Annotated in this window: 49 protein-coding genes and 1 tRNA gene; 24 read left to right on the top strand and 26 right to left on the bottom strand. The window is 77.1% G+C overall.

The genetic code is table 11. From position 1 onward, the window contains the following. Window positions 1-81 precede the first annotated feature (81 nt). Both ACFUMH_RS05455 and ACFUMH_RS05450 read left to right on the top strand, forming a co-directional pair. Window positions 82-768, top strand: coding sequence for a UdgX family uracil-DNA binding protein (locus ACFUMH_RS05455; RefSeq protein WP_378201587.1), 687 nt, complete (start codon window positions 82-84; stop codon window positions 766-768). Between the two features lie 131 nt (window positions 769-899). Continuing rightward, window positions 900-1,616, top strand: coding sequence for a DedA family protein (locus tag ACFUMH_RS05450; protein WP_378201584.1), 717 nt, complete (start codon window positions 900-902; stop codon window positions 1,614-1,616). A 64-nt stretch (window positions 1,617-1,680) separates the two neighbouring features. On the opposite strand, the gene ACFUMH_RS05445 is transcribed toward ACFUMH_RS05450, so the two are convergent. The 10 genes from ACFUMH_RS05445 to ACFUMH_RS05400 all read right to left on the bottom strand — a co-directional run bounded on the left by ACFUMH_RS05445 (window position 1,681) and on the right by ACFUMH_RS05400 (window position 10,452). Beyond that, on the bottom strand, window positions 1,681-2,253 hold the full coding sequence (locus tag ACFUMH_RS05445) for a hypothetical protein (protein ID WP_378201582.1): 573 nt from the start codon (window positions 2,251-2,253) through the stop codon (window positions 1,681-1,683). A 4-nt stretch (window positions 2,254-2,257) separates the two neighbouring features. Beyond that, on the bottom strand, window positions 2,258-3,049 hold the full coding sequence (locus ACFUMH_RS05440) for an exodeoxyribonuclease III (protein ID WP_378201579.1): 792 nt from the start codon (window positions 3,047-3,049) through the stop codon (window positions 2,258-2,260). A 94-nt stretch (window positions 3,050-3,143) separates the two neighbouring features. Next, on the bottom strand, window positions 3,144-3,977 hold the full coding sequence (locus ACFUMH_RS05435) for an SDR family oxidoreductase (RefSeq protein WP_378201576.1): 834 nt from the start codon (window positions 3,975-3,977) through the stop codon (window positions 3,144-3,146). After that, on the bottom strand, window positions 3,974-4,231 hold the full coding sequence (locus ACFUMH_RS05430) for a hypothetical protein (RefSeq protein WP_378201573.1): 258 nt from the start codon (window positions 4,229-4,231) through the stop codon (window positions 3,974-3,976). Before ACFUMH_RS05430 ends, ACFUMH_RS05435 begins: the two co-directional genes overlap by 4 nt. A 116-nt stretch (window positions 4,232-4,347) precedes the next feature. After that, window positions 4,348-4,530, bottom strand: a complete 183-nt coding sequence (locus ACFUMH_RS05425; RefSeq protein ID WP_378201570.1) for an Rv0909 family putative TA system antitoxin — start codon at window positions 4,528-4,530, stop codon at window positions 4,348-4,350. A gap of 182 nt (window positions 4,531-4,712) precedes the next feature. Next, complete coding sequence (locus ACFUMH_RS05420; RefSeq protein ID WP_378201567.1) at window positions 4,713-5,060, bottom strand: DUF1778 domain-containing protein; 348 nt, start codon at window positions 5,058-5,060, stop codon at window positions 4,713-4,715. Between the two features lie 772 nt (window positions 5,061-5,832). Next, window positions 5,833-6,018, bottom strand: a complete 186-nt coding sequence (locus ACFUMH_RS05415) for a hypothetical protein (protein ID WP_378201564.1) — start codon at window positions 6,016-6,018, stop codon at window positions 5,833-5,835. A 105-nt stretch (window positions 6,019-6,123) separates the two neighbouring features. Further along, entirely contained in the window at window positions 6,124-7,644 is a 1,521-nt protein-coding gene (gene glpK / locus ACFUMH_RS05410) for a glycerol kinase GlpK (RefSeq protein ID WP_378201561.1), read from the bottom strand. 48 nt (window positions 7,645-7,692) lie between these two features. Then, window positions 7,693-8,418, bottom strand: a complete 726-nt coding sequence (locus ACFUMH_RS05405; protein ID WP_378201590.1) for an MIP/aquaporin family protein — start codon at window positions 8,416-8,418, stop codon at window positions 7,693-7,695. A 219-nt stretch (window positions 8,419-8,637) separates the two neighbouring features. Next, a complete protein-coding gene (locus ACFUMH_RS05400) occupies window positions 8,638-10,452 on the bottom strand; it encodes an FAD-dependent oxidoreductase (protein ID WP_378201558.1) in 1,815 nt (604 codons plus the stop codon). A 182-nt stretch (window positions 10,453-10,634) separates the two neighbouring features. Between ACFUMH_RS05400 and ACFUMH_RS05395 the strand changes: the two genes are divergently transcribed. Beyond that, window positions 10,635-11,627, top strand: coding sequence for a sugar-binding transcriptional regulator (locus ACFUMH_RS05395; protein WP_378201555.1), 993 nt, complete (start codon window positions 10,635-10,637; stop codon window positions 11,625-11,627). Between the two features lie 85 nt (window positions 11,628-11,712). Next, the gene (locus tag ACFUMH_RS05390) at window positions 11,713-12,237 is read left to right on the top strand and encodes an amino-acid N-acetyltransferase (protein ID WP_378201552.1); all 525 of its coding nucleotides are present in this window, start codon (window positions 11,713-11,715) and stop codon (window positions 12,235-12,237) included. Window positions 12,238-12,271: 34 nt separating this feature from the next. On the opposite strand, the gene ACFUMH_RS05385 is transcribed toward ACFUMH_RS05390, so the two are convergent. Beyond that, complete coding sequence (locus ACFUMH_RS05385; protein WP_378201549.1) at window positions 12,272-13,225, bottom strand: A/G-specific adenine glycosylase; 954 nt, start codon at window positions 13,223-13,225, stop codon at window positions 12,272-12,274. A 231-nt stretch (window positions 13,226-13,456) separates the two neighbouring features. Between ACFUMH_RS05385 and ACFUMH_RS05380 the strand changes: the two genes are divergently transcribed. Beyond that, entirely contained in the window at window positions 13,457-14,080 is a 624-nt protein-coding gene (locus tag ACFUMH_RS05380; protein ID WP_378201546.1) for a hypothetical protein, read from the top strand. Window positions 14,081-14,107: 27 nt separating this feature from the next. On the opposite strand, the gene disA is transcribed toward ACFUMH_RS05380, so the two are convergent. Both disA and radA read right to left on the bottom strand, forming a co-directional pair. Further along, the gene (disA, locus tag ACFUMH_RS05375; RefSeq protein WP_378201543.1) at window positions 14,108-15,184 is read right to left on the bottom strand and encodes a DNA integrity scanning diadenylate cyclase DisA; all 1,077 of its coding nucleotides are present in this window, start codon (window positions 15,182-15,184) and stop codon (window positions 14,108-14,110) included. A 44-nt stretch (window positions 15,185-15,228) separates the two neighbouring features. Continuing rightward, window positions 15,229-16,659 (bottom strand): DNA repair protein RadA, encoded by a 1,431-nt coding sequence (gene radA / locus ACFUMH_RS05370; RefSeq protein WP_378201540.1) that lies wholly within the window; start codon window positions 16,657-16,659, stop codon window positions 15,229-15,231. A gap of 225 nt (window positions 16,660-16,884) precedes the next feature. Between radA and ACFUMH_RS05365 the strand changes: the two genes are divergently transcribed. Next, window positions 16,885-17,985, top strand: coding sequence for a hypothetical protein (locus ACFUMH_RS05365; RefSeq protein WP_378201537.1), 1,101 nt, complete (start codon window positions 16,885-16,887; stop codon window positions 17,983-17,985). Window positions 17,986-18,121: 136 nt separating this feature from the next. Further along, entirely contained in the window at window positions 18,122-18,790 is a 669-nt protein-coding gene (locus ACFUMH_RS05360) for a histidine phosphatase family protein (RefSeq protein WP_378201534.1), read from the top strand. Between the two features lie 6 nt (window positions 18,791-18,796). Here the strand turns inward: ACFUMH_RS05360 and ACFUMH_RS05355 are convergent, their stop codons facing one another. After that, window positions 18,797-19,456, bottom strand: coding sequence for a TetR/AcrR family transcriptional regulator (locus tag ACFUMH_RS05355; protein ID WP_378201531.1), 660 nt, complete (start codon window positions 19,454-19,456; stop codon window positions 18,797-18,799). Between the two features lie 104 nt (window positions 19,457-19,560). On the opposite strand from ACFUMH_RS05355, the gene ACFUMH_RS05350 reads away from it, so the two are divergent. The 3 genes from ACFUMH_RS05350 (at window position 19,561) to ACFUMH_RS05340 (ending at window position 23,926) form a co-directional block, all read left to right on the top strand. Beyond that, window positions 19,561-20,538: a phosphatase PAP2 family protein gene (locus ACFUMH_RS05350; RefSeq protein WP_378201528.1), complete on the top strand. Its 978-nt coding sequence runs from the start codon at window positions 19,561-19,563 to the stop codon at window positions 20,536-20,538. 80 nt (window positions 20,539-20,618) lie between these two features. Next, window positions 20,619-23,357, top strand: coding sequence for a type I DNA topoisomerase (gene topA / locus ACFUMH_RS05345; RefSeq protein WP_378201525.1), 2,739 nt, complete (start codon window positions 20,619-20,621; stop codon window positions 23,355-23,357). Window positions 23,358-23,671: 314 nt separating this feature from the next. Continuing rightward, window positions 23,672-23,926 (top strand): hypothetical protein, encoded by a 255-nt coding sequence (locus tag ACFUMH_RS05340; RefSeq protein WP_378201522.1) that lies wholly within the window; start codon window positions 23,672-23,674, stop codon window positions 23,924-23,926. Between the two features lie 79 nt (window positions 23,927-24,005). Here the strand turns inward: ACFUMH_RS05340 and ACFUMH_RS05335 are convergent, their stop codons facing one another. After that, the gene (locus tag ACFUMH_RS05335; protein ID WP_378201519.1) at window positions 24,006-24,428 is read right to left on the bottom strand and encodes a VOC family protein; all 423 of its coding nucleotides are present in this window, start codon (window positions 24,426-24,428) and stop codon (window positions 24,006-24,008) included. Window positions 24,429-24,535: 107 nt separating this feature from the next. On the opposite strand from ACFUMH_RS05335, the gene ACFUMH_RS05330 reads away from it, so the two are divergent. Then, window positions 24,536-25,552 carry a helix-turn-helix transcriptional regulator gene (locus tag ACFUMH_RS05330; RefSeq protein ID WP_378201516.1) on the top strand — a complete coding sequence of 339 codons (1,017 nt, stop codon included), beginning with the start codon at window positions 24,536-24,538 and terminating at the stop codon, window positions 25,550-25,552. A gap of 64 nt (window positions 25,553-25,616) precedes the next feature. Here ACFUMH_RS05330 and ACFUMH_RS05325 read toward each other — a convergent pair whose 3' ends face one another. After that, window positions 25,617-26,747, bottom strand: a complete 1,131-nt coding sequence (locus ACFUMH_RS05325; RefSeq protein WP_378201513.1) for a hypothetical protein — start codon at window positions 26,745-26,747, stop codon at window positions 25,617-25,619. Window positions 26,748-27,089: 342 nt separating this feature from the next. On the opposite strand from ACFUMH_RS05325, the gene ACFUMH_RS05320 reads away from it, so the two are divergent. The 6 genes from ACFUMH_RS05320 (at window position 27,090) to ACFUMH_RS05295 (ending at window position 33,636) form a co-directional block, all read left to right on the top strand. Further along, on the top strand, window positions 27,090-28,730 hold the full coding sequence (locus ACFUMH_RS05320) for a GNAT family N-acetyltransferase (protein WP_378201510.1): 1,641 nt from the start codon (window positions 27,090-27,092) through the stop codon (window positions 28,728-28,730). Between the two features lie 142 nt (window positions 28,731-28,872). Next, entirely contained in the window at window positions 28,873-29,889 is a 1,017-nt protein-coding gene (locus ACFUMH_RS05315; RefSeq protein ID WP_378201508.1) for a Gfo/Idh/MocA family protein, read from the top strand. Window positions 29,890-30,001: 112 nt separating this feature from the next. Beyond that, window positions 30,002-30,760 carry a dTMP kinase gene (tmk, locus tag ACFUMH_RS05310; RefSeq protein WP_378201505.1) on the top strand — a complete coding sequence of 253 codons (759 nt, stop codon included), beginning with the start codon at window positions 30,002-30,004 and terminating at the stop codon, window positions 30,758-30,760. Continuing rightward, on the top strand, window positions 30,757-31,893 hold the full coding sequence (locus ACFUMH_RS05305) for a DNA polymerase III subunit delta' (RefSeq protein WP_378201502.1): 1,137 nt from the start codon (window positions 30,757-30,759) through the stop codon (window positions 31,891-31,893). The genes tmk and ACFUMH_RS05305 overlap by 4 nt, the downstream gene beginning before the upstream one ends. 58 nt (window positions 31,894-31,951) lie before the next feature. Then, window positions 31,952-33,484 (top strand): alpha/beta hydrolase, encoded by a 1,533-nt coding sequence (locus ACFUMH_RS05300; RefSeq protein WP_378201499.1) that lies wholly within the window; start codon window positions 31,952-31,954, stop codon window positions 33,482-33,484. Between the two features lie 79 nt (window positions 33,485-33,563). After that, a tRNA-Thr gene (locus ACFUMH_RS05295) sits at window positions 33,564-33,636 on the top strand. 77 nt (window positions 33,637-33,713) lie between these two features. Here ACFUMH_RS05295 and helR read toward each other — a convergent pair. From helR to ACFUMH_RS05280, 3 genes are all read right to left on the bottom strand, one after another. After that, window positions 33,714-35,894 (bottom strand): RNA polymerase recycling motor ATPase HelR, encoded by a 2,181-nt coding sequence (helR, locus tag ACFUMH_RS05290; protein ID WP_378201496.1) that lies wholly within the window; start codon window positions 35,892-35,894, stop codon window positions 33,714-33,716. Between the two features lie 148 nt (window positions 35,895-36,042). Then, window positions 36,043-36,480 (bottom strand): hypothetical protein, encoded by a 438-nt coding sequence (locus ACFUMH_RS05285; protein ID WP_378201493.1) that lies wholly within the window; start codon window positions 36,478-36,480, stop codon window positions 36,043-36,045. Between the two features lie 32 nt (window positions 36,481-36,512). Continuing rightward, window positions 36,513-36,704 carry a hypothetical protein gene (locus ACFUMH_RS05280; protein ID WP_378201490.1) on the bottom strand — a complete coding sequence of 64 codons (192 nt, stop codon included), beginning with the start codon at window positions 36,702-36,704 and terminating at the stop codon, window positions 36,513-36,515. 165 nt (window positions 36,705-36,869) lie between these two features. On the opposite strand from ACFUMH_RS05280, the gene ACFUMH_RS05275 reads away from it, so the two are divergent. After that, window positions 36,870-37,577: a LiaI-LiaF-like domain-containing protein gene (locus ACFUMH_RS05275; RefSeq protein ID WP_378201487.1), complete on the top strand. Its 708-nt coding sequence runs from the start codon at window positions 36,870-36,872 to the stop codon at window positions 37,575-37,577. A 17-nt stretch (window positions 37,578-37,594) separates the two neighbouring features. Here the strand turns inward: ACFUMH_RS05275 and ACFUMH_RS05270 are convergent, their stop codons facing one another. Continuing rightward, complete coding sequence (locus ACFUMH_RS05270; RefSeq protein ID WP_378201484.1) at window positions 37,595-39,112, bottom strand: hypothetical protein; 1,518 nt, start codon at window positions 39,110-39,112, stop codon at window positions 37,595-37,597. A 267-nt stretch (window positions 39,113-39,379) separates the two neighbouring features. On the opposite strand from ACFUMH_RS05270, the gene ACFUMH_RS05265 reads away from it, so the two are divergent. Next, entirely contained in the window at window positions 39,380-40,360 is a 981-nt protein-coding gene (locus ACFUMH_RS05265; RefSeq protein ID WP_378201481.1) for a D-alanyl-D-alanine carboxypeptidase family protein, read from the top strand. 26 nt (window positions 40,361-40,386) lie between these two features. Here the strand turns inward: ACFUMH_RS05265 and ACFUMH_RS05260 are convergent, their stop codons facing one another. The 6 genes from ACFUMH_RS05260 to ACFUMH_RS05235 all read right to left on the bottom strand — a co-directional run bounded on the left by ACFUMH_RS05260 (window position 40,387) and on the right by ACFUMH_RS05235 (window position 46,753). After that, window positions 40,387-40,605 (bottom strand): hypothetical protein, encoded by a 219-nt coding sequence (locus tag ACFUMH_RS05260; RefSeq protein ID WP_378201478.1) that lies wholly within the window; start codon window positions 40,603-40,605, stop codon window positions 40,387-40,389. A 10-nt stretch (window positions 40,606-40,615) separates the two neighbouring features. Beyond that, window positions 40,616-40,936: a hypothetical protein gene (locus ACFUMH_RS05255; RefSeq protein WP_378201476.1), complete on the bottom strand. Its 321-nt coding sequence runs from the start codon at window positions 40,934-40,936 to the stop codon at window positions 40,616-40,618. Between the two features lie 39 nt (window positions 40,937-40,975). Then, entirely contained in the window at window positions 40,976-42,400 is a 1,425-nt protein-coding gene (locus ACFUMH_RS05250) for an MFS transporter (protein ID WP_378201473.1), read from the bottom strand. 83 nt (window positions 42,401-42,483) lie between these two features. After that, window positions 42,484-43,551 (bottom strand): non-homologous end-joining DNA ligase, encoded by a 1,068-nt coding sequence (ligD, locus tag ACFUMH_RS05245; RefSeq protein WP_378201469.1) that lies wholly within the window; start codon window positions 43,549-43,551, stop codon window positions 42,484-42,486. 80 nt (window positions 43,552-43,631) lie between these two features. After that, entirely contained in the window at window positions 43,632-46,556 is a 2,925-nt protein-coding gene (locus tag ACFUMH_RS05240) for an AAA family ATPase (protein ID WP_378201466.1), read from the bottom strand. After that, window positions 46,538-46,753: a hypothetical protein gene (locus ACFUMH_RS05235; protein WP_378201463.1), complete on the bottom strand. Its 216-nt coding sequence runs from the start codon at window positions 46,751-46,753 to the stop codon at window positions 46,538-46,540. Before ACFUMH_RS05235 ends, ACFUMH_RS05240 begins: the two co-directional genes overlap by 19 nt. A 310-nt stretch (window positions 46,754-47,063) precedes the next feature. Between ACFUMH_RS05235 and ACFUMH_RS05230 the strand changes: the two genes are divergently transcribed. The 5 genes from ACFUMH_RS05230 to ACFUMH_RS05210 all read left to right on the top strand — a co-directional run bounded on the left by ACFUMH_RS05230 (window position 47,064) and on the right by ACFUMH_RS05210 (window position 52,219). Then, window positions 47,064-47,300 (top strand): PspC domain-containing protein, encoded by a 237-nt coding sequence (locus ACFUMH_RS05230; protein ID WP_378201460.1) that lies wholly within the window; start codon window positions 47,064-47,066, stop codon window positions 47,298-47,300. Window positions 47,301-47,426: 126 nt separating this feature from the next. After that, complete coding sequence (locus ACFUMH_RS05225; RefSeq protein ID WP_378201457.1) at window positions 47,427-47,867, top strand: ATP-binding protein; 441 nt, start codon at window positions 47,427-47,429, stop codon at window positions 47,865-47,867. Window positions 47,868-48,080: 213 nt separating this feature from the next. Continuing rightward, window positions 48,081-49,613, top strand: coding sequence for a chromosome partitioning protein (locus ACFUMH_RS05220; protein ID WP_378201454.1), 1,533 nt, complete (start codon window positions 48,081-48,083; stop codon window positions 49,611-49,613). A 269-nt stretch (window positions 49,614-49,882) separates the two neighbouring features. After that, window positions 49,883-50,485, top strand: a complete 603-nt coding sequence (locus tag ACFUMH_RS05215; RefSeq protein WP_378201451.1) for an RNA polymerase sigma factor — start codon at window positions 49,883-49,885, stop codon at window positions 50,483-50,485. Between the two features lie 111 nt (window positions 50,486-50,596). After that, complete coding sequence (locus ACFUMH_RS05210) at window positions 50,597-52,219, top strand: hypothetical protein (protein WP_378201448.1); 1,623 nt, start codon at window positions 50,597-50,599, stop codon at window positions 52,217-52,219. The last annotated feature ends 86 nt before the right edge of the window (window positions 52,220-52,305 follow it).

The raw sequence follows: 52,305 nt of genomic DNA, 5'->3' as shown, positions 1-52,305 counted from the left end.
GTCCCACCGCGGACCGGGCCCCGTCGCACGTCCGGGACGGCTCGCCGCGCGGACCCGTCCGCGGGTCGGCAGCCTGGACGCATGCCGACGACGGACGGGACCACGGACGGGACGACGCACGAGACGGCGACCGGCGAGCCGCAGCGGCCCGGCGCGGAGCAGTGGGTGCCGGCCGGCGGCGACGTGGACGCGCTGCGCGACGCCGCCCCCGCGTGCCGGGGCTGCGAGCTGTGGGCGCCGGCCACGCAGGTCGTGTTCTCCGAGGGGCCCGCCGACGCCGCGGTGATGCTCGTCGGGGAGCAGCCCGGCGACAAGGAGGACCTCGCGGGGGAGCCGTTCGTCGGCCCCGCCGGCCGCGTGCTGCACGAGGCGCTCGCGGCCGCGGGCCTCGACCCCGAGCACGTCTACGTCACCAACGCCGTCAAGCACTTCCGGTTCGAGCAGCGCGGCAAGCGGCGCATCCACCGGACGCCGCTCGTCACGCACCTGCGGGCGTGCGTGCCGTGGCTGGAGGCCGAGCTCGCGGCGGTGCGCCCGCGCGTGGTCGTGGCGCTCGGCGCGACCGCCGGGCGCGCGGTGCTGGGGCGTACGGTCGCCGTCGGCGCGGAGCGCGGGCGCGTCGTCGAGGCCGACGGCGACCGGCCGCCGGTCGTCGTCACGGCGCACCCGTCGTCCGTGCTGCGCCTGCGCGAGCGCGCCGAGCGGGAGGCCGCCACCGCGGCGATCGTCGCGGACCTGCGGGTCGCGGCGCGTGCCGCCGCCGGGTGACCGCGCCGGGCGCCCCGGCCGCCACCCCGTGTCCGGGGGCCGCCCACCGCGCGGACCCGGGGGAGCACCAGCGCGCGGATCCGGGGGAGCACCACCGGGCGTCGCCCGGGGCCGCGTGACACCATCGAGCCGTGCCTCTGCTGACCGCCCTCGCCACCGCCCCGACGACCGCCCCGGCCGCCCCGGCGCTCGCCGCGGCCGGCGGGACGGAGCTCACCGGCCTGGCCGGGTGGGTCGTGAGCGTCATCGAGACCCTCGGCCCGCTCGGCGTCGGGCTGCTCGTCGCGCTGGAGAACCTGTTCCCGCCGATCCCGTCCGAGGTGATCCTGCCCGTCGCGGGGTACGTGGCGTCGCAGGGGGACATGTCGCTGGGCTGGGCGATCGCCGCCGCGACGATCGGCGCCGTCGCCGGCGCGTGGGTGCTGTACGGCCTCGGGTACGCGGTCGGCCGCGACCGCATCCGGCGCTGGATGCAGAAGATCCCGCTCATGGAGGCGTCCGACCTGGACACGGCCGAGCGGTGGTTCGAGCGGCACGGCGGCACGGCGGTCCTCATCGGCCGGTGCGTGCCGGTCGTCCGCAGCCTCATCTCGATCCCGGCGGGCGTCGAGCGCATGCCGTTCTGGAAGTTCTCGCTGTTCACGCTCGCGGGCTCGCTCGTGTGGAACGGCGGGCTCGTGCTGGCCGGCTACCTGCTCGGCGCGCAGTGGGAGGACGTCGGCCGGTACAGCGACGTCCTCAACTACGCGGTGTACGCCGTGATCGTGCTCGTCGTCGCCAAGTTCGTGTGGGACCGCACGGGCGCGCGCGGCGAGCGGCGCCGGCACGCCGGCGAGGGCGCCGTCTGACGGTCGCGGCGCCTGGACGCCCGCGGTGCCCTGACGTCCGTGGTGCCGGCGGTGGCGGCCCGCGTCAGCCCTCGACCGGCACGCTCGACGACGAGCCCGTGACCGGCTCGGGCGGCACCGCGAGGCACAGGCCGGAGCGGTCGCCGTCGTCCCAGCCCTCGCGCGTCGGGGCCCACGTGACCACCTCGACGCCGGCCTGCGTCTCCTCGTCGGTGAGCACGCAGGACCGGGCGACGCGCGCGTGCGCGGCGTCCTGACCGGGCCACACGGCGTCGGGCGCGAACGCGTACTCGCCGACCACCTGTGCGGCGTGCTCCTGCGCGCAGGGCACGACGCGCACGCGGTCCACGGCGCCGTCGGCGGGGAGCCCCGCCAGGCAGGAGCCGGTGACGAGCTGCACGGCGTAGGCGTCGACGGGCTCGGTGACGTCCGGCGGCAGCGGTCGCGTCCGGCCCTCCTCGACGAACCGGCCGACGATCAGCGACGCACCCGTGACCGCCGCGACGGCCACGACGACGCCGACCACGAGCCTCGCGCGGCCGCGCCGGCGCGGCTCGGGCTCCCAGCCGGCGGCGTAGTGCGTCGGCGGGTTCGGGTCCTCGATCGGGCGGTCGTCGCCCGGGACGTCGGCGGTCACCGGCTCAGTCCGCGATCTCGAGCACCACGGGCACGTGGTCGGACGGCTGCTTGCCCTTGCGCTGGTCGCGCACGAACGTCACGTCGGTGACGCGCGCGGCGAGGGCCGGCGTGGCGAACGCGTGGTCGATGCGCATGCCCTCGTTCCGCGGGAACCGCAGCTGCTGGTAGTCCCAGTACGTGTACGTGTGCTCGCCGGGTCGGTGCGTCCGGGAGACCTCGGTCCAGCCGGCCTCCGCGAACGCGCGGAACGCGTCGCGCTCGGCCGGGGTCACGTGCGTGCGCCCGGCGAACCGTTCGATGTCCCACACGTCCGTGTCGAGCGGCGCGATGTTCCAGTCGCCCATGAGCGTCGCCTGCAGCCCGGGGTCGTCGGCCAGCCACTTCGCGGCCGCGTCCCGCAGGGCCGCGAGCCACTCGAGCTTGTAGGCGTAGTGCGGGTCGCCGATCTCGCGCCCGTTCGGCACGTACAGGCTCCAGACGCGCACGCCGCCGCACGTCACGCCGAGGGCGCGGGCCTCCGCGACGGCCGGGTCGCCCCACGTCGGCTGCCCGGGGAACCCGACCTCGACGTCCGCGACGCCGACGCGGGAGACCACCGCGACGCCGTTCCACTGCGAGTAGCCGTGCGTGACGACCTCGTAGCCGAGGGCCTCGAACGGCTCACGCGGGAACGCCTCGTCCTTGACCTTCGTCTCCTGCAGCGCGAGCACGTCGACGTCCGCGCTCTCGAGCCAGGTCACCGCCCGCTCGCAGCGCGCCCGGATCGAGTTGATGTTCCACGTCGCCACCCGCACGGGACGGAACGCTACCGGCGGCCGCCGACACCTCCGCACCCCGGCGAGGGGCCCGGGCCGTCGACGGCCGCCGGTCGGCGCCGTGGCGCTGCCCTCAGGGGCGGCGCCAGTCGTCGGACTGCAGGTGCGAGCCCGCCATGGGGCCCATCCGGAGCATCCCGCCGTCCACGGGCCACGACGCGCCGGTGACGTACGCCGCCTCGGGCCCGCACAGGAACTGGACGACGGCCGCGATCTCGCGCGCGTCCCCGGGCCGGGCGACGGGGATGCCGGCGCGGTGCTTGCCCTCGAGCGGCGTCTCGTCCTCCTGCCCCGTCATGGGCGTCGCGATCTCGCCGGGCGCGACCGCGTTCACGGTGATGCCGTGCTCCGCGAGCTCGAGCGCCGCCACCTGCACGAGCAGCCCGAGCCCGCCCTTCGCCGCGCAGTACGGGCCGGCGCCGACCCGCGGCGCGTGCTCGTGCACGCTCGTGATCGCGACGACGCGCCCGCCGGTGCCCTGCTCGACCATGCGGCGGGCGGCGGTCTGCAGGCACACGAACGCGCCGTCGAGGTCGACGGAGAGCACGTGCCGCCACTCCTCGAACGCCATGTCGAGCAGCAGCGTCGAGGAGCCGGTGCCGGCGTTCAGCACGGCGGCGTCGATGCCGCCCATCGCCGTGATCGCCTCGTCGACGACCGGTGCGGCCGCCTGCGGGTCGCCCAGGTCGAGGTGCACGACGTGCGCCTGCGCCCCGAGCGCCTCGACCTCGGCGGCCGTGGCGCGCGCCCCGGCCTCGTCCTCGTGCCACGTGACGGTGACGTGCTCCGCGCCCTCCGCGAGCGCCACCGCGGTGGCCCTGCCGATGCCGGAGTCCGAGCCGGTCACGAGCACGCGCCGCGGCCGGGCGCCCTCGGTGGCGTCGGGGCGGGCGGCGTCGCTGCTCACCGGTCGCCGTCCTGCCCGTCGTGCCCGACGAGCGGGTCGCCGTCGAGGTCGCCGCCGGACGACGGCTCGACGGGGTTGCCCGTCCGGTCGAACGTCGGGTCGTCGCCGCGCGGACCCTGCGGGTTCGGCGTGGGGGAGTCCTCGTCGAGCGCGGCGGCGAGGCCGTCGTCGGAGGACGTGGTCGCCTCCTGGGTGTCCTCCACCTCGGTGGGGTCCTGCTCGGTGGCGCCCGTGCCCGTCACGTCCCTGCTCATGCCGCTCCTCTCGCCGGTCGGACCGGGCTGCCGCGCCCGGCCCGACCGCGGGTCGGTGGTCGTCGATGGCTCAGTGGTGGTCGGTGGCCCGACGCGTGGTCGGTGCCCGCGGTCGGTCAGTGGTCGCCGATCTTCTTGTCCGCCCCCGACTGCGCCTTGTCGATCTGGTCGTCGTGCTTGCCGCCGGTCGCCGACGACGCCGCGTCGGAGCCCTTCTCGAGCGCGGCGTCGCTCGCCTGCTCGCCCTTCTCGCCACTCATCGCGTCGGAGGCCTTGCCCTTGAGGTCGTCGATACCCATGCGTGCTCTCCCTCGTCGCTCGGTCGTGCGGACGGTCGCACCGGGCGTGCCCGGCGCCGCCTCCATGCTGCGTCGGCGCCCGCGCCCCCGCACCCGCACCCCGCCATCCCGCCGCCCGCACCGGACGACCGGTGACCCCGCCCGCCGGGCAGCGGGACCGGCTCGGCCCGGCCACGGGACGGTCAGGTCCACGGGATGTCGCGCCCGCGGTCGTCCGGGGCCTCCAGCTCGGCGAGCCCCTCCGGATCCTGCTGGGCGGCGAGCATCAGCGCCGCGAGGTCGGGGTCGTCGGGCAGGCGCGGGTCGCGGACGTACCGCAGCGGGTCCGCCGCGATGGCGGCCATCCGCACCCGCAGCTCCTGGTCCGCACGCACGACCTCCCGCGCGCGCTCGAGCGCGTGCCCCAGCACGAACGACGTCACGTCCTGCTCCTGCACCGCCGCGGCACGACGCAGCAGCGCGAGCCCGTCCTCGGTGAGCCGCATGTGCAGCCGCGCCGTGCGCAGCGGGATGACCTCGCCCCAGACCATGCCCGGCACCGTACGAGCCCACGCGCCGACCCGTCTGGCGCCCTCCACACGCCCGCCCCCGAGCCGACCACAGACCGCCCTCGCCGTTCCGCAGCGCCCCGGGGGTGACCACACGGTCAGTCGACCACGACGCACGCTCAGCTGACCATGACGCACCCCCGGCCGGCTGCTGCGCCCTTCCGAGCCGACGACCGCTCGCCGTGCAGTGGCGCGATGCACCGTGCTGACCGCAGCCGGGTGCCGAGCCCCGCACACGGGTGGCGCGACACGCCCGTCGAGGCCACGACACGTCCGCGCGGCCTCGACACACCCGTCGCTGGCTCGACACGGTCATGCGCGCGCGACGTGTCCGCGCAGCGGCGCGGCACCCGCGGCTGGGTCCGCGGTCGCTCGGCGTGTCGCGCGACATGTGCGGCCGGCGTGTCGGCGGGGGGGCGGATGTCTTCTCGCGGGCGTACGCACACCGTGCGCACGGTGTGCGGACGCCCGCAGGAAGAGGTTCTCCTGTCCGCCGACACGCGCACGGACACGCCGACACGCCGCGTCGGCGTGGCGCAGGAGCGATGCAAAGTCCGACGCCGAGGCAAGGGAGGCGGGATGGAAGGCCCGAGCGCTGCAAGGCGGAGTGCGGGCGCGGGGCGAGAGGCGCTGGGCGCAGCGCGCTGAAAGGGGGAAAGGCGTGGCGCGCGACGCGGCGAAGAAAGGTGAGGCGCGGGGTCGGAAGGGGAGAGGCGGGGCGCGCGACGCGGGAGAAGGAAGCGGGTCCGCCGGCTCAGTCGCCGAAGTCCCGTGGCCGCTCCGTCACGCGGCGGCGGACGGCGAACGCGACGGACATGACGACCGACGCCGCCACGAGGGCGACGAGCCCGAGCCACCCGCGGCCCGATCCCGTCAGCGCGAAGCCGAGGACGAAGAGGCAGAACGAGGCGAGCGCCACGGGTGCCGACGGACGGCGCATTCGTCCCTCCGGTGTCGATCCGGTCGGTGCGGTCGAGGCGAGCGTGGCACACGACGAGGGCCGGGCGCCTCCCCGCGCCCGGCCCTCGGTCCTGCTGCTCGTGCGTCAGCGCACGTCGTCGTCCACCCAGTCGAACGTCCGCGTGACGGCCTTCTTCCACAGGCGGTACTGGCGGTCGCGCTCCTCGGGGTCCATGGACGGCTCCCAGCGCTTGTCCTCGGCCCAGTTGTCGACGACGTCCTGCTCGCCCGACCAGAAGCCGACGGCGATGCCCGCGGCGTAGGCGGCGCCGAGCGCGGTCGTCTCGGCGACCTTCGGGCGGATGACGGGCACGCCGAGGATGTCGGCCTGGAACTGCATGAGCTTGTCGTTGGCGACCATGCCGCCGTCGACCTTGAGCTCGGTCAGGTCGACGCCCGAGTCCGCGTTCATGGCGTCCAGCACCTCGCGCGTCTGGAACGCCGTCGCCTCGAGCGCGGCCCGCGCGATGTGGCCCTTGTTCACGTACCGGGTCAGGCCGACGAGCGCGCCGCGGGCGTCGGACCGCCAGTACGGCGCGAACAGGCCCGAGAACGCCGGCACGAAGTACGCACCGCCGTTGTCCTCGACCGTGCTCGCCAGCTGCTCGATCTCCGGCGCGGACGAGATGAGGCCCAGGTTGTCGCGCAGCCACTGCACGAGCGAGCCGGTCACCGCGATCGAGCCCTCCAGCGCGTACACCGCGTCCTGGTCGCCGATCTTGTACGCCACGGTCGTCAGCAGGCCGTTCTTGCTCGGCACCGGCTCCGTGCCCGTGTTGATGAGCATGAAGTTGCCGGTGCCGTACGTGTTCTTCGCGTTGCCGACCTCGAAGCAGGCCTGCCCGAACGTCGCCGCCTGCTGGTCGCCGAGGATGCCCGCGATCGGCACGCCCGGCACCATGCCGCCGCGGCGGCCCTCGCCGTAGACCTCCGACGACGAGCGGATCTCCGGGAGCATCGACATCGGGATGCCCATCTCCGCGGCGATCTCCTCGTTCCACGTGAGCGAGTCGACGTTCATCAGCATCGTGCGCGACGCGTTCGTCACGTCCGTGACGTGGATGCCGCCGTCGGTGCCACCCGTCATGTTCCACAGCACCCACGCGTCGGTGTTGCCGAACGCGAGCCTGCCCGCCTCCGCCTTCTCGCGGGCGCCCTCGACGTTGTCGAGGATCCAGCGCACCTTCGGGGCGGAGAAGTACGTGGCCAGCGGCAGGCCCACGCGGTCCTTGTACCGCTCGGCGCCGCCGCCGAGGGCGGCCAGCTCGTCGCAGATCTTCTGCGTGCGGGTGTCCTGCCAGACGATCGCGTTGTACACCGGCTCGCCGGTCTCGCGGTCCCACACGACCGCGGTCTCCCGCTGGTTCGTGATGCCGACGGCCGCGATGTCGCGGTACGTCAGGTTGGCGCGGGTCAGCGCGAGGGCGACGACCTCGCGGGTGTTCGTCCAGATCTCCGTGGCGTCGTGCTCGACCCAGCCCGCCCTCGGGAAGATCTGCTCGTGCTCCTTCTGGCCGCTCGCGACGATCTGGCCGGAGTGGTCGAAGACGATCGCGCGCGTGCTCGTCGTGCCCTGGTCGATCGCGATGACGTACTGCTCGGACATGCGGGTCCCTCCTGGGTGCGGCTCTGCGGGGATGTCGGTGGGCGGGCGTCAGCCGATGTAGGCGCCGGCGACGAGGCCGGCGATCAGGCCGCCGACGAGGGGGCCCAGGAACGGCACCCACGAGTAGGACCAGTCGCTGCTGCCCTTGCCGCGGATCGGCAGGAGCGCGTGCGCGATGCGCGGGCCGAGGTCACGGGCCGGGTTGATGGCGTAGCCCGTGGGCCCGCCGAGGCTTGCGCCGATGCCGACGACGAGCATCGCGACGGCCAGCGGGCCGAGCTCGGACGGCGTGTTGCCGAACGCCAGGATGATGAAGACGAGCACGAACGTCGCGATGACCTCGGTGGCGAAGTTCCAGCCGTACGAGCGCAGCTCGGGGCCGGTCGAGAAGACGCCGAGCTTGACCGCCGGGTCGGCGTCCTGGTCGAAGTGCTTCTTGTACGCGACGAACGCGAGCGTCGCGCCGATGACGGCACCGAGCATCTGCGCGACCACGTAGAGGAACCCGTTGACGAACGTCACCGGGACGCCGTCCGCGAACTCCTCCGCACCGCTGGCGACCAGGCCGATCGTCACGGCGGGGTTCAGGTGCGCCCCCGACTTGAAGGCGGCGAACACGCCCGCGAAGACGGCGAGGCCCCACCCGAAGTTGATCAGGAGCCACCCGCCGCCGAAGCCCTTGGTCCTCGGCAGGATCACGTTGGCGACCACACCGGCACCGAGCAGGAGCAGGATCGCGGTCCCGAGGACCTCCGAGACGAACGCCTGGCCCATCGTGTACTCGACTGTCTCCACTGGCAGACCTCTCTCTGACGTCGTTGTCACGTGCGGGTCCGTCCCCGACGGCCCGCGTGGTGCGGCTGTGGTGCTGGTGGTGCGTGGTGCTGGCGGTGCTGTGGTGCTGGCGGTGCTGCGGCGCGCACGCCGCGGTGGAGCCCGCGGTCGCCGGCGGCACGGACCGGGGCCCGCGCCGCCGGGCGACCGGGGCCCGCGTCAGGTGCCGTACGGAGCGGCGGTGCCGCGTCCGGGCGGCGAGCCCGGCTTGGTGCCGGGCTCGGCGGTGCCGCCGATCGGCACGAGCGGCCGGATGTCCTCGGCCCGGTGCCGCACCCGCTCGGCGGACTCGTCGTCGGGCTCGGCCGCGGCGGCGTCCTCGGCCTCGGCGCGCGCGACGTACGCCGCGATCTCGCGGGCGCGCGTCTCGGCGTCCCAGCCGAGGACCGGCGCGATGAGGTCCGCGATCTCGTCGAGGGCGCCGACGCCCTTGTCCGCCTGCTCGTAGTTGAGCCGCGTGCGGTGCATGAGCACGTCGTCGAGGTGCAGCGCACCCTCGTGGCTCACCGCGTAGACGACCTCCGCGCCGATGTACGCCGGCGCGTGCGCCAGCGGCTCGGCGAGCTCCGGACGCTCGTCGATCATGTCCGTGAGCTCGTGGATCAAGGACCCGTACCGGTGCAGGAGGTGGTCCATGCGCGGGCGGTCCCAGCCGTAGCGGGCCGCGATCGCGCGGGCCTGGCGCTGCACGACGCGCAGCCCCTCGGCGCCGACGAGCGGCACGTCGTCCGTGATCGACGGGAGCGTGGTGGCGCGCGAGCCGATCGCGAAGTCGACCGCGTCCTTGGCCATCACGCGGTACGTCGTCAGCTTGCCGCCGGCGATGACCGTCAGACCCGGCGTCGGCGACGCGACGGTGTGCTCGCGCGACACCTTGGCCGACGACGTGCCCTCCTTGGTGCCGGGCTGCAGCAGCGGGCGCAGACCGGCCCACGTGCCGATGACGTCGTCGCGGGAGATGGGCCGCGCGAGGACCTCGTTGGCGTGGGCGATGACGTAGTCGATGTCCGCGCTCGTCGCGACGGGGTGCGTGAGCTCCTGCTCGTACGGGGTGTCGGTCGTGCCGATCACCCAGTACCGGGACCACGGGATGATGAACAGGACCGACTTCTCGGTCTGCAGGATCAGGCCCGTGTTGCCCTCGATGCGGCTGCGCGGCACCACGATGTGGATGCCCTTGGAGGCGAGCACGCGCAGGCCGCCCTCCGTGCCGGCGAGCGACTCCGTCTTCTCGGTCCAGACGCCCGTCGCGTTGATGACGTTGCGCGCGCGGACGTCGAGGTGCTCGCCCGTCTCGAGGTCGACCAGCTCGGCGCCGGTGACCGCGCCGCCGCTGGTCGTGAGCAGCTGGACGACCTGCGTCCGGGACGCCGCGTGCGCGCCGTACGACACGGCCGTGCGGACCAGGGTCTCGACGAGGCGGGCGTCGTCGACGCTCGCGTCCCAGTACCGGACGGCGCCGACGGCCGCGTCGTGCCGCAGGTCCGGGAACAGGCGCTCCATGCCCTTGCGGGTCAGGTGCTTGTGGATCGGCATCGCGCGGCGGCGGCCGCCGGACACGCTCGCGAGCGTGTCGTACAGCGCCACGCCGGCGCCGACGTACGCGCGCTCCCAGACCCGGTTCTCGAGCGGGTAGAGGAAGCTCACGGGCTTGACCAGGTGCGGCGCGAGGCGCTGGATGAGCAGGTCGCGCTCGGTGAGCGCCTCGCGGACCAGGTGGAAGTCGAGCATCTGCAGGTAGCGCAGGCCACCGTGCACGAGCTTGCTCGAGCGGCTCGACGTGCCGCTCGCCCAGTCCTGGGCCTCGACGACGGCGGTCGACAGTCCGCGCGTCACGGCGTCGAGCGCGATGCCCGCACCGGTCACGCCGCCGCCGATCACCAGCACGTCGAGCTCGCGGTCGCGCTCCGAGCTGCGTCGCAGCGCGTCGAGGGCGTCCTGTCGTGCCTGCACCGTCAGGGGTGCGGTTCTCATGTGCGGGTCCTCCCCGGAGCCGTCGCGCGGCGTCGTCGGTCGTCGGCTCCCTGCGCGAGCGGCCCCCTCGCTCGCCGGATTCGTCGCGGCTATCGTCATCACGTCCAGAACGGACGCGCAACCGGACTGCACGAACGTGCAGCGGTTGACCGGCGCATGACGCGGGCGGGGGGCGGGGCTGGATGTACGTGGAGCGGGAGCAGGACGTGCTGCGCGCGGCGTCGATGTACTACCTGCAGGACCTCAAGATGGAGGTCATCGCGCGGCACCTCGGCACGTCGCGGTCGACCGTGTCGCGGCTCATCAAGCGCGCCCGCGAGACCGGGCTCGTCGAGATCACGCTGCGGCCGGCGAGCACGCGTGCACCGGGCCTCGGGCGGTCCATCGCGTCGACGTTCGGCATCGAGACGTACGTGGTGCCGGTGCCCGACTCCGCCGGCTCGGTCGAGCGGCTCGACCAGGTCGCCATGACGGCCGCGCGGCTGCTCGGTTCGTGGTTCGACTCCGACATGGTCATGGGCGTGGCCTGGGGCACGACGCTCGCGGCCGTGTCCCGCTACCTGGCGCCGAAGCCCACGCGCGGGTCGGCGGTGGTCCAGCTCAACGGTGCCGCGAACATGCGCACGTCCGGCGTCGAGTACGCGAGCGACCTCATCTCGTCGTTCGGCTCCGCGTTCGGCGCGGCCGTGCACCACTTCTCGGTGCCCGCGTTCTTCGACTACCCCGACACCAAGGCAGCGATGTGGCGCGAGCGGTCCGTGCGGCGCGTCCTCGACATGCAACGACGTGCCGACATCGCCGTCTTCTCCGCCGGCGCGGTCGCGGGCGCCGTGCCGTCGCACGTCTACTCGGCGGGCTACCTCGACGAGTCGGACGTGCGCCACCTGCACGACGAGGGCGTCGTCGGCGACGTCTGCACGGTGTTCCTGCGCGCCGACGGCTCGTGGCAGGACGTCTCCCTGAACGAACGTGCGACCGGGCCGAGCCCGGAGGAGCTGCAGCGCATCCCGCGGCGCGTGTGCGTCGTCGCCGGGGACAACAAGGTGGCGCCGCTGCTCGCCGCGCTGCGGGCCGACGTCGTCACCGACCTCGTCGTCGACGAGGTCACCGCGACCGCGCTCGTCGAGGCCGTGGCCAGCCGGCACGCGCCCCGCACGCGTCCGCGCGCGACGTGAGGCCCGGGCGGAGGTGCGGTGCGAGCTCGCGGCGCGCGCCGCGGACGAGCCGGGCCGGGCGGCGCCGAGTGTCTAGGTTGGGGGCGTGAGCTCTCCCGAGGTCGTCGTCCGGCCCGCGGTGCCCGCGGACGTGCGGGCGATCCGCACGCTCGTCGAGCCGTACGCGGCGCAGCGCATCCTCCTCGCCAAGGAGTGGGTCGGCTACTACGAGTCCGTGCAGGAGTTCGTCGTCGCGCAGGCCGGCGACGACGTCGTCGGGTGCGGCGCCCTGCACGTCATGTGGGAGGACCTCGCCGAGATCCGCACGCTCGCGGTCGACCCCGGCTGGCGCGGGCGCGCCGTGGGGCACCTGCTGCTGGACGCGCTCGTCGCCCGGGCGCACCTGCTCGGGCTGCACCGGGTCTTCTGCCTGACGTTCGAGGTCGACTTCTTCGCCCGGCACGGGTTCCGCGTCATCGACGGGACGCCCGTGCCGCAGGACGTCTACGCCGAGCTGCTGCGCTCGCACGACGACGGCGTCGCCGAGTTCCTCGACCTCGCGCGCGTGAAGCCCAACACGCTGGGCAACACGCGGATGCTGCTCGACCTCGCGGGGGACGCGGGGGGCTGACCGGCACCGCCGCCCGCCGTGCCCGCCGCCGTGCTCAGTGCGGCAGGCGGTACGTCGGCGCGTCGTCGACCGACGCCGGGTCGACGCGCACGAGCAGCCCGTCCGCGACGAGCGCGTCCACGGACCGCGCGAGCTGCGCCGCGTCCGGCCACACCGCGTCCACCGCGCTCGCGGGCACCGGGCCGAGCGCCTCGCGCAGCAGCGCCATCACGCGCCCGCGCACCTGCCGGTCGGTGCCCGTGAACGCCTGCGTCCGGCGCCGGTGCGCGTGCACGTCGCCCGGGCGCCCGGTCGCGACCCACCGGCACACGTCCCGCACCGGGCACGCGTCGCACCGCGGGCCGCGCGCCGTGCACACGAGCGCGCCGAGCTCCATCGACGCGGCGGCCCACCGGGCGGCGGTCGCGTCGTCGTCCGGCACGTACGACGCGGCGAGCCGCGTCTCGGCGACCGTCTGCGCCGGGGCGGGCAGCGCCTCGCCCGCCACCGTGCGCGCGAGCACCCGGCGCACGTTCGTGTCGAGCACGACCGACCGCCGCGCGAACGCGAACGCCAGCACCGCCGCCGCCGTGTACGCGCCGACGCCGGGCAGCGCGAGCAGCTGCGCCTCGTCCGCCGGCAGCGCGCCCCCGTGGCGCTCGACCACCGTGCGCGCGCACTCCTGCAGCCGCAGCGCGCGCCGCGGGTAGCCGAGCCGGTCCCACGCGCGCAGCACGTCGCCCGTCGGGGCGGCCGCGAGGTCGGCCGGCGTCGGCCAGCGGGACATCCACGCGCGCCACGCCGGCTCGACGCGCACCACGGGCGTCTGCTGGAGCATCACCTCGCTGACGAGCACGCCCCACGGCGTGCGGTCCGGCGCGCGCCACGGCAGGTCGCGCGCGTGCGCGTCGAACCACGCGAGCACGGGTGCGCGCAGCGCGTCCGGGGACGGCGGGCCGGGGTCCGCCGCGACGGCGGGCGCGCCGGGGGAGGGGACGGGGGCGGGCACGCGCCCATGCTGCGGCACGCGTGCGACAGCGCCAACACCGGCCCGCCCGCCCCGGTCCCGGCCCGGGCCGTCCCGGCAGGTGGACCGAGACGAGCCGGACACGCGCGACGCGCGGACACGGACGGGCGACGCGGGCGCGTCGTGCACCGGCGGACACCCGCGGCTCGTACGGTGGACGCCGCACCGCGGCGACCCGCGGTGGCCCGCGGCCCACCCGCACCGGAGGACCCCATGAGCGACCGGCACGTCCCGCAGCGCTTGCCCGCGCGCGTGTACTGGGTGCGGCGGTTCGTCGTGCTGGGACTGCCGCTGATCGCGATCGTGCTGCTCGTCGTGTGGCTGACCGGGCGCGGCGGCGACGCGCCGACGGCGGGGACCTCGCCGTCGACCGCCGCGGAGGCGCCCGGCGACGCCGCCGCCGCCGAGGGGTCCGCCGAGGAGGCCGACGCGGAGGGGGACGGTCCCGCGGCGTGCGCGCCGGGGCAGCTCGCCCTCGCGATCACGCCGGGTGCGGAGACGTTCCCCGACGACGTCGAGCCGACGTTCACCGTGAGCATCACCAACGCCGGCGACGAGCCGTGCCTCGTCGACGCCGACGAGCGCAGCCGCGAGGTCGTCGTCACGTCCGGCTCGGACCGCGTCTGGTCGAGCCGCGACTGCCAACCCGCGGAGGTGGAGCCGCTGACGCTCCTGCTCGCCGGCGGCCAGGTCGACGAGCGGCCGTTCACGTGGCCGCGCCAGCGGTCGGCCGAGGGCTGCCCCGGCGACCTGCCGGACCCGGGCGACGGCACCTACTCGGCGACGTTCAGCGTCGGCGGCGCGACGGCGCCCGCCGCGGTGTTCGGCCTGGGCTGAGCCCGGCGTCCGGGAGCGGCGCCCCGGTCAGACGTAGCGCTCGAGGATGCTCGACTCGGCGAGGCGGGACAGGCCCTCGCGGATCGAGCGGGCGCGCTGCTCGCCGACGCCCTCGACGGCCATGAGGTCCTCGACCGTCGCGGCGAGCAGCTTCTGCAGGCCGCCGAAGTGGCCGACGAGCCGGTCGACCACCGTGGACGGCAGGCGCGGCACCTTGGACAGCAGGCGGTGGCCGCGCGGTCCGACGGCCGCGTCGAGCGCCTCGCCGCCGCCGGGCAGGCCGAGCACGCGGCCGATCAGGGCGATGTCGATGAGCTCGGTGGACCCGAGCTCGGCGAGCGCGTCGAGGACGGACTCGACGGAGCGGCGGCTGGTGTCGACGTAGTCGCGGATGACGAGCTCGCGCTCGGTGCCGACGCCGCCGACGAGCTCGTCGAGCTGGAGCGTGAGGAGGCGGCCGTCGCTGCCGAGCTCGACGACGTACCCGGCGATCTCGTCCGCGATGCGGCGGACCATCTCGAGGCGCTGCACGACGGCGGACACGTCGCGGACCGTGACGAGGTCCTCGATCTCGAGGGCCGACAGCGTGCCGCTGACCTCGTCGAGGCGGGCCTTGTAGCGCTCGAGGGTCTGCAGCGCCTGGTTGGCGCGCGACAGGATCGCCGTCGAGTCCTCGAGCACGTGCCGGGCGTTGCCCACCCACAGCGCGATGATGTGCATCGACGCGGACACCGAGATGACCGGTAGGCCGGTCTGCTTGGCGACGCGCTCGGCGGTGCGGTGCCGGGTGCCGGACTCGCTGGTCTCGATGGCCGGGTCGGGGAGCAGCTGGACGGCGGCGCGGACGATGCGGCCGCGCTCCGGGTCGATGACGACGGCGCCGTCCATCTTCGCCAGCTCGCGCAGGCGCGTGGCGGAGAACTCGACGTCGAGCACGAAGCCGCCGGAGCACAGCCGCTCGACGGTCTCGTCCATGCCGAGCACGATCAGCGCGCCCGTGCGGCCGCGCAGGATGCGCTCGAGGCCGTCGCGCAGCTCACGTCCGGGCGCGACGGCGGCGAGGGTGGACCGGAGGAGGTCCTCCTGCGGGGTCTGGTGCGGCACGGCGTGATCGTATCGGTGGCGTGACGGGATGGCCGAGACCGTGCTCACGCGTCGCGGTCGGACGCGTCGCCGTCGGTGGGCGCCAGACCGGCCAGGACCGCCGCCGCGAGGTCCGCGACCTCGAGCACGCGCAGCCCCTCGGGCACCGCGACCTCGCCGAGCGTGCCGAGCGGGACGACCGCCCGCGCGCACCCCAGGCGGGCCGCCTCGGCGAGCCGGCGGCCGACGCCGGACACGGGCCGGATCTCGCCCGCGAGCCCGACCTCGCCGACCGCGACGAGCCCGGGGTGCACCGGCACGTTCTCCCGCGCGCTGACCGCGGCGAGCGCGAGCGCGAGGTCCGCCGCGGGCTCGACGACGCGGGCGCCGCCGACGGTGGAGAGGTAGACGTCCTGGTCGGCGAGCCGGGCGCCGAGCCGGCGCTGCAGCACCGCGAGCACCATCGCGAGCCGGCTGCCGTCCACGCCGCTCGTCGTCCGGCGCGGGTTGGGCACCACGCTCGGTGCCACGAGCGCCTGCACCTCGGCCGCGAGCGGCCGCCGGCCCTCGAGCGTGACGGTGAGGCACGTGCCCGGCACGTCCGACGCGAGCCGCGACGTGAAAAGGCCCGACGGGTCCGCCAGGCCGACGATGCCGTGCTCGGACAGGTCGAAGCAGCCGACCTCGTCGGTCGGGCCGAACCGGTTCTTGGTCGCGCGCAGCAGGCGCAGGCGCGCGTGCCGGTCGCCCTCGAACTGGCACACGACGTCGACGAGGTGCTCGAGCGTGCGCGGCCCGGCGACGGAGCCGTCCTTGGTGACGTGGCCGACGAGCACCACCGGCATGCCGCGGGACTTGGCGGCGGCGATGAGCGCACCGGTCACCTCGCGGACCTGCGCGACGCCGCCCGCGGCGCCCTCGACCTGCGCGGACGCGACCGTCTGCACGGAGTCGAGCACGAGCAGCTCGGGCTCGACCGCCTCGACGTGGCCGAGCACGGTCGCGAGGTCCGTCTCGTCCGCGAGCAGCAGGTGCGGGTCGAGCGCGCGGATGCGCCCCGCGCGCAGGCGCACCTGCGCCGCGGACTCCTCGCCCGTCACGTACAGCACGCGCCGCCCGGAGCGCGCCGTGCGGGCCGCCACGTCCAGCAGCAGGGTCGACTTGCCCACGCCCGGCTCGCCCGCGAGCAGCACCACCGCGCCCGGGACGAGACCGCCACCGAGCACCCGGTCGAGCTCGGCGACGCCCGTGGGGCGGGCGGCCGCCGCCTCGACGTCGATCTCGTGGATGGGGCGTGCGGGGTTGCGCGCCGGCGACACGGCCACCGTGCGCGGCGCACCGCCGCCCGGCCCGACGTCCTCCGCGACCGTGCCCCAGGCCTGGCACTCGCCGCAGCGGCCGACCCACTTGGACGCGCCCCAGCCGCACTCGCTGCAGCGGAAGGCGGGGCGGGCGTCGGCGGAGCGGTCGGCGCGGCGGGTGGTGGTGGGGCTCACGGGCGGCACGCTACGGGTGGGCACCGACAACGACGTCGTCGGCGTCCCCACGCTGCCCGCGCACCCGTCCGCGCGCCCCCGACTCCGGCCCGAGCCCGGCCCGACCCCGGCCCGACCCCGCCCCGCCGCGGCGCGGTCGCCTGCCGGGCCGCCCGGGCGCGCGTCGGTAGGCTGCGTGCGGCCCGGCGCCTGCCGGGGCGACGCGACACGAGGGGGACCCGTCCGATGAGCGACCCGGGACGACCGCGACCCTCCGGCTCGTGGGACCCGTCCGCGCGTCCGGCCTGGGCGCCGCGCGACCCCGACGCCGCCGCGGGACCCGCCCACGCCGCCCCGCGCCCGGCGACGCCCCCGCCGCCGGACCCGGCCCCGCTGCGCCCCGCGACCGGCTGGGCGGCGCAGCCCTCCGCCCGGGCCGCGGCGCAGCCGCCTGTGAACGGCCCCGCGCAGCCGCCTGTGAACGGCCCCGCGCAGCCCCCCGCGAGCGGCCCCGCGCAGCCGCCGGCGAACGGCCCCGCGGGCGGCCCCGCGCAGCCGGCCCCGCAGCGTGCGCCCGGCGCCGTCCCGCCGCCCGCCCGGCAGGCCGCCGGCGCGTCACCGTTCCCCGCCGGCCCGTCCGGGGCGGCCGCACCCGCGGGCCCGTCCGACCCGGGCGCCGACCCCGTCTTCGGTCTCGCGTCCGACGCGCCGCCCGCGCACGCCGCTGCGGACCGGCGCCCCGCGTGGCTGGTCCCCGCCGCGATCGGTGCGGGCGTGCTCGTCGTCGCCGGCGTCGTGGCCGGCGTGCTGCTGACGCGGGACGGCGCGGAGACGCCCGCCGCGACGGCGACGACCGTCGTCCTCCCGTCCCCGACGCCCACGGTCGCGCCCGTCGCGCGCGAGGCGACCACCGCGTTCGCGTCCGCGCTGCCCACGTCGGTGCTGGAGTACGCGCTCGCGAGCTCGGCCCCCGACGAGGAGTGGCTCGCCGCCGGTGCGCTCGAGGCGTGGACCGAGACGTACACGGACGGCGCCGACGGCCTGGTCACGGTGCGGGCCGCGCAGTTCGAGACGCCGGAGGAGGCGGCGGCGTTCGCGGCCGGCCTCACGGCGGCGCTGCCGCCGGAGCCCGTGCACGCGACCTCGGACCCCGGCGAGGGCATGGAGACGCCCGAGCTGCCGATGTCGGGCGACGTCGAGGCGGGCGGCACGGTCGTCGGCACGTACGCGATCGTCGACGCCGGCGACGGCGTGGGGCTCGCGGTGTGGCAGAACGGCACCGCGGTCCTGCACATGACGGTGCCGGTCGACGACGCCGCGGACGCGTACGCCGCCTTCCCCGTCTGACGCCCGTCCGACGCCCGGCCGGCGCCCGTCCGACGCCCGGCCGAGGCCCGTCCGAGGCCTTTCCGGGGGATCGGCCGGCGCGTCGCCCGGGGACGGACGTCGCGCCCGCCGCCCGCCCCCGGGTGAGGATGGGCCGGTGCGCCTCCTCCTCGTCCGGCACGGGCAGACCTCCTCGAACGTCGGCCACCACCTCGACACCGCCGCGCCCGGCGCGGACCTGACACCGCTCGGCGTGCGGCAGGCGGAGTCGCTCGTGCCGGTGCTGCGGCGCCGCGGCGTGGCGGCCGTCTACGCCTCGACGCTCGTCCGCACGCAGCAGACCGCGGCCCCGCTCGCCGCCGCCCTGGCGCTCGACGTGCGGGTGCGCGACGGCCTGCGCGAGGTGTCCGCGGGGGACCTCGAGATGGCGTGCGACCGGGCGTCGGTCGAGGCGTACCTCGGCGCGGTGCTGCGCTGGGGCGCCGGCGACCTCGCGGCGCGCGTCCCCGGCGGGGAGGACGGCGTCACCGCGCTGGGCCGGTTCGACGAGGTCGTCGCGGAGGCGTCGGCCGCGGGCGACGTCGTGGTCGTCGTCAGCCACGGCGCGATGATCCGCGCGTGGGCGGCCGCGCGCTGCCCGGAGGTGGGGGTGCTCGACGCGGCGCGGCACGGGCTGTCGAACACGGGCGCGGTCATGCTGGACGGCGCGCCGGGGCGGTGGCGGCTCGTGGAGTGGCACGCCGACGCGCTCGGCGGGGTGGACGACCGGGCGGACGACGGTGCGGCGGCCGACGCCGTCCCGCCCGCGGCGGTCGTGCGGCGCTGAGGACGCTCAGGCGTCCGGCACGTCCCCGAGCGGCCGCGGCGCGGCGGCGCCGGCGAGCGTCGCGGCCAGCACGGCCTCGATGGCGAACGCCGTCGCGTCGGGCAGGTCGACCGCGTCGTCGTCGAGGAGCCACTGCACCTGCAGGCCGTCCATGACGCCGATGACGGCCGACGCGGCGCGCTCGGCGGCGTCCCGCGGGACGCGCGCGTCCAGCGCCTGCACGGCGTCGGCGATCTCGCCGCGCAGCACCGTGAAGCGGTGCGTGACCCAGTCGCGTGCGGGGTGCTCGGCCGTGACCGACTCGCCGACGAGCACGGAGTACCCCTGCACGATGCCGCGCCGCCGCGTGTTGGCCCGCGCGGTCCGCACGAGGTGGCGGAAGAGCTCGAGGCCGCCGGGGATGTGCTGGCCCTCGAGGTCGCGGACGTCCTCGCGGTCGCGGTGCTCGAGCACGGCGACGAGCAGCTGCTCCTTGGACCCGAAGTGGTGCAGCACGCCGGCGTGCGTCATGCCGACCTGCTCGGCGACGTCCGCCAGCGAGCCCGTCCGGTAGCCCTTGGCCGCGAACGTGCGGGCCGCGGCGCGCAGGATCTCCGCGCGACGCTCCGCGGTCGACGGCCGGGGGCGGCGCACCGTACGCCGCGGGGCGACCGCCTCGTCCTCCATGCCGCGCACCCTACTGCCGCGACGTGCCGCGCCGACGCGCCGCGGAGGGGCCGGGGGCGACGCCGCGGGGCGCCCGGTCCGTCCCGGTGTCCTACCGTGTGCAGGTGCACGAGCGCTCCTCCGTCCCCCCTGCCCGGGGTGCAGCGCCCGCCCCGACCCCTCGTCCGTCCACCGGCCGGCCCCGCGCCCGCGCCGCCGTGGTCGCGTGGGCGGTGGTGGTGGCGCTCACCTCGGCCGCAGCCGTCGCGGTGCTGTGGCGGTTCTTCGTCGTCACGTGGGCCGGCCAGCGGGTCGAGGACGCGTCGTTCGACGGCGCCCGGTACGGGCAGGGCCGGCTGTGGGTCGTGGCGGAGCCCGTGCTCGACGTCGTCTCCGTCGGGTTCGTCGCGGCGGTGCTGCTGGCGGCCGTGCTCATCGCGGTGGTGCGGCGGCGCTGGTCGCTGGCCGTGCAGGTGGCGGTGCTGGTCGGCGGCGCGAACCTCACGACGCAGGTCGTCAAGCGCCTGCTGGACCGGCCCGACCACGGCGTGGGGGCCGACTACGGCAACACGCTGCCGAGCGGGCACACGACCGTCGCGGCGTCGGTGTCGGCCGCGCTGCTGCTCGTCGTGCCGCCGCGCGCGCGTCCGGCCGCCGCCGTCGTGGGCGCCGCCTACACGTCGGCGACGGGCGTGTCGACGCTCGTCGGCCAGTGGCACCGCCCGTCCGACGTGGTGGCGGCGACGTTCGTCGTGCTCGCGTGGGTGGCCGTCGTGTGCGGCGCGATGGCGGTGGCGCCGGCGCCCGCGACGACCACGGCCGCGCTGTCGCGCGTCGAGGGCGGCGACCGGTGGTGGCGGCGCACGCGGGCGACCGTCGTGGCGCTCGTGGTGGCGGCCGTCGGCAGCGGCGCGTTCGCGGCCGTGCTCCTCACGCGGACGTGGGCGGCACGCGCCGACGCGCTCACCGGACGCGCCGAGCTCGCGGCGTACGCGGGCGGCGTCGCGGCCGTCGTCGCCGCGTCCTGCCTGACGTTCGCGCTGATGCTCGTCCTGCGGCACGCCGCCGGGTCGCGGGACGAGACGGCCGCCGCACCCGCTTGACGCGGGCACGTAGAGTCCCCGGGGTACAGCCACCCCCTCACTCTCGTGCAGCACCCCGTACGCCACGGAAGGCCGGTCAGATGTCAGCAGGGCGCAAGCTCGTCATCGTGGAGTCACCCGCGAAGGCGCGCACCATCGCCGGGTACCTCGGCGACGGCTACGACGTCGAGGCGTCCGTCGGCCACATCCGCGACCTCCCGCAGCCGTCCGAGCTGCCGGCGGAGATGAAGAAGGGGCCGTACGGCAAGTTCGCGGTCGACGTCGAGCACGGGTTCCAGCCGTACTACGTCGTCGACGCGGACAAGAAGAAGAAGGTCGCCGAGCTCAAGAAGCTGCTCAAGGAGTCCGACGAGCTCTACCTCGCCACCGACGAGGACCGCGAGGGGGAGGCCATCGCCTGGCACCTGCTCGCGGAGCTCAAGCCCAAGGTGCCGGTCAAGCGGATGGTCTTCCACGAGATCACCCGCGAGGCCATCGCCCGCGCGCTGGAGAACACGCGCGAGCTCGACGAGCGCCTCGTCGACGCCCAGGAGACCCGCCGCATCCTCGACCGCCTCTACGGCTACGAGGTCAGCCCGGTGCTGTGGCGCAAGGTCGGCAAGGGACTGTCCGCGGGCCGCGTGCAGTCCGTCGCGACGCGGCTCGTGGTCGAGCGCGAGCGCGAGCGCATGGCGTTCGTGCCCGCGGAGTACTGGGACGTCGTCGGTACGTTCGCGGTCGAGGACGCGGGCGAGCCGCGGTTCAGCGCGCGGTTGTCGGGCGTCGGCGGGCAGCGCGTCGCCAGCGGGCGCGACTTCGACGACCGCGGGCAGCTGCGCACGCGGGACGCGGTCGCGCTGGACGAGCAGCGGGCGCACGCGCTCGTCGCCGGCCTGGCCGACGCGCAGTTCGCGGTCCGCTCGCTCGACACCAAGCCGTACACGCGCCGCCCCGCGGCGCCGTTCACGACGTCGACCCTCCAGCAGGAGGCGTCCCGCAAGCTGCGCACGAGCTCGCGGCAGACGATGCGCACCGCGCAGTCGCTGTACGAGAACGGCTACATCACCTACATGCGTACCGACTCGCCGACGCTGTCGTCGCAGGCGATCGACGCGGCGCGCCGCCAGGCCGCCGAGCTGTACGGCCCCGAGTACGTGCCGGACGCGCCGCGCGTGTACACGTCGAAGGCGAAGGGCGCGCAGGAGGCGCACGAGGCGATCCGCCCCGCCGGCGACCACTTCCGCACGCCGGCGCAGGTCGCCAAGGAGCTGTCGGGCGACCAGTTCCGCCTCTACGAGCTGATCTGGAAGCGCACGGTCGCCTCGCAGATGGCGGACGCGCGCGGGCAGACGGCGTCGGTGCGGCTCGCCGCGACGGCGACGCCGGCCGGTGCCGAGCCGGTCGAGGCCGTGTTCTCGGCCTCCGGCACCGTCATCACGTTCCGCGGCTTCCTCGCCGCGTACGAGGAGGGCCGCGACGTCGGCCGGTACGACGACGCCGAGGCGTCCGAGGACGGCGCACGCGGCGAGAAGGACGCGCGCCTGCCGCGCATGGCCGAGGGCGACCCGCTGACCGCGAGCGACCTCGCCGCCGACGGGCACCGCACGTCCCCGCCGCCGCGCTTCACCGAGGCGTCGCTGGTCAAGGCGCTCGAGGAGCGGGGCATCGGCCGCCCGTCGACGTACGCGGCGACGATCGGCGTCATCCAGGACCGCGGCTACGTGACGAACCGCGGTCAGGCCCTCGTGCCGACGTGGCTGGCGTTCGCGGTCACGCGCCTGCTCGAGGAGAACTTCGACCGGCTCGTGGACTACGGGTTCACCGCCGGCATGGAGGAGGACCTCGACGCCATCGCCGCCGGTCAGCGCGACCGCGTCGACTGGCTGAACCAGTTCTACTTCGGCGACCGCAGCGACTCCCCGCAGACCGGCGGGCTGCGCGGCATCCTCGACAACCTCGGCGAGATCGACGCGCGCGACGTCAACTCGATCGACATCGGCGACGGCATCACGCTGCGCGTCGGCCGCTACGGCCCGTACCTCGAGGCGCCCGGCGACGGCCCGGACGACGACCCCAGGCGCGCGTCGGTGCCCGACGACCTCGCGCCCGACGAGCTCACGCCCGCCAAGGCGCGCGAGCTGCTCGAGACGCAGCCCGACGGCGACAAGGTGCTCGGCACGGACCCGTCGACGGGCACCGAGGTCGTCGCGCGCAACGGCCGCTACGGCCCGTACGTCACCGAGGTGCTGCCCGAGCCCGAGCTCGACCCGAACCTGTCGGCCGCGGCGCGCAAGAAGGCGCTCGCCGCGCTGCCGAAGCCGCGCACGGCGTCGCTGTTCAAGTCGATGTCGCTGCAGACGGTCACGCTGGACGACGCGCTGCGGCTCATGTCGCTGCCGCGCGTGGTGGGTGTCGACCCGGAGTCGGGCGCCGAGATCACCGCGCAGAACGGCCGCTACGGCCCGTACCTGAAGAAGGGCACCGACTCGCGGACGCTCGCGTCCGAGGAGCAGCTCTTCACGGTCACGCTCGAGGAGGCGCTCGCGATCTACGCGCAGCCCAAGCGCGGCCGCGGGCAGACCGCGACGCCGCCGCTGCGCGAGCTCGGCGACGACCCGACGAGCGGCAAGCCGATCGTCGTCAAGGACGGCCGGTTCGGCGCGTACGTCACCGACGGCGAGACGAACCGCACGCTGCCGAAGGACGTCACGCCGGAGTCGATCACGCCCGAGCAGGCCGTCGAGCTGCTCGCCGAGAAGCGCGCCGCCGGCCCGGCGAAGAAGCGCACGACCGCCCGCAAGCCGGCGGCGCCGCGCAAGAAGGCGGCGACCAAGGGCTGAGCCCCCCGACGCACGCGCGAGCGGGCGGGCACCCCGGCGGGTGCCCGCCCGTCGTCGTCCCCGGGGTGCTGCCGCGTGCGGCGGCCCGGCGCTCGGCTGGACCCGCGCCCGGCCGGACCGCGCCCGGCCGGACCGCGCCCGGCCGGACCGCGCCCGGCTGGACCCGCGTCCGGCGGCGGGCGGACGGCCGGTGACAGCCCGTGCCGGTGCGTGAGAGCCTGCCCGGGCGTCGGGGGACGCGCCGGTGCGGCGCGTCGCGGCCCGGTGCGGGGGGACGACGGGGCCCGTGGACGGGCCGGCGACGGGGGGACGACGTGGCTGTGGACGCCTGGGCGGCGATCGGGATGTTCGCCGGGTTGGTGCTGGTCATCGTGGCGGGGCTCCGCAACCGCGCCGTGGCGTGGGCGCGGGAGCCCGGGGAGGCGGGCGCGCCCGGTGCGCGCGACCGGACGCGGTGGCTGCGGCTGACCGCGACGGTGGTGGGTGCGGTGCTCGCGATCGGGTGCTGCGCGGTGATCGTGCTCGGAGGTCTGCTCGGGACGGGCGGGGTGCTCGGCGGGGGCGCCTGACCGACGCCCGTCGACGCGGCGCACGGCCGGCGGCGGGGGACGACGTGCCCGCCCCCGCGCCGCCGGGGCGCCGCGCCGGTCAGCCCTCGTGGGCGACGGCGACGTCGAGCACCCACGTCACGCCGAACCGGTCGACGAGCATGCCGTACAGCGGCGCCCACCCGGCCGGGCCGAGGTCCTGCACGACCGTCGCGCCGTCCGCGAGCGCGGTCCAGCGCCGCGTGACCTCGTCGGCGTCCGCGCCGCGCACGGAGACGAAGAAGGCGTTCACGCCGCGCTCGTAGGGCAGCCGGGCCGGGACGTCGTAGGCCATGACGTGGAAGCCGTCCGGCGAGACGACCTGGCCCCACATCACCTGGTCGGCCTCGGCGGGGTCCTGCGCGGCGTGTGCGTCGGCGTACGTGACGACGGTGACGTCGCCGCCGAACACGCGCCCGTACAGCTCGAGGGCGGCGCGGGCGTCGCCGCGGAAGTTGAGGTGCGTCGTCGTGGTGATGCTCATGGTCGGCTCCTCGCCGGTCGGGGTGACGGCCGGGGCCGTCGTGGTACCGCCGACGCTAGGAATCATCGGTGCCAGTTCCTGACCGCGATGTGCGGGAGGGTGGGGGCATGGCCGTCACGAGCACCCGGACGCTGCGCCTGCTGTCGCTGCTGCAGCGGCGCCGGCACTGGTCCGGCACCGACCTCGCCGGCCGGCTCGGCGTCTCGCTGCGCACGCTGCGCCGCGACGTCGACCGGCTCCGCGAGCTCGGCTACCCCGTCGACGCGCAGCCGGGCGTCGCGGGCGGGTACACGCTGGCGCCGGGCGTCGCGCTGCCGCCCCTCGTGCTGGACGACGACGAGGCGGTGGCGCTCGCGGTCGGGCTGTCCGCGGCGGCGTCGACGGGGGTCGCGGGCGTCGCCGAGCCGTCCGTGCGGGCGCTCGCGAAGGTGGTCCCGGTCATGCCGAGGCGGCTGCGGCGGCGCGTCGAGGCGCTGCGGGCGGTGACGGTGCCGGGGACGTGGGGCGCCGGCTCCCCGGGCGGCGCGTCCGCGGACGTGCTGACGGTCGTCGCGCTCGCGTGCCGCGACGGCGAGCGGGTCCGGTTCGCGTACACCGCGGCCGAGGGGACCCGGAGCGACCGCACCGTCGACCCCTACCGCCTCGTGCCGCTGGGGTCGCACTGGTACGTCGTCGCGTGGGACGTCGACCGCGGCGACTGGCGCGTCTTCCGGGCCGACCGCGTGGGCGACCCGGCCGCCACGGGACGGCCCTTCGCGCCCCGCCCGCTGCCGGCCGAGGACGTCGCCGCCTGGGTGCGCGAGCGCGTCAGCGGCGGGCCGGAGCGGTGGCGCGTCGAGGCGGTGGTCGACGCGCCGGCCGCCGACGTGCGGCGCCGCGTCACGTGGTGGCTGTCGGTCGAGGACGAGCCGGACGGCCGGTGCCGCGTCCGCCTCGACGTCGACGACCTGCTGTGGGCGGCGACGGCGCTGGGCCTGGTGGGGGCGGACTTCACCGTGGTGTCGCCGCCGGAGCTGACGGCGACGCTCGACGAGGTCGCGGGGCGGTTCACGGCGGCGGCGCGGGAGCCTGCGGGACGTCGCGGGGAGGACCGCCGGTCACCGGAGGACGACGCGCGCGGCTGACGGGGGGCGGCCGGGCTGCGTCAGTGGCGGACCGACGTGGCGCCGGTCGGCGCCGGGTCCCGGGTCACGGCGTCGCGGGGCGCCACACCGGTTCGCCGACGTCGTCCCTGTCCTGCTCCCACTGCCGCGGGGGCCCGTCGTCGGCGACGTCCGTCAGCCAGTACGTCCGGTCGGGGTCCCAGCCGGCCAGGACGGTCGCGACGTCGCCCTGGACCGGCACGGCGCGGCCGGCCGTCGCCAGGTACCCCGCGACGGTGACGTGCACGGCGTCGACGTCCTGCGCGACGCGTGACCAGTCGGGCAGGCACCAGCGCCCGTCGCGGCCGGTGACGCGGTACCAGTCGTGGCGGCGCCCGGCCGTGACCTCGAACGGGTACCGGCGGCAGAGGTCCGCCCAGGCGTCCGGCCCGTCGACCTCGAGCACGCGCGCGTCCGCGGGCACCGGGACGGGCCGCACCTGCGCGTCCGTCCAGCCGAACCCGTCCTCGACCCACCACAGGCCGGCGGGCCCCCGGGTGCCGAGGCCCCGGGTCGTGGTGACGAGCCGGGTGAACGCCGGCACCGACCACCACGAGCCGCCGTACCGTGCGCGGACGTCCGTCGGCCGGTCGGCGCGCGCCCGCTCCTCGTCGGCGACCTCGCCCGCGCGCCACCGGGCGAGCCGGGTGCGCACGTCGCCGACGACGGGCGGCGCCGGTGTCGGCGTCGGCGTCGGCGAAGGGAAGTCGACGGCCCACTGGTCGTCCCGCGCGAGGGGAGCGGACCACCAGGCGGCCGCCGGTGCCGCAGCGACGTGCTCGGCCACCCGGCGCAGCGCCGCCCGCACCGGTGGCGTCGCGGCGAGCACGTCCTCGCCGTCGGGCTCCTGCCAGTAGCGCGCCTCGTCGACCGCGTGGGCGACCGCCCGCAGCAGCGTGCGGTCGTCGAGGTCCGCCAGGACGACCGCGTCGAGCAGGCGCGCGACCTCGGCCGGCGAGGGGTGCGGCAGGTCGGCGGGGTCGACCGGCCCGCCCGTCGACATGATCACGCGCGACGTACCGGCCCCGGGGTCGAGGTCGTAGGCGGCGTGGAACAGCGCCGTGCGCAGCGGCTGCACGTCCTGGCCGGGGTCGAGGTCGGCGGTCGCCCACGCGACCGCCAGGCACAGTCGCCGCCCGCGCGGACCGGCCAGCAGGGCGTCGGCGTCGAGCGTCACCCGTGAAGCGTAGGGCGGACATCCCGACGGCCGCCGAACCGGTCGTCGTGCAGCACCGTCCGGCCGCGGTGCTGTGCAACGGCCGGTTCGCGGCCCGTCCGCGGCGGCGGTCGGCAGGACCCGTGGCCGAAGCGGTGGTTGTGCAGCACCGTCCGGCCGCGGTGCAGCGCAGCGGCCGGTTCGCGGCCCGTCCGCGGCGTCGGGGGCAGGACCCGTGGCCGAAGCGGTGGTTGTGCAGCACCGTCCGGCCGCGGTGCTGTGCAACGGCCGGTTCTCGGCCCGTCCGCGGGCGCGTCGGTGGCCGCGCACCGCGTGGTCGTCCGTCGTCACCAGCCTGGCGTCGTGCCGCTGCCCGCGCCGTACCGCCTCGTCGAGGGACCGCCCGGCGTCGACGCCTACCTCGACCTCCGTCGCCTCTCCGGCCTGACGCCGCGCACGCGCGCGCAGGCGGTCGCCGCGCTGCCCGGCGGGTGGGCGGCCGTGCACGTCGTCGACGGCGACGGGCACCGGGTCGGCATGGGACGGGTCATCGGCGACGGCGGCTGGTACTTCCACGTCGTTGACATGGCCGTCCTGCCCGGGCACCAGCGCCGCGACCTGGGCGACGCGATCCTCACGTGGCTGCTCGACCGCATCCGTGCGTCCGCCCCGCCGGACCCGTACGTCACCCTCATGGCCGACGAGCCGGGCCGCCGCCTGTACGCCCGGCACGGCTTCGTCGCCACGGCCCGCGCACCATCGGGATGGCGCTCTCACGCATCTGACGCGGCGGCGAGACGATCGAGTTGCGACCCCGCGATCGTGCTGGGTCCGGGGTCGGCACGGCTGCACGATCGCAGGATCGTCGTCAACTCATCTCGCAAGGCGGATCAGAGCACGTCCCGACGCCGGCGCGTCCAACCGTCCCCAGCTCTCGCAGTCGCGCCGACGTCCACCGATATGCGTCCGTGCACACCACGGCGGCCGGGGTGCTGGTGCGGTCGGTGCGTGCGACGGCCGACACCCCTTCCGGACGTCCTGCTGCGGCTCGCCCACCGCCAGGAGGGTCTGCTCGCGACGCGGCAGTGCGACGAGGCCGGCGTGACGTCCGAGCGGCGTCGCGCGCTGCGGCGTGCCGGCGTCCTGGTGCCGGTGCTGCGCGGTGTGGACGACGCGACCGGCGCGCTGGTGGACGGGTCGGTCGGCCACCGCGCCGACGACCCGTCCCGGGTGCGACGCCGTGCGGCGTGGTCCGCGCTGCTGGCCGTGGGCGTGGACCGGGGCATCGCGGTGGGCGCGTGCGCGTTGGCGATGTACGGCGTCGAGGGGTTACCGGCCACCATCCGGCCGGAGGCGGCGCTGCCCGGAGCCTCGTACCGCGCCGCACGCGGTGGCGTGGTCGTCCGCTGCTTCGACACCGGGGCGTCGACCGTGCGACGCGGGCATGCGCGTCTGGTCGACCCCCTCACGGCTCTCGCTCAGGCCGTCCCCGAGCTGTCGCGCGACCACGCCGTCGCGGTGTTCGACTCGGCGATCCACCGCGGGCTCATCCGTGCGCACGACGTCGACCGGGTCGCGGACGCGGTCCGTGGGCGGCGTGGAGCGGCGTCTACCGCGAGCTGGTGGGACCTCGTCGACGGTCGTGCGCAGTCGCCGCTCGAGACGTGGGCGCGGTTGCAGTGCCGGGACGCCGGGATCCCGCCGCACGACCTCCAGGTCGCGGTCAGGGACGCGTCGGGCCGCGTGCTCGCGCGCGGCGACCTCGGGTGGGTGCTCCACGACGGTCGTCTTCTCGTGGCCGAGATCGACGGGGCGGGTCCGCACAGCACACCGGAGGCGCTGTACCGCGACCGGGAGCGCCAGAACAGGATCGTCGCGACCGGGGCGCTGCTCCTCCGCTTCACGGCCGGCGACGTGCACCGGGGCGGCGTCGCCGCGGCTGTGCGCCACCACCTGGTGCCGCGGCGTGCCCGACTGCGGGACGGCCCGTCGACGAGGCCGTGATCGTGCGAACGACCGTGGGTCGGACGCGGCACGATCCCGGGGTCGCGGCCGGCTCGGCCCGTCATGCGAGCCCGGCTTGGCCGCGTTCGCCGGGTGGGGCGTCACCCGGACGTGTCGCGCCGTCGCCCGCTAGGTTGGCGGCATGGCAGCTCGCACCGAGGACCCCCGTTCCGCTCCGCCGATCCGCTGGGGAATCCTCGGCGCCGGCAACATCGCCTCCACGTTCGCCAACTCCGTGCGCGAGTTCACGCGCGCGCAGCTGGTGGCCGTCGGGTCGCGCCACCGCGACCGGGCCGAGCGCTTCGCCACCGCGCACGGCATCCCGACGACGCACGTCGGCTACCGCGAGCTCGTCGAGGACACGCAGGTCGACGCCGTCTACGTCGCCACCCCGCACTCCGAGCACCGCGAGCACGCGCTCCTCGCGATCAAGGCCGGCAAGCACGTGCTCGTCGAGAAGTCGTTCACGCGCAACGCCGCCGAGGCGGAGGAGGTCTTCGCCGCGGCGAAGGACGCCGGCGTGTTCGTCATGGAGGCGATGTGGACGCGGTTCCTGCCGCACGTCTCCGCGCTGCACCAGGTGATCGAGGCCGGCGAGATCGGCGACATCGTCAACATCCGCGCCGACCACGGCCAGTTCTTCCCGTTCGACGCGAGCAGCCGCCTGTACGCGCCCGAGCTCGCCGGCGGCGCGCTGCTCGACCTCGGCGTGTACCCGGTGTCGTGGGCGCACGACTTCCTCGGGGTGCCGACCGGGGTGCACGCGGTCGGGCAGCTCGCGCCGACGGGCGTCGACGGGCAGATCTCGATGGTGCTCGAGTACGGCGACCAGGTCCAGGCGACCCTGCACACGACCATGTGGTCGAAGACGCCGACGACCTCGTCGATCTCCGGCACCGAGGGCTACATCCGCGTCGCGGGGAGCTTCTACGGGCCGACGCAGTTCCGCGTCGCGCGCCGCGACGGCCGGGAGTGGACGTTCGAGCAGCCGTACGCGCGCGGTCTGCAGTACGAGGCCGCCGAGGTCGCGCGCCGCGTCGCCGCCGGCGACACCGAGAGCCCGCGCATGAGCTGGCAGGGCACGCTCGACGTCATGCGGACGATGGACGAGGTCCGCCGGCAGATCGGCGTGACGTACCCGGGCGAGCCCACGGCCTGACCACCGGCACGTCGCCACGCCCCGGCACCCCACGGGTGCCGGGGCGTGCGCGCGTCCGGGCGCCGCCGGGGCTGCGGCGGGGAGTGTCCGGGGTGGGCGTTAGCCTGACGCCGTGACCCAGGACCGCCCGGCCGACGCCCGCCCCGACGCGCGCGCCGACGCACCGGCGGGCGTGTTCGTGTCGTTCGAGGGCGGCGACGGCGCCGGCAAGTCGACGCAGGTCGCCCTGCTCGGGCACCACCTCGCCGAGCGGGGGCGGGAGGTCGTCGTGACGCGCGAGCCGGGCGGCACCCCGCTGGGCCGCGAGCTGCGCCAGGCGGTGCTGCACGGGGAGGACCTCGACCCCCGCACGGAGGCGCTGCTGTACGCGGCGGACCGCGCGCACCACGTCGCGAGCCTCGTGCGGCCGGCGCTCGCGCGCGGTGCCGTCGTCCTCACCGACCGGTACCTCGACTCCTCCGTGGCGTACCAGGGCAGCGGCCGGGGGCTCGGCGCGGACGAGGTCGAGCGCCTGTCGTTGTGGGCGACCTACGACCTGCTGCCGCACGTCACGGTGCTGCTCGACCTCGACCCGGCCGTCGGGCTGGCCCGCCTCACCGGCGACCCCGACCGGCTGGAGTCGGCCGGCGACGCGTTCCACCGCCGCACGCGCCGGGCCTTCCTCGACCGCGCGGCCGCGGACCCGGGGCGCTGGCTCGTGCTCGACGCGACGCAGCCGGCCGACGTGCTCGCGGCCGCGGTGCGCGACCGGCTGGCGCCGCTGCTCGCGGGTGCGGACGCGGGCGCCGGTGCGGCCGCCGACGGCAGCACGCACGTCCCCGCGGGCGGCGCCGACGTGCCCGTCGTCGCCGGCGGGGGGATCGACGGATGAGCGTCTGGGACGACCTCGTCGGGCAGGAGCCGGCGGTCGCGGTGCTGCGGCACGCCGTCGAGGACCCGTCGGCGATGACGCACGCGTGGCTGCTCACCGGCCCGCCCGGCTCGGGGCGGTCGAACGCGGCGCGCGCGTTCGCGGCGGCGCTGCAGTGCGAGCGCGGCGGCTGCGGGACGTGCCACGCGTGCACGACCGTGCTCGGCGGGACGCACCCCGACGTCACGCTCGTCGCGACCGAGGGCGTCTTCATCCGCGTCGACACGACGCGCCCCCTCGTCGAGCTGGCCCAGCGGTCGCCGTCGCAGGGGCGGTGGCGCGTGATCGTCGTCGAGGACGCCGACCGGTTCAACGACCAGAGCGCGAACGTGCTGCTCAAGGCGGTCGAGGAGCCGCCGGCGCGCACGGTGTGGCTGCTGTGCGCGCCGAGCCCCGAGGACGTCCTCGTCACGATCCGCAGCCGCAGCCGCTCGGTGGCGCTGCGCGTGCCGCCGGTCGAGGCGGTCGCCGAGCTGCTGGTGCGCCGCGACGGCGTCGACCACCGCACGGCCGTCGTCGCCGCGCGCGCCGCGCAGAGCCACGTCGGCATCGCCCGGCGCCTCGCCCGGGACCCGCAGGCGCGCGAGCGGCGTGCCGCCGTGCTCGGCATCGCCACGAGCGTGCGCGGCGTCGGCGACGCGGTGCTCGCGGCGGGTGCGCTCGTCGAGACGGCCCAGGCCGACGCGAAGGCTGCGACGGAGGAGCGCGACGCGACGGAGAAGAACGCGCTGCTGCGCTCGCTCGGCGCGGAGGGCGCGACCACGCTGCCGCCCGCGCTGCGCGGGCAGGTCAAGGCGCTCGAGGAGGAGCAGAAGCGCCGCGCGACCCGGGCGCAGCGCGACGTGCTCGACCGGGCGATGGTCGACCTGCTCTCCCTGTACCGGGACGTGCTCGTCGTGCAGCTCGGCGCCGACGTGGAGCTCGTCAACGTCGAGCAGGAGGACGCCGTGCGGTCGCTGGCGGCCGGCTCGACGCCGGAGCAGACGCTGCGCCGGATGGACGCCGTCGGGCAGGCGCGCACGCGGCTCGCCGGCAACGTGGCCCCGCTGCTCGCGGTGGAAGCGATGGCCATCGCGCTGCGCCCGCAGGGCTGACACCCGCAGGGCTGACGGGCCGCCGGGAGCGTCGGTGGTGCGGGATACCGTAGGCGCCATGCCGACGCCTCCCGTCCTGCGCCGGTGCGTCCTCGTCGTCCTGGTCGCCCTCGGGCTGGCCGCGTGCACGCCGTCGCCCAAGCACCAGGCCACCGCCCCGACGTCCGACGCGTCGTCGTCCGCGAGCGCGGGCGTCGACCCGGCGCTGGCGCCGTTCTACGAGCAGCAGCTCGAGTGGACGGCGTGCGGGTCGCAGCAGTGCGCGGAGGCGACGGTGCCCCTCGACTGGTCGCAGCCGGACGGGGACACGATCACGCTCGCGCTGCGGCGCGTGCCCGCGACGTCGGGGGAGCCCGTGGGGTCGCTGCTCGTCAACCCGGGTGGGCCGGGGCGGTCCGCGATCGACTTCCTGCCGTCGTTCCAGGTGCTGGTCAGCGCGGAGGTGCGGGCGGCGTACGACCTGGTCGCGTTCGACCCGCGCGGCGTGCAGGCGTCGTCCCCGGTGACGTGCGTCGAGCCGGCGGAGCTCGACGAGCTCACCGCCTGGGTGCCGGACTTCACGACCGACGAGGGCATCGCCGAGGCCGTCGAGCGCAACGCCGCGTACGGCGAGGCCTGCCTGGAGCGGACGGGCCCGCTGCTCGGGCACGTCGACACCGCGAGCGCCGCGCGTGACATGGACGTGCTGCGCGCCGCGCTCGGCGACGACGCGCTCACGTACCTCGGCTACTCCTACGGCACCGACCTGGGGGCGACGTACGCGGCGCTGTTCCCCGCGCGGGTCGGCCGCCTCGTGCTCGACGGTGCGATGGACCCGACGCTCGACTCCGGCGAGGTCGCCGCGGGGCAGGCCGCCGGGTTCGAGGCCGCCCTGCGCGCGTACGTCGCGGACTGCCAGGCGGGGGCGGACTGCCCGCTGACCGGCGACGTCGACGCCGGCATGGCGCAGATCGGCGAGCTGTTCGACCGGATCCGCGCGAACCCCCTGCGCACGAGCGGCGACCGCGAGCTCACGGTCGCGCTCGCGTTCAGCGGCGTCGCGACCCCGCTGTACGCGCAGCAGTCGTGGCCCGTGCTGACGCAGGCGCTGACGAGCGCGATGCGGGCGGGCGACGGCACGGCGCTGCTGCAGCTCGCGGACCAGTACTACGGGCGCGAGCCCGACGGCACGTACCCCACCAACCAGAACGAGGCGTTCACCGCGGTGCTCTGCCTCGACGACCGTGCCCCCGCGGCGCCGGCGGAGATGCGCGCCGAGGCGGAGCGGATCGCGGAGGCCGCGCCGACGGTCGGCGAGTTCTTCTCCTACGGCGGCGCCGCGTGCGCCGAGTGGCCCGTGCCGGAGGTCGGTGCGCTCGACTCGTACGCCGCCGAGGGTGCCGCGCCGATCCTCGTCGTCGGCACCACCGGCGACCCGGCGACGCCGTACGCGTGGTCGCAGGCGCTCGCGGACATGCTTTCGTCCGGCGTGCTGCTGACGTTCGAGGGGGAGGGGCACACCGCGTACGGCCGCTCGAACGCGTGCGTGAAGGACGCGGTCGACGCCTACCTGCTGACCGGCACGCCCCCGGCCGACGGCGCACGCTGCTGAGTTTGGGACTCGGGCGGGACGCCGGGTACAGTGGGCGCGCTCGCCGTTCCGGTGGCCCTCGGGTCGCTGCGACGACAGCGCCGCCTTAGCTCAGTCGGCAGAGCGTCTCACTCGTAATGAGAAGGTCTGGGGTTCGATTCCCCAAGGCGGCTCACGGACCCACGGCCCCGCACCTCACCGGTGCGGGGCCGTCGTCGTCCCGGGGCCGGGCCGCGGGCGTCGGTGCGCGTCAGTCGCTCGTCAGCACCACCAGCCGCTGCGTGGCCCGGGTCATCGCCACGTACCGGTCGACCGCCCCGGTGACGCCGTCGCCGAACCGGTCCGGGTCCACGAGGACGACGAGGTCGAACTCGAGCCCCTTCGCGAGCTCGGGCGTGAGCGAGCGCACGCGCGGGCGGGGCGCGACGTCCGCCGGTGCGCCGATGACGCAGGCGACGCCCTCGGCGTGGGCGGCGAGCCACGCGTCCAGCACGGCGTCGAGGTCGGCCGTCCGCCCGTGCGTCACCGGGACGCCGGTGGCCCGCACCGACGTCGGCACGTTCGCGTCGGGCAGCGCCGCCCGGATCACCGGTTCCGCCGCCGCCATCACCTCGGTGGGCGTCCGGTAGCTGATGCCGAGCGTCGCGACCTCGACGTGGTCGAGACCCACGCGCGCGAGCCGCTCGGCCCACGACTCGGGGAAGCCGCGGCGGGCCTGCGCGCGGTCCCCGACGACGGTGAGGCTGCGCGACGGGCAGCGCCGCAGCAGCATCAGCCACTCGGCGTCGGTGAGCTCCTGCGCTTCGTCGACGACGACGTGCGCGAACGGCCCGGCGAGCGGGTCGCGGTCACCGCCGGACGGAGGCTCGGCGTCGACGAGGGCCGCCTGCAGGTCCTTCTCCCGCAGCATCCACATGAGCAGCATCTCCGAGTCGTCCGTCGCGACGAGGTCGTCCGCGACGTCCGCGCGGCGGGTGCGCTCGGCGGCGACCGCCGTGTGGTGCCGGTGGGCGCGGGCGCCGGCCTCCGCGTCACCGAGCCGGTGCCGGGCCGCGTCGAGCAGCGGCAGGTCCGCGGTCGTCCACGCGCGGGGGTCGGGGCGCCGGAGCAGCGCCACCTCCTCCGGGGTGAGCCACGGGGCGCAGAGCCGCAGGTAGGCGGGCACCGACCACAGGTCGGCGACGACCTCGGCCGGGTCGAGCAGCGGCCACGCGCGGTGCAGGGCCCGCTCGAGCTCCCGGTCCCGGCCGAGCGCGCGCCGCAGCCCCTCCGCGGGGACGTCGCCGTCCTCGTCGCCGTCCTCGTCGGCGTCCTCGTCGGCGTACCGGTCGACGAGCAGGTCCAGCAGCGCGTCCCGGATCTGGTCGTGCGCCTCGTTGTGCGGCGTCCCGACCTCGACGGCGGCGAACGCGTCCGCCCAGTCCGTCGGCCGGACGCGGACGTCGGCCCACGGCGTCGCCACGGTGAGGCCGGTGGTCGGCGGACGCTCGCTGAACGCCACGGCCGGCTCGACCGCGCGCACCATCGCCGCCGACGCCTTGAGGCGCGCGACCTCGGGGTCCGCCTCGGGGACGGCCGCCGCACCCTCCGGGACGAGGTCCCGCAGCGTGCACGTGCGCACCCCCTCCTCGCCGAGGCCGGGCAGCACGTCGGCGACGTACGCGAGGTACGGCTCGTGCGGGCCGACGACCAGCACGCCGCCCCGCCGGTGCCCCAGCCGCGGGTCGGAGTACAGCAGGTACGCCGTGCGGTGCAGCGCGACCACCGTCTTGCCGGTGCCCGGGCCGCCGTCGACGACGAGCGTGCCGCGGGACCCGGCGCGGATGATCGCGTCCTGGTCCGCCGCCAGGGTTCCGAGGACGTCGCGCATGCGCTCCGACCGGCTCGCACCGAGGGAGGCGAGGAACGCCGACTGGTCGTCGAGCGCCGCACGGTCCTCGAGACCCTCGGCGGTGAAGACCTCGTCCCAGTAGTCGCTCACGCGCCCACCGGTCCAGCGGTAGCGGCGCCGGCTCGCCAGCCCCATCGGGTCGGCGTGCGTGGCGCCGAAGAACGGCTCGGCGGCGGGGGAGCGCCAGTCCACGAGCAGGCGCCGCCCGTCGTCGTCCGTCAGCCCCACGCGGCCGACGTACACGGGGTCGGAGCCGTCCGCGGGCACCATGCGCCCGAGGCACATCTCCAGGCCGAACCGGCGCAGCGTCCCCAGCCGGGCCGTGGTGCGGTGCACCTCGGCGTCCCGGTCCAGCGCCCGCTGACCGGAGCGGGCGGGCGCGCGGCGGGCGGCGTCGAGGCGTGCGGACAGCTCGGCGACGGACCGCTCGACGCTGGCGGCGACCGCGGCCAGGTGGGCGTCGTCGGCGGCGACCAGGGATGGTGCCGCCTTGGCGGCGAGGCTCTCGGGCAGGCGGAAGGCGCTCGTGGTGGTGGTCATGGACGGCTCCGATCGGGTCGAGGCCCGACATGCTCCGCCACGACCCGGGTCTTGCCGCAAGACCCGGGGTGCGCTATACGTTGAGAGTGGCGAGGAGACGTGCTCTCCTCGCCGTCGTCGTGCCGGGGCCCGGGCGGCGCGCGTCCCGTCAGCCGCCGACGAACGCGAGCGCCTCCGCGACCGCCCCGTGCCACATCGCCGGGTCGTCCGACACGATCTGCACCCACTCGCGCATGGGCGGCCGGTCGTCCGGAAAGGGCAGCCCCTCCCCGGACGCCACGAGGCCGGCGACGCGGTCGCGCGGCAGCTTGACGACGAGGTGGGCGCCCGGTGTGAAGGCGGCGATGCGCCCGTGCGCGCGCAGCGTCGCGGTGCCGAAGTGCCGGCGCCCCGCGGACGGCACCACCACGCCCGGCACGTCGACGAACGCGGCCGCGACCGCGTGCAGGCGCGCCTCGGCCGCGGCGTGCGGGTCGCCCACCGGGACGCCGTCCGGGTGGACGCCGTCCGGGGGCACGCCGTCCGGGTGCACGTCGTCGGTGCCGTGCGCGTCGGCGCGCCCCGCGGGCGCCGGGTCCGTCGTCATGACGGCACGCTACGACCGGCCGCCGACACCCGTCACGAGGGGTTGGCGCCGCCGGGGAAGGGCAGGTCGTCCGGGTCGGCCGTGTCGGGGACGGCCGGTGGGGCGTCGTCGCTGGGCAGCGGCTCCTCCTCGCGCGGGTCGTCCGGCTGGACGTCGTCGCCCGGGACGTCGGTGAACTGCGGCTCGTCCGGCACGGCGCCGGGGTCGGGGATCGGGCTGCTCATCGGGCCACCTCCAGGTCGGACGCGCCGCGGGTGCGGCGGCTCGGACGTCGGCCACGCTAGGGCCGGCACGGCGTCGCCGCGACCGGCGGCCTCCCGTCCTGCCGTCGTCCACGGCCCGGCGAGGAGCACTGCCGCGGGCGCGCGCGGAGCGCTACGGTCACGACCATGCAGCGACGTCCGCCCGGTCAGGTGCTCCTCGGTCTGCTCGTCGTGGCGGTGGGCGTCGTGCTGCTGCTCGACCGCACGGAGGTCCTCGACGTCGACCCCGGTGCCCTCGTCGCGACGTGGTGGCCGCTCGCCCTGATCGCGCTCGGCGTCGTGTCGGCGCTGGTGGTGCCGCGCGCGTGGGTCGGGCCGGCCGTGGTCGCCGCGGTCGGCGCGGTGCTGCTGCTCGTGCAGCTCGACGTCGTCGAGCCCGACGTGTGGTCGGCGCTCTGGCCGCTGGTCGTCGTCGCCGTCGGGCTGGGCATCCTCCTGCGCACCGGGTCGTCCGGCGGCGACGCCGACCATGTGACGTCGTTCGCGTTCTGGTGGGGCGCCGAGCCGCGGACGCGGTCGCAGCGGTTCACCGGCGCGAGCCTCACCGCGATCATGGGCGGCATCTCGCTCGACCTGCGCGAGGCCGACGTCGTCGGGACCGCGCGCATCGACGTGTTCGTGTTCTGGGGCGGCGTCGACATCCGCGTGCCGCGCACGTGGCGCGTCCGCACGAGCGGCCTGCCGCTGCTCGGCGGGTGGGAGGACAAGACCGACCCGCCGTCGGACCCGGACGCGCCGCTGCTCGACGTGCGCATCGTGTCGCTCATGGGCGGCGCCGAGGTGCGGCACGGCAAGGTGAAGGCGGCGGCCGAGCCGGCCGAGCCCGTCGCCTGAGCGACGGCGCCGACGCCTCAGAGGACGGGTGCCGCCTGGCCCACGACCTCCGGGCCGCCGACCTCGCGACCACCGGCCGCGTCGTGCACGAACGCGTGCGCCACGCGGATGCCCGGCTCGCCGACCGCCGACGCGTCGACCACGACGCGCGGGTACGGGCGCACGGCGTCGGCGGGCGACGTCCAGCCCACCGCGGCCGCCGCAAGGCCGCACCGGCGCGCGTGCTCGCGCGCCTCGAGCGTGCCGGCCTCGCCGTGCGGGAACGACGTGAGGTCGAAGCGCTCGCCGTCGCGCACCAGCACGAACGGCGCCACCCCGCGCGGGTCGGCGACGGCCTGCTCGAGCGCGTGCTCGAGCGCCCGCAGCGCGAGGTCCTGCACGTGGGACGTGGGGCGGTGCGGCAGGTCCTCGGGCGTGAGCGTCGAGGCGGGCACGACGGCGGGCGTCGAGGACGTCACCGGGGCGGCCACCGCGGGGGTGGACGACGTGCCGGGCGCCGCGACGACGGGGGTCGACGACGTGACGACGTCCGCCTCCGCGGGCGTGCTCGCCACGTCGGACGCCGGGGCCGTCTGCGCGGCGACGGCCCACGCGGGCACCGCGGGTGCGAGCGTGGCCGGCCGCCACGCGGGCGACAGCGGGTCCAGCGGCGCGGGGTCGACCTGCGCGCTCGGCGTCGGGGCGGCCTGCACGGGCGCCCACCCCGACCACGCCGGTGCCGGCTCGACCGGCTCCCAGGCCGGCGCGTCGGCGGCGGCGTCGGGGTCCGTGCCGTGGTCCGCGTCCGGGTCGGCGAGGCGGGGCACGACGAGCTCCGGGGCTGCCCCCTCGGGCGACGTGGGCTCCCAGGTGGCCGGCGCGGGGACGGGGAGGTCGTCGCCGTGCTCCGCGGCGAGCCCGGGCACCACGAGCTCGGCGGCCGCCGGGTCCGCCGGCGTCGTGAGCACGGACGCCGGACCCGTCCACGCGGCGTCGGCGTCCACCTCCCACGCCGCGTCGTGGCCCGTGCCGAGCGGGGCCGCGTCGTCCGGCACGGCAGCCACGGCGACGGCCTCGGCCACGGGCGCGGCGGGCGCGGTGCCGGCCGACGGGTCCAGGTGCACCGTCGCGCGGCGCACGTAGTCGACCGTCCACTCGGGCGTGCGCAGCCGCCAGCGGGCGTGCGCGTCGAGCACGGCGAGGACGGGGGCGTGCACGCGCCCGTCGGCGACGACGCCGGGCGTCGCGCCGTCGGGCCCGGGGCACATCATCCAGACCGCGCCCGGCACGGAGCGCACGAGGACGTCGCCGACGGCGATGCCGATCGCGGCGGCGGGCGCGGGGGCGTCGGCGGCGTGCGTCGCGAGCAGCGTCACCCACCGCGCGTCGAGGGCGGCGGGGTCGTGCACGTCGACGCCGTCGTCCTGCAGCCACGCGCGGAGACGGTCGAGGTGCGCGACCTCGGACGGCGTGAGCGGACGGGCGAGGACGGGGCCGGCGCCGGTCGCGGCCACCGGTGCGGTCCCCGCCGGGAGGGTCGGCGAGGCGGAGTGCATGCCTGAGGCATCGGCGTCCGTGGCGACGGCCTTGAGCCCTCGGACAGGTGAGGAACGACGTCCCCGGACCGGCGCGCCGCCCGCCCGCGGGGCGCCGTCCGAGGGCCGCCGTTACGGTGGACGGCGTCCGTGCGCCCGCCGGGCCCTGGCTCCGTCGCCCGCCCGCCGCCCTCGCCCGCCTCACCCGCGGACGCGTCCCGACCACCGGAGGCCGACATCCGCCGCGCTGCCGTCACCGTCGTCACCGTCGCCTCGCTGGCCCTCGGGGTGACCGCGGGCGGGTGGGCGTGGACGGTCGACCGGCGCGCCGAGGACGAGGCGCTGCGCGCGGCCGCCGACGAGCGGGTCGCGGCCGCCGCGCTCGCGGTCGACGCCGACCGGTCCGCCGCGGCGGTGGGTGCGGCGGTGCTCGGCACGGCCGGCGCCGCGTCGGTGCGGACGGGATCGCGTGCGGCCCTCGACGCGGCGGTGGCGCAGGCGGGCGGCACGCTCGCGTCGTCGGCGGAGCGGGTCGGCGACGACGCGGTCCGGCAGGCGCTCGCGGCGGTGCTCGGTGCCGCGGAGCAGGAGGCGGGGACCGCGTCGGCGGTGCGGCTGCGCGCGCTCGCGGCGGAGGTCGCCGGTGCCGAGCGCGTGGTGGTCGACGCCGTCGCCGCGCACGAGGCCGCGCAGGCCGCGGAGCGCGCCGCCGCGGAGCGCGCTGCCGCCGCGGCGTCCCGGCCACGGACCACGTCGCCCGGCGCCCCCGCTGCCCCGGCACCCGCGGACCGGTCCTGCGCGACGACGTACTCGGGCCCGGCCTTCTACACCTCGCCGCCGACCGACGGCGGGGACGGCAGCAACGGCCGGCTGCCCGCGTCGGCGCTGAGCGCCGTGTCGTGGACGCGCGACTCGCGCGGCACGCCGTTCTACCTGCGCTCCGACGCCGCGGCGGCGCTCGAGCGCCTCAACGTCGCGTTCCGTGCCGCGCTCGGGCACGACCTCGCGCTCGACCTCACCTACCGCGACCTCGACACGCAGGTCGCCATGCGCGCGGCGCTCGGCTCGGTGGCCGCGGTGCCGGGGACGTCGTCGCACGGCACCGGCCTGGCGATCGACGTGCCCGAGCTCCCGTGCACGTACGGCTGGGACTCCGCCGCCAGCGCGTGGCTGGTCGCGAACGGGCCGACGTACGGGTGGGTGTCGCCCGCGTGGGCGCGGCAGGGCGGCTCGAACCCCGAGTACTGGCACTACGAGTACCGCGGCTGAGGAGCCCGCCGCCGCGGCTCGTCGGTTCAGGACGCGGCGAGCTCGCGCTGGAAGTAGCGGGAGTGCGTCTGCCTGACCGTCTCGATCGAGTCGCTGACGAGTGACACGATCTCCACGTCCTGTGCGGCCGTGCCCTCGAGCTCGAGCCGACGCTGCAGAGCGTCGCGAGGGCCGGTCGGGCCGGCGTACTCCTGTACCTCCGTCGCGCCGGTGCGGCGGTGGTAGGTGATGACGAAGCCGGACATGGGCGCGACTCTACGCCTCTGACCTGCACGTTCCCGAGGGGGGTCCCCGGGTCGCGGACCAGCTCGTCAGCGTCGTCAGCGTCTTCGCACGGCTCGTGATCTGCGGTCGGCCGGCGGGGCCGAGGAGGCTGTCCCAATCGAGGGCGCGCAGCTCATCGTTCACCGCTGTCGCGAGGTCGTTGTAGTGCAGCATCACGTCGGGGTAGGACGGGCAACCCTCGGCACTCGCCTCGCCCTCGCGCAGAGCGCGGCCGAGGCGGCGCAGCTGGCTGCCGCTCCACGGCGGGAGCGGCACCGGCAGGCCGCGGGAGGGCTCGGCGCCGTTGCTCACGTCGGCGACCGTACCGTCGCCCGCCGACAGCGCCGTCGCTCACCCGGTCGGCGGCCGCACCCCCGCCGCGGTGCGCGGCACGGTCCACCACGACACCGCCGCCCCCGCGAGCAGCAGGCCCGCGCACGTGAGCATGGCGGTGCGGTGCGCGGGGGCCAGCCGGGCGGCGTCGGTGAGGCCCGCGCCGACGCCCGCGACGAGCGGCAGCGCGGCGACGGCGAGCAGCGACGCGACGCGGGCGACGGCGTTGTTGACGGCGCTCGCCACCCCGGCGGCGTGGTCGGGCGCGGCGGCGAGCGCGGTCGTCGTCAGCGGCGCGACGGTGAGCGCGAGCCCGAGCCCCTGCAGCGTGACCCCCGGCAGCACGTGCGTGACGTACGGCGCGTCGGCGCCGACGCCGGCCAGCAGCACGGTGCCGACGGCGGCGACCGCGGGACCGGCGGTCATCGGCAGGCGGGGCCCGAGCCGCAGGCCGAGCGCGCCGGCCCGCGGCGAGAGCAGCAGGAGCAGCAGCGTCGTCGGCAGCGACGCCAGCCCCGCGGCGAGCGGCGGGTACCCGCTCACGACCTGGAGGGTGACGACGAGGAAGAAGCCGATGCCGGAGAGCGCGGCGTAGACGAGCAGCGTCGCGATGTTGACGCCGGTGAAGGGGCGCCACGCGAACAGGGCGGGCGGCACCAGCGGCGCGGTCGACCGGCGCTCGACCACGACGAACGCGGTCAGCGCGAGCAGCCCGGCGGCCAGCGCACCGGCGACGACGACGGGCGAGGCGCCCGGCTCCGCCCAGGCGGTGCAGCCGTACGCGACGCCGGCGAGCCCGACCGCGGCGAGCGCCGACCCGGCGACGTCCGTGCGCGGTGCGGCGCCGGGGTCGGCGGACTCGGGCACGTGCCGCAGCGTCACCGCGACGACCACGGCCGCGAGCGGCACGTTGATGCCGAAGGCCCACCGCCACGACGCCACCTCGACGATCCACCCGCCGAGGAACGGCGCCGCCACCCCGGCGACACCGCCGAGCCCCGACCACGCGCCGATCGCACGGCCGCGGTCCTCGCCGGCGAACGTCGACTGCAGGATCGCGAGCGACCCGGGTGTGAGCAGCGCGCCGCCGACGCCCTGCAGCACGCGCGCGGCCACGAGCGCGCCCACGGTGGGGGCGAGCGCGCACGCGACCGACGCGACCGTGAACCACGCGACCCCGACGAGGAAGACCCGCCGCCGCCCGAACCGGTCGCCGAGCGCGCCGCCGAGGAGCAGGAACGCGGCGAGCGTGAGCGCGTACCCGTTGACCGTCCACTGCAGGCCGGCGGTCGTCGCGCCGAGGTCGTCCGCGATCGCCGGGAGCGCGATCGTCACGATCGTGGCGTCGACGAAGGCGAGCGCCGAGCCCAGCACCGTCGCGAGCAGCACCCAGCGCGCGGTGGCGCTGCGGTACGGGAGGCTCGCGCCCGGTGCTGTGGTCACGGTGCGGTCGTCACGGTGCTGTCCCATGGCGCGGTCGTCACGGCGCGGCGGAGGTGCGGCCGGCGGCGCTCGGCGCCCGACCGTCAGCGCGGCCGGTCACGGTCCTTGCTCGGCTGCACGCGCTTCGGCTCGCCCGGCATCTTCGGGTACTCCGGCGGGTACGGCAGGTCGCCGTGGCCCTCGTCGCGCTCCTGCTTGTCGGCCAGCTCGAGCAGCGAGTCCAGCCGGTACCGCGGGGTCTCGTGCGCGACCAGCGGCGCGAAGAGGTCGCCGACCTCGGCGAAGCGCTGCGGCATCGTCAGCACGTCGAAGTCGTCGGGGTGCACGTCGCCGACCTCGTCCCAGCGCAGCGGCGCGGACACGGTCGCGCGCGGGTTCGAGCGGATCGAGTACGCCGACGCGATGGTGCGGTCGCGCGCCATCTGGTTGTAGTCGACGAAGATCTTCTGCCCGCGCTCCTCCTTCCACCACCGCATGGTCACCTCGTCCGGCATGCGGCGCTCCAGCTCGCGGCCGAACGCGATGGTGGCGCGCCGCGCGTCGGTGAAGGTCCACTCGGGCTCGATCGGCACGAACACGTGGATGCCGCGCCCGCCGGACGTCTTCGGCACGCCCTCGAGCCCGTGCTCGGCGAGCAGCTCGCGCACGTGCGGTGCGACGCGTGCGGCGTCGTCGAAGTCGGTGCCCGGCTGCGGGTCCAGGTCGATGCGGATCTGGTCGGGCCGGTCGACGTCGTCGCGGACCACGGGCCACGGGTGGAACGTCAGCGTGCCGAGGTTCGCGGCCCACGCCACGACGGCGACCTCGGTCGGCGCGACCTCGTCGGCCGTCCGCCCGCTGGGGAACGCGATGCGCGCCGTCTCGACGTAGTCCGGCGCCCCCTGCGGCAGACGCTTCTGGTAGAACGCGTCGCCGCTGCTGTCCTGCCGCGTCGACATGCGCGCGCCCTCGAACACGCCCTTCGGCCACCGCTCCAGCGTCGTCGGCCGGTGCAGCAGCGCCCCGAGGATGCCCTCGCCCACCGCGACGAAGTACTCGACCACGTCGAGCTTGGTGAGCCCGCGTGCGGGGAACACGACCCGGTCGGGGCTCGTGACGCGGACCGTGCGCCCGCGCACGTCGAGCTCGACCGCCGCTGCCTTCTGTGCCATGGCTCACACCGTAGGGCCGGCCACCGACATCCGCCCAGGTCACGCCCCCGAGGGCGGGAGAGGGCAGGGGAGGGCGCGGGTCAGGGCGTCGGCGTCAGCAGCCCCCGGCGGTGCGCGACCGTCACCGCCTCCGTGCGCCCCGACGCGCCGAGCTTGGCGAGCACGTTCGACACGTGCACGGACACCGTCTTGCCGGAGATGAACAGCCGCTCGCCGATCTGCCGGTTGGACAGGCCCTGGGCCACGAGCGCCAGCACCTCCGCCTCGCGCGCGGTCAGGACGTCCGCCGTCCCGCCGCGCACCCCCGCGACGTCGAGCCGGCCCCGGCGCACCAGGTCGCGCACCGCCGACGCGAGCGGCGCCGCGCCCATGCCGTCCGCCGCGGCGAGGGCGGCCGCCGCCTGCTCGGACGCGCCGGCCCGGTCGCCGGCGCGCAGCAGCGCCTCCGCCCACCGCCACCGCGACCGCGCCTGCTCGTACGCGTGGCCGTAGCCGAACTCCGCGACCGTCACCCCCCACGGCGCCGGGTCGGCCGACCCGACGGCGCGCGCGTGCTCGGCCCGTGCGCGTGCGAGCCACGCGCGGCCCTCGGGCCCGATGCCGCCGGAGCGCGGCCGGCGCCCCTGCGCGGTCCGCTCGGCGCGGTCGAGGCGCGCGTCGGCGTCGGCGAGCAGGTCGTCGAGGGGCGCGCCCGCGAGCCGCCGCGCGGCGGCCTCGTCCGCGACGGCGGCGAGCGCGAGCGCGCTCATGCGGATGCCGCCGGTGTACATCTCCGGCCACACCGAGCGCATGTGCGCGTCGACGCGGTCGAGCAGCGCGCGGGCCTCGGCGGGCCGGCCCTGCCACGTGAGCGCGTCGACGGCGTTGCCGCCCGCGAGCAGCGCGACGAGCGGGTCGCGGTCCCACCACCGCTCGAGCGCCCGCGCGCGCTCCACCACGTCGGCGTCGCCGCGCGCCACGGCGGCCCACAGGTCGGCGGCGGCGACGAGCGCCGCGCCGAACTCGGGGACGTCGTCGTCCGCCGGCCCGGTCACGCGCGGCGACAGGTCCCCGCGGGTGTACCGGATGGTCGCGTCGAGCGCGTGCAGGTCGACGGCGTGCGGTGCCCACGCCATGCCGAGCGCGCGCGCCCGGTCGAGCCCGGCGCGCGACGCCGCGGCCGCCCGGTCGAGGTCGCCGACGTCGTAGTGCGCGGACGCCAGGTTGTAGCGGATGCGCAGCTCGGTGGCGCGGTCGTCGGCGCCCACCGCCCGCTCGAGCGCCTCGGCCAGCAGCCGCGTCGACAGCGCGTGGTCCAGCCGCTCGGCGACCGCGAGCGTCGCCATCGCGTCGGACTCCGCGGCCGCGGCACCCACCGCGCGCGCGATCTCCACCGCGCGGGCCGCCAGCTGCTCCGCCTCGTCCTCCCGGCCGGCGTTGACCGCGGCGCGCGCGTACGTCGCGAGCGCCCACGCGCGCTCCGGGGTCGGCGCGTCGGGCAGGTCCGCGACGGCCCGCGTCGCCTCCGCCAGCGCGGCGGGCACGTCGTCCACGCCGAGCAGGTGCCGCGCGAGAGCGGTGCGCACGGCCGGGAGCTCGTCCGGCGGCGTGCCCGGCGCCTCCAGCGCGGAGCGCGCCAGCTGCACGGCGCGGTCGGGGGCGCCGGACCGGCTCGCGGCGCCCGCGGCGCGCAGCAGCACGCGCGCCCGGTCCTCCGGCAGGCCCGCCGCCTCGTCCGGCACCGCGTCCCACAGCCGCAGGACGACCTCGAGGTGCCGCAGCTCCTCCGTCGGGGCCAGCACGCGGTGCGCCTGCAGCGCCGCGTCCCACGACGCCCGCAGCGCCACCGGCAGGTCGGGCGCGCGCACGGCGTGCGCGGCCCGCTGCGCCGCCGTCCCGACGCCCGGGTCCGCGTCCAGGGCGCGCAGGTACGCGCGGTGCACGCCGCTCAGCTCACCCGGCAGCAGATCCGTGTAGACGGCCTCCGCGAGCAGCGCGTGCCGGAACGCGATGCGCCCGTCCTCGACGACCAGCACGTGCTGTGCCACCGCGTCCCGCAGCGCCCGGTCCACCGCCCCCGGCTCCCGCAGGGCGGCGTCGCCGTCGGCGCGCGCGGCCGCCCGCAGCAGCGGCTCGTCCACGCGGCGCCCGGCCGCCGACGCGAGCTGCACGAGCCGCAGCGGCCCCGGCTCGAGCTGCTCCACGCGCGTGCGCAGCACGTCGCCGAGCGACCACGGCAGCTCGTCGCCGTCCGCGCCCGCCTCGAGCAGCTCCTCGGTGAAGTAGGCGTTGCCCTCGGCGCGCTCGCGGACGCGGCGCAGCAGTGGGTCGGGCAGGGGCTCGCCGGCGACCGCGGTGGCGAACGCGCGCAGCTCGTCGTCGGTGAACGGGTCGAGCGGCAGCCGCTCGGTGCGCGGGTGCCGGGCCAGCTCGGCGGCGACGGGGCGCCACGGGTGGCGCCGGTGCAGGTCGTCGGTGCGGTAGGTGACGACGACGAGCACGTGCTGCACGGTGAGGCGGGAGACGAGGAAGCGCAGCAGGTCGCGGCTCGACGCGTCGGCCCAGTGCACGTCCTCGAGGACGAGCAGCAGCGGGTGCTCGGCCGACGCGCAGCCGGTGAGCGCCTCCACGACGCCCTCGAACAGCTGCAGGCGGTCGGCGGCGTCGTCGCCGGGCGGCGCCACCGTGCCGTCGCCGGCGAGCCGGGCGAGCGCGGGACGCGACGCGACGACCGCGCGCACGGCGTCCGGGTCGAGCGCGTGCAGCGCGCCGAGCGCCTCCGCGAACGGCAGGTACGGCAGGCCGATCTCGCCGAGGTCGACGCAGTGCCCCGTGACGACGCGCGCGCCCTCGGCGGCCGCGCGCGCCGCGACCTCGCGGACCAGGCGCGTCTTGCCGACGCCCGCGTCCGCCCCGAGCAGGACGAGCGACGGCGTGCCGGCGCGCGCGCGGCCCAGCGCCTCGGCGAGCCGGGCGACCTGGGCCGCGCGCGCCACGAACGGGGTGCTCATCGGGCCGCGTGCCACGCCCCCGATCCTGGCAGCACCCACCGACGCCCGGGCGCGCGGCTCGCACCTGCGCGGGCGGGCGCCGCCGCGGCGTCGGTCCGGGCGCGGCGTCGCCCCCGCGCGGTGGTGCGGCCGTGCCCGAGCGCGTCCTGCACGCGCTCGCGGCGGTACGCGAGCTCGGCGTCGAGCGCCGGTCCCCACATGGTGGTGCTCATGTCGTCCTCCCTCGTCGGTCCGTGCGGGCCGGGCGGCGGGCGCTCCGGCACGACCCTGACGTTGCCCGTGAGGCGGGGGTGCGCGGATCGGTCGGTCGCCGGGTCCTGGCCGACCGGATCGGGTGGTGCGCGCCTGAGGCCGCCCCCGGCGGGCCTGAGGTACCTCAGGCGGGCGGGCCGGGGCACCCCGACGGGCCTGCGCCGCAGGTCGGGGTCGGCTCCGGGGCGGACCCGGAGGCGCCCGCGCGCGCGGCGCGGGAGGCTCGGGGGTGTCGGGTGCGGACGGTCCGCACCGGGACGGAGGAGTCACATGGACGGGATCCGCGACGCGTTCGCACGCGCCGGGCTGGTGCGCCCCTACGCGGGCCGGCTGCTGGCGGGGGTCTGCGCCGGCGTGGCGCTGCGGCTGGGGGTGCCCGCCTGGGCGGCGCGCGTCGCCCTGCTTCTGCTCTTCGTGCTGCCCGGCAGCCCGTTCGTCATCTACCCGCTGCTGTGGATCTGCATGCCGGCCCAGGGCTGGGTGCCGCCGACCCGCCCGGTGCGCTGACCTGTGCCGTCGTCCGTGCGCCGGCGGGATCCCGGGCCGCGTCGTCCGCCCGCACCGGCAGTCGGACCGGTGTCCGGCACGCGGGCCGACCGGCGGGACCGGCCCGTCTCGTGCACCCTGGGGGGCGTGGGTGACGTCCGGGACCTCCGCAGCGGACGGCGGCGTGGTGCGCCGCCGCCCCTCCTCGACGACGAGCTCGTCGTGCTCGCCGAGCGCAGCGCCTCGCGCCAGGCGCGTCACTGGGTGATGCGGTCCGTCGCCGGCGCGGGCGTCGGCGGCGCCGCGAACCAGGTGATCGAGCTGCTCGCCGGCGAGCTGGTGTCCAACGCCGTCGTGCACGGCCCCGCCGGCGAGCCGGTGCAGGTCGCCGTGCGCGTCGACGGCAGCGTCGTGCGCGTCGCCGTGACGGACCGCGGCGGCGGCACGCCCCGCGTGCGGCACCCCGAGCCGACCGCGCCGAACGGCCGCGGCATGGCCCTCGTCGAGGCGCTGTCGTCGGCGTGGGGCTCCGCCCGCCAGCCGGACGGCGGCACGACCGTGTGGTTCGAGGTCGACACCGAGGAGTAGCCGTCCGGCCCGTCCCCGGCCGGGCCTGCCGTCCCCGTGCCCGCGGTCGCCCTGGCGGCGTCCCGTGCCCGCGTCCTCCTGCCCGCGGTCCCCGTGCTGCCCGTTGTGCGCGCGAGGGGGAGGAACGATACGTTCGTCCAGGATTTGCAGGGCAGGACGGGTCCCGGCGTGCCATCTGCGGGGCGCCGCGGGCTCGCAGGACGGAGGGGACCGATGACGGACAGCGGCGGCGACGTGGCCACGCGTGACGCGACGGCGGGGGCGCTGCCCCACATCGTCGCGGAGGTGCGCGAGGACGGGACGGGGGAGATCTCCGTCGACGGCGTGCTCGAGCGCATCGCGGCGGCCGACCTCGCGGAGGCGGGGGCGCAGATGACCGCGCGCATCGCGGCCCTCGCGCAGGAGGCCGGGCGTGCCCTGCCCGTCGAGGTCCGCGACCCGGACGGCCTGTGGGCGCTGCTCATCCACCCCGACGGCCGCGTGGACGAGGCCGCCGACGCCGACGAGGTCGCACCGCTGACCGGTCCCGTGCCGGCCGGCGGCACGCCGGTGCCCGTCGCCGCGACGGCCGACCCCGCGCCCGGCGCCCCTGTGCCGTCCGACCCCGTGCCCGCCGACCCCGCGCTGTCGGGGCCGACGCCCGTCGTCGCCACGTCGCCGGAGCCCGCGGCGAGCGGGCCGACGCCCGCGGTGGACGCCCCCGCCGCACCGCCCGCCACCCGGCGCGGCGCCGCCGCCACCGGTGCGACGCCCGCCGTCAGCCGCCGCGGCGGTCCCGCGACGGGCGCGACCCCGGCCGTCGCCGGCACGTCGCTGCCCACGCTCGACGACCTGCTCGCCGCCCGGCACCCCGCGCACGCGGGCCCCGCCGAGCAGGGCTGGCAGCGCACCGTCCGCCGCCTGACGCTCGGCGCGGTGAAGCCCGCGCCCGGGCGGGCCGAGCGGGTGCGCCGCTCGCAGGTCGAGGCGGTCCGCCGCACGTTCGACGGCCCCCGCACGGTCGTCGTCGTCAACCCCAAGGGCGGCGCGCACAAGACGACGGCGACGATGCTGCTCGCGGCGACGTTCGGGCTGCACCGCGGCGGGTACACGCTCGCGTGGGACAACAACGAGACGCGCGGCACGCTCGGCTGGCGCTCGTCGCACGCCGACCACACGCGCACGGCCGTCGACCTGCTGCACGCGCTGCCGGACCTCACGGGCCGCGGCACGCTGCGCATCGGCGACCTGGACGCGTACGTGCGCACGCAGCCGAACGAGCAGTTCGACGTGCTGGCGTCCGACGAGAACGCGGCGTCCGTGTCGAGCGTCGACGCGCAGTCGTTCCGCTCGCTGCACACGGTCCTGTCGCAGTTCTACCGGGTGCTCGTCGTCGACACGGGCAACAACATGCGGGCCTCGAACTGGCGGGCCGCCGTCGACACGGCCGACCAGCTCGTCGTCGTCTCGACGCTGCGCGAGGACACCGCCCAGTCGGCGGCGTGGGCGCTCGACGCGCTGCGCGCCACCGGGCACGAGGAGCTCGTCCGGCAGGCCGTGACGATCCTGTCGTTCCCCGAGCCGAAGGTCGACAAGGACCTGCGCCAGCGCCTGCGCTCGCACTTCGGCGCGCTGACGCGGGCCGTCGTCGAGGTGCCGCACGACCGGGCGCTCGTCACGGGCGGGCCGATCGACCACGCGGCGCTGCGCCCGTCGACACGGGACGCGTGGCTGCGCGCGACCGCCGTGGTGGCCGACGGCCTCTGACGCGTCGCTCCTCCCGTCCTATCCCGTCCCGTCCCACGCCGAACGGCATACCGGTCCCTCTCCCAGCCGCGGGAGGCTCACCGGTATGCCGTTCGCGGGAGCGGGAGCGGGAGCGGGAGCGGGAGCGGGAGCGGGTCCGCGACGTGGTCGCGTGAGCGGTGGGTGCGGATGGGCGGTGCAAGATCGGGGGAGGTCGCGACACCTGGGGGTGAGGGCGGTGCTCCGCGCGCCGCCCGCACGTCCGCACCGTCCGACCGCCGGGAGCCGCAGTGCCGTCGCACCCTCCGCACCTCGACGTCGTCCCGGACGGGCGCGAGCCCGTGGGGGACCCCGACGGTGCGGCGCCCGCCGCGCCTGCCCCGCTCGGCGCGTCCGCCGGGCAGCCAGGCACCGCCCACGACGCCGCCTGGTACGACGCCCTCGTGCGCGCGCACGCCACCGCGGTGCACCGGTACGTCGCCCGGCGCGCGGGTGGCTCCGAGGCGGAGGACCTCACCGCCGACGTCCTGACGGTCGCGTGGCGCCGGCGCGACGACGTGCCGGACGGCGCCGAGCTGCCGTGGCTCTACCGCACCGCCGGCTACGTCGTCGCGAACCACCGCCGCAAGGGCCGGCCCGTGCCCGTCGCGGAGGTCCCCGACGAGCCGGACGCGGACGACCCGGCCCTCCTCGCCGTCCGCGACGACACCGTCCGCACGGTGCTGGCGGGGCTCTCCGCGCGCGACCGCGAGGTGCTGCTCCTGCACGCGTGGGAGGGGCTGACGGGCGACGCGCTCGCGGCCGTCCTCGGCACGGGACGCGGTGGCGCCGACGCCGCCCTCTCGCGCGCCCGGTCGCGGCTGCGCGCCGCGTTCGCCGCCGTCGACGCCTGAGCCGCTGCAAGACCCGCACCCCCGGCGACACAGACGGGGCAGGAGAGCGGCGACGGCGCCCGGTCCGCACGGACCGGCCGACGCCCGCCCCGTCCCGGCAGGAGGACCCCCATGGACGACACCCGCGACCCGCGGCGCGACGACGCCGACCCCCGGCGGCACGACGCCGACGCCCGGCGCGACGACGCCGACCCCCGGCGCGACGAGGCCGACGACCCGACGACGGCCGACCCGGCCGGCGCGGTGGCGGCGGACGCCGCCGCGGAGGACGCCGCCGTGGCGCGCGTCCGCGCGGCCGACCCGGCCGCCGGCACGACCCCGGACCTGCCCCGCCTGCAGGCGCGCCTCGCGGACGCGACGGGAGTCCCCACAGGTACGTCGGCGGCCGGCACGGCAGCGGTCGGCACGGCCGCGGCCGTCCCGGACGAGCTCGCCGCCGCCCGCGAGGAGCGCCGGCGCCGCCCGGCCCGCTGGCTGCAGGTCGCGGCGGTCGCGACGGGCGCCCTGGTGCTCGGCGGCGGGGGCTACGCGCTCGGCGCGGCGGGGGCGGACCAGCCGGCCGCACCGCCGATCGCGCTGCAGGGCGGCGCCGCGACGGAGAGCACCGTGGGCGGCGCCGCACCGGCCGCCGCGGACACGGCGCGCAGCATGATCGCCCCCGGCTTCGGCGGGCGGACGACCTTCGCCGGAGAGGGGCTGCCGACGGAGGCCGGCCAGGCCCGGGCGTTCGCGTTCGACGCGACGTCGGCCGCGACGGCGGAGGCCGCGCGCCGGGCGGCGGAGGTGCTCGGCGTCGCGGGCGAGCCGCGCGGCGAGTGGGGCCAGTGGGTCGTCGGGACGACCGACGGCAGCGCCGCGAGCGTGACCGTCGGCGGCGACGGCATGGCGAACCTGTGGTTCTACGACCCGGCGCGCGACCCGTCGGCGTGCCGGTCGGGGCTGCCGGAGACGCCGGACGTGGGCACGGACGCCGGCACCGACGGCGGCGCGGGCGTCGACGGCTCGTCCGCAGGGACGCCGGAGCCCGCCGCGCCCGACGTCTCGATCCTGCCGGCGCCGCGGCCCGCGCCGGCCGACCCGAGCGTGTGCGACCCGGGCGCGACGCCGACCGGCGACGCCGCCGTGGCGGCCGCGCGCGACCTGGTCGGGCGGCTGGGCGTCGACACCGCCGGGTACGAGTTCGCGGTCGCCGAGGACACCGGCGTGCCGGGGCTCGTCCAGGTGCAGGGCACCCAGGTCGTCGACGGGACGCAGACGGGTGTCGCGTGGTCCGTCGGCCTCGCCGGCGACGGTGTGCAGTCGGTGTCGGGACCGCTGGCGTCGCTGGTCGAGCTCGGCACGTACGACGTCGTCGGTGCCGCCGACGCCGTCGACCGGCTGAACGACCCGCGCTTCGGGGCGTCGTTCGGGGGCGTCATGCCGTTCGCCCGGGCGGCGGGCGCGGCGGAGGGCGCGGTCGCGGACGACGCGGTCGGGATCATGCCCGTCGAGCCGGAGCCGGAGCCTGCCCCGGCCGAGCCGACCGTCCCGCCCGTCCCCGCGCCCGGCTCGCCGATCGCGTGGCCCGTGCAGGAGGTGACGCTCGTCGACGCGCGCCTCGGCGTGACGCTGCTGACGGCGCCCGACGGCGCGACGCTGCTCGTGCCGGCGTGGGAGCTCACCGACGCCGACGGCCGGACGTGGAGCGTCGTCGCCGTGGCCGAGGACCAGCTGGACCTGAGCCCGGCCGGCTGACGGGAGGACGTGCCGCCGGCGACCCCGGCGGCGGCGGACGCGGCGGAGGGGCCGCGGCCGGTCACGGGCCGGGCGGTGCCGGAGGG

It is taken from the genome of Cellulomonas sp. NPDC057328 (assembly GCF_042667215.1).
In the GTDB taxonomy this organism is placed as follows: domain Bacteria; phylum Actinomycetota; class Actinomycetes; order Actinomycetales; family Cellulomonadaceae; genus Cellulomonas.
This window is presented reverse-complemented; position numbering and strand designations above follow the sequence as displayed.

Coding starts and splice junctions, on each gene's coding strand:
- ACFUMH_RS05335 (WP_378201519.1), bottom strand. CDS start 24,428: ATGAGCATCACCACGACGACGCACCTCAACTTCCGCGGCGACGCCCGC.
- ACFUMH_RS05405 (WP_378201590.1), bottom strand. CDS start 8,418: ATGGGCCAGGCGTTCGTCTCGGAGGTCCTCGGGACCGCGATCCTGCTC.
- ACFUMH_RS05285 (WP_378201493.1), bottom strand. CDS start 36,480: ATGACGACGGACCCGGCGCCCGCGGGGCGCGCCGACGCGCACGGCACC.
- ACFUMH_RS05260 (WP_378201478.1), bottom strand. CDS start 40,605: ATGTCCGGCTTCGTCATCACCTACCACCGCCGCACCGGCGCGACGGAG.
- ACFUMH_RS05425 (WP_378201570.1), bottom strand. CDS start 4,530: ATGGGTATCGACGACCTCAAGGGCAAGGCCTCCGACGCGATGAGTGGC.
- helR (WP_378201496.1), bottom strand. CDS start 35,894: ATGACCACCACCACGAGCGCCTTCCGCCTGCCCGAGAGCCTCGCCGCC.
- ACFUMH_RS05275 (WP_378201487.1), top strand. CDS start 36,870: ATGCAGCGACGTCCGCCCGGTCAGGTGCTCCTCGGTCTGCTCGTCGTG.
- ACFUMH_RS05210 (WP_378201448.1), top strand. CDS start 50,597: ATGGACGACACCCGCGACCCGCGGCGCGACGACGCCGACCCCCGGCGG.
- ACFUMH_RS05355 (WP_378201531.1), bottom strand. CDS start 19,456: ATGGAGGACGAGGCGGTCGCCCCGCGGCGTACGGTGCGCCGCCCCCGG.
- ACFUMH_RS05395 (WP_378201555.1), top strand. CDS start 10,635: ATGTACGTGGAGCGGGAGCAGGACGTGCTGCGCGCGGCGTCGATGTAC.
- ACFUMH_RS05270 (WP_378201484.1), bottom strand. CDS start 39,112: ATGCACTCCGCCTCGCCGACCCTCCCGGCGGGGACCGCACCGGTGGCC.
- ACFUMH_RS05230 (WP_378201460.1), top strand. CDS start 47,064: ATGGACGGGATCCGCGACGCGTTCGCACGCGCCGGGCTGGTGCGCCCC.
- ACFUMH_RS05400 (WP_378201558.1), bottom strand. CDS start 10,452: ATGAGAACCGCACCCCTGACGGTGCAGGCACGACAGGACGCCCTCGAC.
- ACFUMH_RS05420 (WP_378201567.1), bottom strand. CDS start 5,060: ATGGTCTGGGGCGAGGTCATCCCGCTGCGCACGGCGCGGCTGCACATG.
- ACFUMH_RS05380 (WP_378201546.1), top strand. CDS start 13,457: ATGAGCGACCGGCACGTCCCGCAGCGCTTGCCCGCGCGCGTGTACTGG.
- ACFUMH_RS05300 (WP_378201499.1), top strand. CDS start 31,952: ATGCCGACGCCTCCCGTCCTGCGCCGGTGCGTCCTCGTCGTCCTGGTC.
- ACFUMH_RS05455 (WP_378201587.1), top strand. CDS start 82: ATGCCGACGACGGACGGGACCACGGACGGGACGACGCACGAGACGGCG.
- ACFUMH_RS05365 (WP_378201537.1), top strand. CDS start 16,885: ATGAGCGACCCGGGACGACCGCGACCCTCCGGCTCGTGGGACCCGTCC.
- ACFUMH_RS05315 (WP_378201508.1), top strand. CDS start 28,873: ATGGCAGCTCGCACCGAGGACCCCCGTTCCGCTCCGCCGATCCGCTGG.
- ACFUMH_RS05330 (WP_378201516.1), top strand. CDS start 24,536: ATGGCCGTCACGAGCACCCGGACGCTGCGCCTGCTGTCGCTGCTGCAG.
- ACFUMH_RS05430 (WP_378201573.1), bottom strand. CDS start 4,231: ATGAGCAGGGACGTGACGGGCACGGGCGCCACCGAGCAGGACCCCACC.
- ACFUMH_RS05305 (WP_378201502.1), top strand. CDS start 30,757: ATGAGCGTCTGGGACGACCTCGTCGGGCAGGAGCCGGCGGTCGCGGTG.
- ACFUMH_RS05235 (WP_378201463.1), bottom strand. CDS start 46,753: ATGAGCACCACCATGTGGGGACCGGCGCTCGACGCCGAGCTCGCGTAC.
- glpK (WP_378201561.1), bottom strand. CDS start 7,644: ATGTCCGAGCAGTACGTCATCGCGATCGACCAGGGCACGACGAGCACG.
- ligD (WP_378201469.1), bottom strand. CDS start 43,551: ATGGCACAGAAGGCAGCGGCGGTCGAGCTCGACGTGCGCGGGCGCACG.
- ACFUMH_RS05220 (WP_378201454.1), top strand. CDS start 48,081: ATGACGGACAGCGGCGGCGACGTGGCCACGCGTGACGCGACGGCGGGG.
- topA (WP_378201525.1), top strand. CDS start 20,619: ATGTCAGCAGGGCGCAAGCTCGTCATCGTGGAGTCACCCGCGAAGGCG.
- ACFUMH_RS05280 (WP_378201490.1), bottom strand. CDS start 36,704: ATGAGCAGCCCGATCCCCGACCCCGGCGCCGTGCCGGACGAGCCGCAG.
- ACFUMH_RS05415 (WP_378201564.1), bottom strand. CDS start 6,018: ATGCGCCGTCCGTCGGCACCCGTGGCGCTCGCCTCGTTCTGCCTCTTC.